Here is a 48,905-nt window from a genome sequence, read left to right as displayed (position 1 = left end):
ATCTTAAATTAAACCAGCTAATAGGAGTCAAGAACTTCTTATTAAAAATATCTAATCCACCGTGTTATACTTTTGAAAGCAAGCCAAATAACCCTCCAAATACTTTTTGGAAGGTTTTTCTTAAGTTGCTGTTTTCTGTGGATTAAGCAAAATCCAGGAACTGTTCATTCCTTTTTAACATTGCGTAAATCCAGTGTAAAAGCTTGTTTACACAAGCTATCATTGCTACTTTTGAAGGCTTTCCTTCATTTCGTTTCCGATCATAATACTCTTTTAGCTTCTTGTTCCTCGAGCTTCTTATACCGCATAAAACGGCCATATACAAAGCGTGCCGTAATCGGCTTGAACCTCGTTTAGTAATATGATTTATAGTAGCTGTGAACTTACCTGATGAATGGACACTTGGATCTATCCCTGCGTAAGCCACAAGTTTTTTAGGGTGATTAAACCGGTCAATTTCTCCGATTTCGGAAATGATCGTTGCCGCGATTTTTCCTCCTATTCCGGGAATTGACTGGATTATCTTACATTCTTCAATTTCTTCTGCCAGGACATCTATCTCTGCCTCTATACTGGATAGGTGTTCTTGGTACTGAAGAAGCATAGTGATATACATATCCAAACTGAACAACTGACTTTGATACACACCTTGTTGGAAAGGATTTCGCTTAGCCGAATCTATTAATTTAGCTGCCCTCTCCCTGGCCCAACCCGCAGACCGTTTTATACGCATTTCCACAATTCGCTCCAGTATCTTTGCTTCACCAATCCTCAGAACATCTTCAGAAGTAGGAAACTCCTTTAAAACCTGAAGAGAGACTCTTGAAAATAAATCTCCAAATACTCCCCTATATTCCGGAAATACCTGATCAAGAATTGTGTGGAATTGAAGTTTTGCCTGAATGTAAAGGTTCGTAACGGCTTCGTATTGCCTTGACAATGTTCTTAGGTTTAGCAGCCTTAAGCCTCTTTTCTTATAAGGCTCAAATTCTTCCTTGTAATACAGAATACAAAGTTGATATGCATCAAACGCATCCGTCTTTACCTTTCTTAGACTGGTTTTCTTAGCCTGATGAGAAATGATGGGATTTACCAAAATATATAGATATTGACTTTCCTCCAGACATTGAATAATCGGTGTATGGTAATGCCCTGTAGATTCAAGAATTACTGCTGGTCTAACACCAGTCTTTCTTTCTATCTCTTTCAAAAAAGAGATGAAAGTATCTAAATCCTCAGTGATATGTTTTATCTTGAAGCTCTTTCCAAATGGCTTGTCTTTATCTAGAAATGCCTGAGCTTCACTTTCCCCTTTGGCCACATCCAGGCCAACAACTGGATTCAATAATTATCTCTCCCTTTGTTGTACTCGCCAGTAACCCCTATACCTTCCTGTAGTTCCATAGCTTCGCTTGTTATACGAGATCATTTGTCCCAACCAGCCTCAAACATCATTCTACAAGTAGGGGGCGAACAGTTTAGTTGACGAGATCTAACTCCCACGCACCCGTACGTTCTACCCTGGCTACTGAAATAATAGGTCCTATAAAAAAAGAGCAACCAGTAAAAACTGGTTAACTCAATAATACGAATGCACCCGTTAGTGAAAGAAGAAAGTTAGTGGCTAAAGCCCTTTTTAATTATCTTCCACCACTAACATTTATTATTTCTCCGAGGATATAATTTGAAGCATCGGAAGAAAGGAAAGCAATTACCTCTGCTATTTCCATTGGTGTTGCCGCCCGTTTAATAGGTACAGATGAAGCCATACGCTCAAGACGATGATCGTTTGGAGCAAATTTCTCATGAAAAGGGGTTTCTACCATTCCTGGTGCCACTCCATTTACAATAATTCCATAATCGACAAGCTCTCTAGACATACCAATCGTCATTGTATTTACTGCTCCTTTAGTCGATGCGTAGTGAATACTTTCTCCTGCACCTCCAATACGAGCAGCCGCCGAAGATACATTGATAATTTTTCCGTTTTTCTTCGGAATCATATGTCTTAGTACGGCTTGCGAGCATAAAAGAACACTATTTACATTTAATCTAAACGTTTTTTCCCATAGTTCTTCACTAATATCCATAAATGTGCTTTGATAGATGCCGCCGCCAGCATTATTAACCAACACATTAATCGTGCCAAATGAAAAAAGGGCTTGCTCAACCATTGAGTTCACTTCTTCTTTTTTCATCACATCAGCTTGAATTGCAATAGCTTCTCCACCTTGTTCTTGAATACGTTGGACAGCCTTCATAGCACCCTTCTCGTTTGAATGAAAATTAATAATTACTTTTGCTCCTCTAGATGCCACTAACTCGGCTGTGGCAAGCCCAATCCCTGAACTTGCTCCTGTGATAAGTATCACCTTTCCCGATAAGTCCTGCATAGTTTTCCTCCTAACAAAATGGTCGTTATAGTAATTCTACAATTTATGTCGTTCAACCTTTTGAAAAAGAATTTATATATGAAAATGACGATTTTGTTGGGTTATTAGCTAGCTTAATCAAGTATTTGTTATTCAACTAACCTGCCCGTTAGTTAGGTAAGAAAAAAAGCCGCCTAAGATGGCAGCTAGTTCTTTAAGTAAGCATCCCTTTAATAACCTGTTCGAATTGTGCAATAAAAACCATTTTCCTTGGTTTACATAAAAATACCATTAAAGAGAATATTATCCTGAGTTCAAATACATAATATCCTTATACTCTATTTTTACTTAAAAGGAGTAACATATGAATATTCAAAAAATGATAAGGAGTGTAGTTATGGGAATATTAAGTGGTAACCCTCATGATGAGCCCATGCATTATGGTGAGGTAGTTTCGACTTGGACTCATCTTTTAACAAATAACGGCATGATTGCAGGATATCAGTCTTTTTTTAATCATACTGGTGATCAGGACTTAAAAAAACTCATTGAAGAAGCGATACAAGGTTTAAAAAACGAGAACAATCAATTGCAAGACTTATTAAAAGCAAATGGAATTGGATTACCACCTGCTCCCCCGGATCGCCCTAATGCAAATCTTGAAAGTATCCCGGTAGGAGCCAGATTTACTGATCCAGAAATTAGCGCATCAATTTCAAAAGATACAGCTGCTGGATTAGTGACATGTAGTCAAGTAATGGGGCAAAGTATTCGAGAAGATATTGCCATGATGTATGGCCAGTTTCATATGGCAAAGGCACAATTCGGAATAAAAATGTTAAAGCTTAACAAAGAAAAAGGATGGTTAATCCCCCCTCCTCTACACTACAATGAATCTAAGGATTGCTAATGTATAAAGCGCCTCTTGTTAGGCGCTTTTTTCCTTTTAAAGCCTATTTTTTTCACAGTATATGTCAAATACCACATATAAGATGAATTTTATCATTTTTTTGTTTCACTAACATGTCCCTTTTGTAGAATAAGAAAAAGCAAACTGATTCGGCAGCAGATCTTGAATATCAGCACCCTTATGTTGAATAACCGCCTTTTCCGGTAGTGCATCTTTTTATAAATGTACCTTTAGAATAATAATTTCCGTTTTTAAACAGACTATTTAAAAAGCTAAAGGGATGATAAAATGTTGCAGGTTTGGATTAGAGTTTCCTTGTTTTTAATTTCTTGGCTATCTGTTATTTTTCTTCCTAATAAGAAGGAATTGTTTGTTAAATACCTACCCGTTTGCCTATTTTCTTCTTTGACCGTAATGTGTGAAATTTTTTATTTTACCACGCATAAGTTATGGACAGTAAAAGGGGGGCAAAAAAATCAGACACATACAGCATTCTTACTTTTATTTGGACCCTACATAGTTTTGACAATATGGTTTTTTTATTTATCGAAAGGGAAATTTCTTTTATACGCTTTAATCAATTTAGTTGCAGATTTAATATATGCTTTCCCAATAATAGCCTTATTCAAAAAGCTTAATGTTTTTCAAATTAAGGTGAAATCCATTAATTTCTTTCTGCTAATCTTTGCAGATGCATTACTTAACTTTGGGTTTCAAAAGGTTATTGAAAAAATATCCCTAAAAAATAACAACTTTTCCAATAGCTAGGTAATTTCCCTAGCTATTTTTATTACTATTTTCCCCAACCATTCTTACTGCACATTTTATGTCTAATGTGATATTACAGCATAGACTCTTATTAAATAAGCCTGCCCCGTTTGTTGTATAAGAACAAATGCCGTCTGGTTCTGTAATCTATCTCCCTGAATGCTAGATGTCATTCATCATATCCTGAACATTAATAAATCTAGGTCATTTTATATCCCCTAATAAATAATGGTAGAAATTGAGTAAATTTAAAATTAAAAGTAAATCCTACAAACGTTTTGGATACCTTTGGCATAAGGATCTGCCGTTATCGTGTCATGCAGTTGTTTTGCTTCTTCTGTAGCATTCTTCAATAAATACCCATGCTTTACCGCTTTAAGCATTTCTACATCATTCCCACTATCTCCAAAGGCAAATGTATTCTCAACAGAGATCCTATACTGTTTCATTACAAAATAAACTACTGCCCGCTTACCTGTATTTTGTGGAATAAAATCTACGTCAAAGGCATTTATCGGATCTCCAGCTAGAGAGTTACAACGGTTAATATTGAAGTTTATTCCACTATTGCGTGCTAATTGTTTTATGGTATCAAGGTCGTACTTAACCCTCGCACTATCTTCTATAAAATAATAATAATTCATTTTAAAGGATTGCTGACCAAATTGTGTTTGTTTTTGTAACTGTATCCCATATATCAGTCTTAAATCATTAATAAAATCTTCAACTACTCTATGGCTGAATCCTGACCTTTTGATTCTTTTCCTCCATTCTTGATTTTGATAAAATTCTCCTTTTGGATTGATCTCCCATAACTCCGTTCCTAGGTTTGATGCAATAAAATGCGGAAGGTAGTTCATCCGGGCTGCTCTCATTTTATTATGAATATCAGCCAAACTACTGCCTGTTACCCAACCAATTCTGATATTTTTCTTATGAAGAATCCTTTCAAGATACTCCTCAAGCTCATATAAATCTTCTAACTGCCAACCTTTTAGCTCATGCGGATAGTATGTTTCATCAAAATCAAATAGCATTAAGTAGTCAGGATTTCCGTTAGAATGGTACACTTTAAATGTCACGTTTAATGCCCCCCTGTTCTATGTTATTTTTAGGGTACAGGCAGGGAACGTTCCCAGGTCAATCTTTTTAGAGGTAAAATAAATGGCTACTATTATAGATATAGCTCGACTTAGTGGCGTTTCTAAGTCCACGGTATCACGCGTTCTCAATAATCATCCTCATGTTTCAGAAGACAGCCGAACAAGAGTAATGGAAGCAATAGAAAAGTTGTCTTTTGTTCGAAATGCACGAGGCGTACACCTTAGAACACAATCAACAAAAACTATTGGTGTGACTATCCCGGTCCTTGATCACCCTTATTTTAGCCCGCTTGTTGGCATGATTGCAGCAAAATGCAGAAAAGTTGGATATAAGATAGTGATTTTCCAAACGTTTTATTCTATTGATGAGGAATATGAGATTTATGAGAAGTTAACTGAAAATGAGCTGGACGCGGTAATTATCACCCATACTTTATTAGGTGAGGAGGAGATTAAACAGAAAGCTAGAGATAAGATAGTGCTTATTTGCAACGAACCACTTCAAACAAAACATTTAGATGTCTTTTCACTTGATGAAAGGGATGCAGTCTATTCGTCTACCCAATACCTACTGAAAGAAGGACGCAACCAACTATTATTTTGTGCGGATGAAGAAAGAACGCCACTTCAGCGACAAAGATGGGAAGGGTTTAAACAAGCTCATCTTGATTTAAATAAAGCATGTACTATTCAGCAAAAAATAAGTGGGTACTCTATGATTGAAGAAGGTATACTCCTGGGTGATGAAATTTTTTCAGGTCATTGCAAACATGATGGAATTCTTGCAGGAAGTGACTTTTTAGCTGCAGGCTTACTTTCGTCTGCTAAAAAACATGGTGTTTCTGTTCCAAAAGAATGTTCCATTATTGGTTTTGATAACCACCCAATTTGCCTGACAACTTTCCCTGCACTTTCTAGCATTCAAAATCAGACTGAATTGATGGTCAACGATTTGGTTACCTGTTTACTAGACAGACTTGGGGGTAAAGAATTTCTCACTGCAAGAAAAGCCTATAAAGGGGAGCTGGTGATTAGGGGGACCTAAGAGAGGAATTGGATATTCCTTTCTTCCTAATATTAACTATTTTGATATCAATCTATGATTCAGGATTAAATCGCCTTTATCAAAATTCAGGGGGGCTTATCCGTTATGTCTCCTATTGGAAGATCATCTTTATATAAGCTGAAGTAAACAATTACTTGAGTCCTGTACAAGAGTAAATCCCCCTAAAAATGTTTATTTTTAAATTATTTATTTTATCAACCTTCTTCAACAAACCTGCCCCGTTTGTTCAATAAGAAAAATAGATGCCGAAGCAACTCATTGTTTAAAATGCACTTAATTCTCTGTGTCTAAGAAATTTGGTTTTTAAGTAGAGATGCAATTTGATCGTTGAAAGGGAAATTCCCCTGTCCCACTTCTTCCTTTAACCTTTCTAGTGCTTTTACTGCCTCCACCTTTAATTCTTTTTGATACCCATATTTAGTACTATTTAATTCAAATTCTTCCTCATCAACTACTGTCCATTGATTATTCTTCTCCTGAATAAAATATAAATCTAAATCAACAAAACGTATTTCTTTGTTATTAAATATGGTAGGTTTTGCTACATTGCAATAAGTAGAAACAACTTTTCCGTCTTCAACTTCCATTGCAGCTGTGAACCATTCTTTCAAGGGAAAATACTCTAATGAGGTGTTATCAATAGTAAAAATATTATTTTTGGTATGGTGAATTAACTTACGGCCTGGTTTGCATAGTACAAGTAAATAATCAGAGGTGTGATGAAACAATTCACCTTCCCATTCATAGTGAAGAATATTAGAGAATTTAAGAGCTTTAATTTTTACAACATTACTCAATTTAATCATCCTTAAAATCTGTATTTGCATCATTTTTTGTTTTTATTTCACCGATTTGAACATCTTTTGTTAAAGACAATTCCTCAACCCAATCTATATTAGTTTTGTAGATAACTCCTTCATACTGAAAAATATCAGCAGCAGAATCCAATGTTAAAACTTCCTCGGCATCAATACTATCAATTGTTACTGTGGTTGCTTCTCCTTCATTAGAACATCCACTAATAATAAATAATGCTAATGCAATCAGGACATAAAATAACTTTTCAACCAATGTAATTCCCCCTTTTTATATTAGTCGGGAATACTCTATCCTAAGTTTCTTCTTGCACTAACCTGCCCCTTTTGTTTAATAAGAAAAGGCCATCAAATTTGGCAGCCGTATCTTCAATTAATGCACCCTATAGTGTAAGTGCATTACTTCACAAAGTAGTTCTTTATTTCAGGAATGCTGCCCTTTTATTTTAAGAAGAATGATCACAACGATATTAACCAATTAGATTTATTTAAGGTTCTGTATCCAGAACTAAAGAAAATAATAGATATATTACTTACATTAAATATGGAGAAAATCATACTGCGAGAAATTACTGGAATAGTATGACAAATATAACCACTAAGAATATAATGGGTTTATATAAAAGGATGAAAGGAGGATGGCTATGATTTATATTGCTCTTCTTCGGGGGATTAATGTGGGTGGAAAAAACAAAATTGACATGAAGTTGCTTAAACAAACTTTAGAAAAAATTGGGATGAATGATGTAGTGACATACATCAACACAGGTAATATTATTTTTTCGTACAAAGTCATATCAAAAACTGAACTATCTCGTATTTTGGAAAAAGCGATACATAATGATTTCAAATTACAAATTAAAGTAGTAGTTCGTAGTGTCGATGATATCAGAGAAATCATAAACGCTATTCCTGCCACATGGAAAAATGATAAGAATATGACAAGTGATGTCATGTTTTTATGGGATGAAATTGATGATGAATCAGTCCTTGAGAATTTGGTTATTAAACCAAATATTGACTCGGTAAAATATGTACCAGGTGCGATCCTATGGTCGGTTGACAAGAAAAATATAACCAAAAGTGGAAAGTCAAAGCTCATTGGATCAAAGATATACAAACAAGTTACGATAAGAAATGTCAATACCTCTCGTAAGATATATGAACTGATGCAAGCTCAAAAAAGTTAGTTCTCCCGATAATAATTATATAATTTGATTTTCATTAATTTGTTTGGAGCTCAGGGAATTAAAGGGAAGAGTTGAAGATCTAAGAGGTCGGCCGCTCTTTTTCTTCCTAAAGCAATCTGCCCCTTTTGTTGAATAAAAAGGGCGGTTGTAATGGAAGCCGTACTTTAAGCAGTGCACCCATTAGTTGAAGATAACTTTTACTTTTTTAAGACAGCAACTACACTTTTTTTAGTTATAAGTTTATTTCTTATGGACCTTAAACACCATATTGGACTGGAAAGTACAATAGTTTATTGGAAACCAATCGTTAAATTATCTGACTACGGAGAAATAGCGTTATCCGTCGTCATTAACCAACATATGAAGGCACTTCTGGGACTCAAAATAGCTCGACTACTCGCTACGACCCTAATATCACCTCTTACTTGAATATCATACTCTCAAGGGTGATTAAAGTAATCCTCATAGGTTAATGAACTCCACTTCAAATCTTTTGGTATTTGGATTATATTCAAACAGTTTAATTCTCAAAAGGCTGTACAAATAGACCGTCGCCTTCAAGCCATTCTGCTATAAAAACATCTTTGTAGTCAGCAATATTTTGAGTATTTAATTGTGACTTTAACCAAAATTCATTAAATCCCAAATCAATAATTTCATCCCATAAAACCTTACCGTCTCTTATTAAAGTCACTGGAACTGAAACTACTTTTGAAGTCATATTAAAATCTTCCTGAGTTGTTTTTTGATACTTTGATTTTTTTAAAATACTAATCGAACCATTTGCCTCTAAATAACAAAAGGCAACCTCACGAAGTGAAAAGGTTTCACTCTGTCGAAGTAAACTTTGTAACTGGTTTATATTCATTCTATTTTTCCTTAATGCTTCTCGGTCTACAATTCCATTTTTAATTAGTGCAGAGGGTTTCCCTTCAAAAACCCCCCTGAATGCAAGGAATTTTTGACCTAGATATTCAACTGAAAAAAGTAATCCTCCCCAAATGGTCATCGAATAAACAATATAAACTACTCCTATTTTATGATCGTATAAAGCATTTCCTAATAGTTCTCCCAATACAATAGATGCGATAAAAGTAAAAGGAGATATTTGATTAATGATTTTTTTACCCAAAAACTTTACCATTATAAATAGAAAAAAAAAGCCAACTATTAATTCAATTGTTAAGTACGATAATTTCATTTTCTGTGAACCCCATTCATCTTTGACTTAAAATTATTTTCTCAACTATTGTTTTAATAATAGAACTCATCAATATTTTCGCCATATATTTGGAAAATATAAAAAATGACTGCATGACACGGAGGTGTAACGGGGGTTGAGAAGTTATTCGGGGAATTGGATGTACAGTCCCTCCCCTTCCATAAAATAAACAAAATGATTATTTAGATTTGCTGAGACATACAAAGATTTATTAAACTATCCTGCCCCTTTTTTCAACAATAAAATCCGCCTCAAAGCTACCTAGTACAGGAAATATATTATTACAATATTAACTTAGCTATAATCATGAAAAGTATTGCTATAAAAAAAAGCAAATGAAGAAAAATCCCAAATACCTTAACGGATTAGGTAATTCCTTTTAATCTATATCTGTGGGATACCTAAATAAAATCAATAATCTCTAGGGTGAAATGAAACTTGAAATACATTTCTCATTTTTCTCCAATTTGCTATACTATCCCTATCTTGCTAAAAGGTTGTGTCATATGGAATTAACAAAAAACCAGGAAAAGTTAAAAAAAAGATTGTCGTCGGTACAATTAATTGTTTCCTTTTATTTAATTGCGGTTATTATGTCAACAATCTTGTTAAGTTTACCAGTCGCACATAGACCCCATGTTGAACTGTCATTAGTTGATGCGTTATTTACAGCTGTCAGTGCGATTAGTGTAACAGGTTTGGGCGTAGTCTCGACAGCTGATACGTTCAGTGTACCAGGTTATTTTATTTTGGCTTTTATTCTCCAGTTTGGCGGCATTGGTATTATGACACTTGGAACGTTCATATGGATTCTCTTCGGAAAAAAAATAGGCTTAAAAGATCGGCAGCTCATTATGACAGATCAGAATCGTTCGACATTTTCCGGATTAGTCCAGTTAATGAGACAGATATTAATCATTATAATTATTATCGAACTTATTGGAGCCGTTATATTAGGAATTCACTTTCGAAACTATTTCCCTACATGGGAAGAAGCTTTTATACAAGGTTTCTTTGCATCAGTCAGTGCTACCACTAATGCAGGATTTGATATAACCGGCACTTCACTTGTTCCATTTGCACAGGATTATTTTGTTCAGTTTATCAATATGATTTTGCTTATCCTTGGTGCAATCGGCTTTCCTGTACTTATTGAGGTCAAGGAATTTTTAACACATAAAGGAGATATCCCTTACAAATTTACGTTGTTTACAAAACTGACAACACTTACTTTCTTTATCCTTATTGTTGTAGGTGCTGTTTTTATCTTTTTATTTGACAGAAACCATTTTTTTGCAGGTAAATCATGGCATGAATCTTTGTTTTATTCCTTATTCCAATCCATATCTACGAGAAATGGTGGATTAGCTACAATGGATGTAAGTGATTTTTCAGATCCGACTTTGCTTTTTATCAGCGGATTAATGTTTATTGGGGCATCGCCAAGCAGTGTTGGAGGTGGAATTCGTACAACCACTTTTGCAATTATGATGTTAAGCATTTACTTCTATGCCAAAGGAAAAGAATCAGTTAAAGTATTCGGCCGTGAATTGCATCCAAGTGATATTCATGGATCTTTTATTGTTATAACAACCGCTGCTTTTATTTGTTCTTTTTCAATTATTTTAATGACTATCTTTGAACCTTCATTCAGCATTATTGAAATTGTTTTTGAAGTTTCATCCGCTTTCGGGACAACAGGATTATCAATGGGCATAACATCTTCTCTTAGCACTCCAGGGAAATTTATTATCATGGCACTTATGTTTATTGGCAGAATTGGTATCTTTTCATTCCTATTTTTAATAAGAGGAAACACCGTTAAGGATAGATATAAATATCCAAAGGAAAAGGTGATTATAGGGTGATAAAACAAGATGGTTTGATTGTGATATTCAGTTGGATGTTTGCAGGGATGCTTTTGGCGAAAGTATCTTTATTTTTAACACTTGCTAACATCCATAGAGTATTATGGATTGAATACCATTCTTCTTTGACGATAATAACTATTACACTGTTATTTGGAATTTGCGGTTTTTTCTATGTCAAGGTTAAAAAAAATAAGAAAAGCTAATAAAGCTGCCGCTTTTAGGCAGTTTTTTTAATTTGGATATCATTTGGAATAATTATAAGCCTTATATTTTAGCAGCTGGGCTTTGAAGCATATGCACATGTTAGTTCAAGAATAAAATTTTTAAATACTCTGGAATTATCTGCTAATTTAAAGGAAGGAAGACATAAAAAAACAGGGGGCGGAGGAATTGAACTTTAGAATTTGTATTTTGCTAATAGGTTTTGAACCTGGTCTATTCTAAAGAAAAGGCAAATTAATGGATGATGAATTTATAAATAAATACGAAAAAAGCTCGGGGTCGAAAGTCTTGTATGATGTACGATGGAGAACCCTGGCTTTTAAGAATAACCTACAGTATTTTTAAAATAACGGATGGCATTGGTGATGGCGAGACCGAAGGCATAAACGGGGTAGATGTAAAATATAACGAAATTAAGACTAAGGGCACAAGTTGCTAGTAACCTTCTTTAATCTGAAGGAAGGCTCTTATGATTGAGTTTTCATTGAGAGAGGGATTAACCAAAGAAAAGGGATTCGAAATAGTCGAATTGTTAAATAAGAAAAGCCGCCTGGTTTAGGCAGCTCCTCTTGCATTCAACACTTATAGTGAACAAACTTTATCTATTTGTTGGATTAAAACTGTAATAAATTTAATAAATGGGTAAAAATACAATTTACTATTTATGAAACCAATTATTATACTAATAACTTTTTAAGATTTTTTTGAAACCCTGACTTTATATGATCATTCATTTCCAGGAATATGTTTCGGGAGATAGATTAAGGCCTTAAATAAATCTCCGTCAATTTGTATGTTGAATTTCCCTTTTTGTATTTCAATCAGGCTTTTCGCAATGGACAGTCCTAAGCCGCTGCCTTGGCTGGATCTCGATTCATCGCCTCTTTTAAAACGCTCCATTAATTCGTCTGCTGAGATATTTAACTCAGAAGCTGAGATGTTTTTGAAGGTAAGGAGGATTTCACTGCCCAATTCCTCAATAGATATATATACCCTTGAGCTTTTGAGGGCATATTTAAATATATTTGACAGCAGATTCTCGATGGACCTCCACAATAATTTCCCATCTGCTGTAATATATACTTTCTCCCGTGGATAACTCAGCTTAATATCTAAATCCAGTAATTCAACCTTGTCATTCACTTCCCCTAGCCCCTGGGTTATTAAAGACACGACATCTATTTTTTCAAAATGGACCGGTATATTTCCGCTGGACGCCTTTGTAGCTTCAAATAAATCTTCTGCCAGTATTTTTAGCCTTTTTGACTTTTGATCCAGTACTTCAATGTAATCTTTTGCCTTCGATGGGTCCTTTTCATCTTTCAATAAATCAACGTAAGTAATAATGGAAGTTAAGGGGTTTCGAATATCATGGGATACATTGGTAATTAGCTCCGTTTTTAACCGCTCACTTTTCAGTTCGTTATCTACCGCTTTTTTCAATCCATCCGTGATGCTGTTGATGTTGGCAGCAAGCCTGCTGAATTCTCCTTTTTCGCCTGCTTCAATACGGTGATGAAGATTCCCTTCCTTAATTCTCTCTACCCCGCTCTGTATTGAGTTAAAGGTCTTGATTTTCTTAAAGGCAAACCAGGCTGCCAGGCCAATCGTTACCGGAAACATGAAGAACGTTAAAGCAATTACTATCGGATAGCCGATGACAAGCAGTACCGTCTTTACGCCGGTGCTTCCGCTTTGATAGACATCTCCTATAAATTTAACCAGGTTGTGGATCAATGTAAAAATCAATGTATGTTTGAAAAGCGTTCTATTTTTGAAATGCTTTACGAGTGATAGAATCAGCACGAGTCCCAGAGCGGCGAAAGGAATCGTGATGGGTATGATCATTTTTTCTATATTCTCAAACACATCATCGACTAAAGCAACCCAAAATACTATAAGCATAGTACATAATACGATTTTGATGTCATTGTATAATTTATCTGCTGGATGCAAGTGAAGTTCTTGGTCCTTAAATGACTTTCTGCCTATTATGAGCACAAGGTAAAAAAACGAAAGAATAAATCCAGCCAGGAATACAAATACTTGATATGCGTTTTTTCCAGCAATGGCTTTGTTTTCTTGCCACTCTTCTGTTTTAAGATCCAGCAATTCTTCCGGAAAAGCAACATACACAACTGTGTTTCCTGTATCCAATTCATCCATTTGCTCAGTTATTAAATGCAAATGTTCATTTTCTTCCGTTTCTTTTGGATAAAATACTCGTTTGTATCCCTCGAACAGCATATAAGAAGGATAGTTTTCAAACTGTTCTTTTTCGGTCTTTGTACTGTTTTTAAACACATTTGTACCATCACTGGCAAAAAACATCAGATCTGAATCCTCAATATTCTGCAAGAGCAAATGAAATTCTCTTAAATCCTCCCTGATCAGCTGATCATTTTCCTGAGAGAGTGTGTCTGCGTACTCTTCTTTAAACTTTTTGAAATTTTCTTCTTCACTTAATTCAGGACTATAACTTCTGGATTGGTTCCGAAATTCTGAATATAAATTCTCTTCCACACTTCTCCATTCATCCTGGCTGATTGTTTTGCCGCTTAAAATATGCTCCTCATTCTTATATTCTCCTAATATTCTTGTGAGATCACCGATGAGAGCCTCATTTTCCAGCACATATGCCCTGCTCTCTAAATAATCGCCTTCAACCACGCTGCCAAATTCCCCATCATTTAAGATCTCTACTTCAACAAATGCTCGAAGGATTCCCGTAAAGCATAAGATGGCAATAATGAAAACAATTATTTTCGTAATGACAGAATGACTATATTTTTTCAACTTTATATCCAACTCCCCACACCACCTTTAAATATTTTGGCTCTTTCGGATTTATTTCTATTTTTTCTCTAATCTTTCTGATATGAACGGTTACTGTATTTTCAGGACTAAAGGATTTTTCATTCCATATCTTTTCATAGATCTCTTCGATGGAAAAAACTCTTCCGGCGTTTGCAGTCAGAAGCTTTAATATCTTATATTGTACGGGTGTGAGATGGACCTCCTTCCCATCAATCGTGACTGTTCTCCTTTCATCATCGATCATAAGTCCCCCAGTCTGATATACATTGCTTCTTGTTTCGAGACTTCCAAATGTCGTATATCGTCTCAGCTGTGATTTAACCCTTGCGATTAGCTCCAAGGGATTAAATGGCTTGGTGATGTAGTCATCTGCCCCTAAATTCAAGCCTAAAATTTTATCCGAATCCTCCGATTTGGCAGAAAGCATGATCAATGGGATATTATTTTCTTCCCTAATCTTCATGGTAGCTCTAATCCCATCCATCTTGGGCATCATAATGTCCATGATAATAAGATGAACCTCATGATCTCTGATTACTTCAATCGCTTCTTCTCCATTAAAAGATTTAAGTATTTTATAGCCTTCGTTTTCTAAATAAATGCCTATCGCATCTACAATGGCTTTATCATCATCACAAACCAATATGTTCATGAAAATTCACTCCTAAGTATGATTGTCAATATTAATCCCATCCCTTTATTATTCCTGCTAATAGAATAATATCAATTAAATCTTAACAAACACTTTATGCAATTCTTAAGATTTTCTTAGTGTTTTAAAAGAAACAGCCATAAATCGGCCATCCGTATGTTTACTCATAATAAAAGGGATCAACATGATGAATCTCTCTCAATTTTTTTTAGCCATTATAAGAAACATAATAATCACCACATAATTAAAGAAGCAATCCCTTTCATCGCAGGATTGAGTGGGATTGCTTCTTTACAGAACAAGCTGCAGTAAAAGACAAAAGGACCTGCTAATGCAGGTCCTCGCAAAATTAAGCCGTTACGGATGCAGCGTATTTTTCTTCCAATGTCTTCTTTAATAATGAAGCTAATTCAAGCATTCCATATTTTCCTGCTCTCGCTTCTGCATCAGAGTTATAGTTTGTGTTGGTATTGATATCATAAGTGTAAATATCACCTTCAGCATTTCTAATAAATTCAATGCCAGCAACTTGAATATGATTCCTGGCAAGAACGTCTTTATATTTTTCTAAAATTTCGTCCTCAAAATCTTCAATGATCTGGAACTTAGGCTTCTCTTCAACCTCTTCTCCTACCGGGCAGAATAAGTCGCCAATCTGGCATGCGTCCGCTGGGCAAAGTTCAAATCCTTCCGATGTATCAACCCTTACGGCATAAACAAAATTGCCTCCGACAAATTCACAGCGGGTGATATAGCTTTCAGGAGATTGAATGTATTCCTGAATAAGGGTAATGCCATCAACAGGTTCTTCGAAGGAAGGTCCCTCCACATAAGCTTTTAGAGCTTCAATACTATGGAATAATTGAACACCCAGGCCTTTGCCGGCACGGTTATGCTTCGTGATAAACGGCTGTCCTGCAAATACTTCGGCCGCCTTAATAATATGTTGTTTTCCCACCGCTGCAATTGTTTTTGGAGTCCTGACACTAGACTTGTTTAACTCCAAGTACTGCAAAACCTTGCTAACTTCCAACTTTAGAGCGCTCGTTCCATTTAACACTGTACGGCCATGTGCTTCAAGCCAGGCCAATACTTGTCCGGAAAATTCAGCCGCAAAACGATGATCGCGGGTGTGAGAAGAAGCACTCATTCGGCTATAGAAGATTCCTTCCGGCGGTTCCGCCGATAAATCCAGCGTCCCTTCGTCTAAATGCCATTCTTCATAAGGAACACCCAGTTCCTCCAGCCTTTTTGTCAAATGGACTGTCCACTCACTATTTTCATGAATTACATATACCTTGCTCATTATTCAGGCCCCTTTCTAGCTCTTTATTAAACTGCGTTTTTGTTCCACTAATGGCATAACCGTTTTTGCAAAGCGTTCCATTTCCTCCAGCTGAGGTGAGAATTGCAATAATAGCAGGTCCAGGCCAGCTTCTTCATATTGTAAAATCCGATCAGCAATTTGCTCTGGTGTTCCTACTAGGTTTGGCCGCAGACCTCTGTTAGAGACAGAGTAATCCTGCAGCTGAATCTGCTGCTCTAATTGTGATTTTGTAGTGAAGTCCTTAAAGCCTGCATAACCGCTGGAATCCTTCACAGTCGTGACTTTTTCAAGCTCAGCAAGAGCCTCTTCTTCTGTATCACGGCAAATAACATAAGCAGCCATTCCAAATGAACTGAATGGCGCATTGCCCGTTTGTTCACGCCGTTCCTTCATTTCTCCTATTTTCCGCTTAATCTCTTCAGCCGTTCCGCCGTGCATAACATAAGCATCACATTTTTCTGCAATGGTCTGCTTGCCTTTTTCACTTTCACCACCTGCATAAAGAATCGGGTTAGGTCTTTGAACTGGCTTTGGAGCAAGCTTCGTGTCCTTTAGGTTGTAAAATTGGCTGGAATAATTGAAGGTTTCTTCCGTCCACAGCCCTTTTAGAACATCGATGAATTCCTCGGTACGTGCATAACGCTCATCATGCTCTGTAAAAATACCGCCATATTGACGGGCTTCTTCGGCCCACCAGGCAGAAACCACATTTAGAGTAAAGCGGCCGTTGCTGATTTGATCGATATTGGCTGCCATTTTTGCTGCTACAGCAGGATTATGAAAACCGGGACGGACCGCGGTCATAATTTCAATTTTTTCTGTCACGGCTGCCAGTGCGGCTGCCGTGGACCAGGCTTCAAGAGAATCATGATCCGGTCCTTTAATATCATTTAAATATAATTCAGCGATTAATGTAGTCGAGTATCCCCATTTTTCAGCCGACTGAATGACGTTTTTAGCATATTCAAAGGTTGGCGGCATTTTTTCGTCTTCCACATTTCGCAGCCATCCTCCAAAAATCGGCAGCCAGAAACCATATTTCATTTTTCTTCTCTCCTCTTGCATTCTAAATAACTACTTTTCGCATAATTTAAGTTGGATATATAAACATTAAAAAAACTCTCCTCCTAAGAAGAGAGTTTTATAACCCTCTTCTCATCTTTCAAGCGTTGCGCTTGCTGGAATTGGCACAGTATTCATCAGAACCTGCTGCCGAGGCTTCAAAGGGCCAGTCCCTCCACCTCTCTGGATAAGAAGAAAAATATTCAATTTTTTAATTATTTAAAGCGATAATAATTTAAATTCATCAAATTGTCAACCAATTATTTCTGAACTCTAAATATTGTTAAGACTCCCTTAATAAATGCACTAATACATATCCTTCTGAGTAAAATTCCAAAACGCAACAGCAAGACAAGCGGCAGCCCAAATCCCAAGAATGGTTAATGAAAATGGCAGTGACATCCCTTCAATCGGCGGAGCTTGACCTTCCAAGTAGTTAATCAGATCAAAGTTCAAGTTCACTAAATACTTGGAACTCGTCCAGCTCGAACCGATAGAAGATAACAGGGTGCCTGCGATTAACACCGCCATCATTGCCCCGATTCCAGTCGCTGTATTTTTCACCAGAACTGATATCATGATGCTTATGGTTCCAACAACCGCTGTTACCACCCAGGCAAGCCCAACTGACATCAGCAGGTATTCCCACATCGGCAGGGTATGGATATATTCCGTTGAAAACTCACCAGATGCAGAAGCTTGAAATCCGGTCAAAATAGGTGCGGTCCAGCCATCATATCCGAGCACGATACCTGAAACCCCATAACAGACAATCACGGTTGCCGCCATCAGCATAGAGGTATACAGCAAAACCGTCAGCCATTTAGCCATCAGGATTTTCCATCGTTTAACCGGCCGGGACAGTAATGTTTTGATGGTGCCATCATTATATTCCCCGCTCACAATATCAGCCATTATAATAATAATGAATAAAGGCAGGACAAGTGTGATTCCCTGCGAGAAAAAGATGCGGATAAACGTAGGGGCTCCAGGATAGTTCGGGTTGATATCGTTGTCCAGATAATACTGCTTTTGCTTCAGATCAAATTCAAGGAACTGTCTGAACTCGTCCTGGATTCCACTCGAGGCCAGCCGATTTTGCCGATCGACAATCTCCTGCTGAAGCTCCACTCTCCAGTCCAGAGTGCCCTGCTTTTCGATTTTCTCCTGTATCTCCCGGTATTGTGCGTATGTAAACATAGAGACTAGAATGACTAAAATGACGATGACAACCGCCAGGCGTTTTTTGGAAGCAATTTTCATCACTTCATTATGAATCAGGCCAATCATATTTGGATTAGACAATATGATCGCCTCCTGTCAAACTAATAAATAGATCCTCCAATGTCTGCACTTTCCTTTCGATCGTCCATACTTCAATACCCGCCTTCATTAAAGCTTCATTCAGGATCGAGGTTCTGCCTTCATCCATAAGAGTGTGTATAGTATGGTCATCGTATAGTTCTGCAGCCTGGACATATGGGGATTCTTTAAAAATAGCAAGTGCACGAAAAGAATCACTGACTCTCCAATCCACACCAGATGACAGTGCACCAACTAAATCGCTTACGCTGCCGACCTTCACGATTTTCCCATGGCTCATAATAGCCACACGGTCAGCCAGCAACTCGATTTCACTTAAAATATGACTGGATACGAGCACCGAAAGGCCCGTATCATCGACCAGCTTCCTGATAAATGTCCGCAGAGCTTTGATTCCCATCGGGTCCAGTCCATTAGTAGGCTCATCCAGTATAAGCACATCCGGACGGCCTAACAATGCTTGTGCAATACCAAGGCGCTGACGCATTCCTAATGAATAGGTCCGAACCTGATCATCAATTCTTGCAGTTAGATCAACCAAATCAATGACCTCTTGGATTCGTTCTTCATCCACATCAGGCAGCATCCGTGCAAAGATTTGCAGGTTTTCGCGCCCGCTCAAATACTTATACAGCTCTGGGTTTTCGACGATAGAACCAAGCCGCTGCATCGCTTGAACAAATTGCTTTCTTACATCAAAACCGCAGATGTTAATCTTTCCGGACGTTGGCTTAATGAGCCCAACGAGCATCCGGATCGTGGTAGTTTTCCCGGCACCATTAGGACCCAGGAACCCAAATACTTCTCCTGGATAAATTTCGAATGATATATTATCAATAATCGTTTTCTTTCCAATTATTTTCGTTACATTTTTTAATTGAACTGTCGGCTTTAAGCTCATAGCATCACCCTTGTTCTATTCTAACTAAATTTTCGAATAATGACTCTTTTAAATACTCAATTTGAGAAGAATTTGGATACAATTATAAGAAAAAGAGAGGTCAAATGATGAAAAAATGGATGCGGCAGTTATTTTTAACACTATCCCTTGCACTGACAGTTCTTTTTGGGTATGGCCTATTCAGTGCCTACATGGATGTTACCAGCCCGCCCCGAGCGGAAATATTAGTGAAATCAGAAGAACGTCCTGCCACACCTGGCGATACATATATCGCACTTGGGGATTCATTGACCAGGGGTGTCGGCTCATCAAATGGAGAAGGTTTTGTCCCGCTGATTGGAAATGTACTTAAAGAAAATCATACTGTTGAACGTTTCCAAAACCTGGGTGTAAGAGGTGCCAGAATTGAAGATTTGCTGGCCCAGTTAGAACAAAAGGAAGTCAAGAGATCTCTTAAAAATGCCAAAATCATTACCATTACAATTGGGGGAAATAACCTATTTAATAGCGGGGAGATCCTAAAAAAATATTCAGAAGAAACCGCCCTTGGCATCCTGGAGACCCAAATTCCGAATTTGGAAAAGACGTTTAAGCACATTCGTGAAAGTAATCCGAATGCAGTCATACTCTATATGGGGCTATATAATCCATTCAAGCAATCGCCCAACGGGGATTCATTTGATTCCATCATCCAAAAGTGGAATGAGTCTGCCCGTACACTAGGCTTGAAATACAGCGTTCAAGTAGTGGATACTTTCAATCTGGTCACGGATGCCAAACGTGATCTTTCCAGTGACGTTTTCCATCCGAATGATTCTACTTATCAGCAAATAGCTGATAGCATGTCACTTGTCATTGAAAAAAGTATCATACAATAGGAAAAAGGTGAATCTACAGTCCACATGAGGTCTGAACTGCAGATTCACCTTTTTCATTATTACATGCTTCATAAACCTTTATCCATAGTGTCCTATGGGCTATGATTCCGTTAATCCTATAATGGTGTACTTACCCTAACTGGCGTTTGAATTCTTTAACTGCGAAGAAGTAAGAGATGACCATGATGCCGACGCACCAGGCAAGCGCGATCCAGATGCCGCTGCCTACAGATCCTTCATACAAGAGGGCACGGATCGCATCCACGATTGAAGTCACGGGCTGGTTCTCAGCGAACACACGGACAACTTTAGGCATGGTATCGGTTGGAACGAAGGCCGAACTGATAAAAGGCAGGAAAATCAGCGGGTAAGAGTAGGCTGTCGCCCCTTCCATAGACCCCGCTTTTAATCCGGGAATGACGGCCAGCCATGTCAGCGCCAGCGTAAACAGTCCGAGTATCCCTGCTACCGCGAGCCAATCCAGTATATCGGCGCTGGAACGGAAGCCCATCAAGAGAGCTACGAGGATAACTACCCCAATAGTAAGCGCATTGGAAACAAGCGAGGTCAGCACGTGAGCCCACAATACCGATGAGCGCTTGATGGGCATCGTAATGAAACGCGCCATCAGCCCGCTCTTAACATCCGAAAACAGCCGCACGGAAGTGTAAGCGACGCCGGATGCGATAGCCATCAGCAGAATTCCCGGCAATAAATAATTGACGTAATTGTCCGATCCTGTCTCTATGGCCCCGCCAAATACGTACACAAACAGCAGCATCATCATAATCGGCGTAATCGCCACCGTAATAATCGTATCCGGGCTGCGCATGATGTTGCGCATTAAACGGCCTAGTAATACCCCTGTTTTGCTTTTCATTTACATCTCCTCCTTTTTGCCGATGATTGCGAGGAAAATTTCCTCCAATGTCGGCTGCTTCTCGATATACTCCACTTTTGCTGGCGGGAACATCTCTTTGAGTTGGGCAAGTGTACCAGTCGTGATGATTTTTCCGCCATGCAGGATGGCGATTCGGTCCGCCAGTTGTTCGGCTTCCTCCAGGTACTGGGTCGTCAGCAAGATGGTCGTGCCGCTGCTGGCCAGCTCCTTGATGGTATCCCAGACTTCAATTCGTGCTTCCGGATCAAGCCCTGTCGTTGGTTCATCGAGAAAAATGACTGCCGGTGTCCCGATCAGGCTCATAGCGATGTCAAGCCGGCGCTTCATCCCTCCGGAATAATTGTCCGCCCGGCGGTTGGCCGCCTCGGTCAGGCTGAATCTCGCAAGCAGATTATCAGCGACTTGAGCGGGATTGGAAACTCCCCTCAGCTTGGCGATCATCATCAGGTTTTCCCGCCCGGTGAGCATGCCGTCTAAAGCTGCGAACTGCCCTGTCAGACTGATGCTTTGGCGAACATGATCCGGTTGACGCTGAACGTCAAAGCCGCAAATACCTGCTTCTCCGCCATCGGACTTCATCAGCGTCGAGAGGATGTTGACGGTCGTCGTCTTGCCCGCTCCATTTGAACCCAGCAGGGCGAAAATTTCGCCACGCCGCACCTCAAAATCCACTCCCTTTAAGACTTCCTTATCTTTAAAGGATTTTTTTAACCCTTTTACAGAAATCGCTGTATTGCTCATACTTTTTTCCTCCTTATAATTAGCGCCTTGCGGAGCTGGATTGTCTACAACCCTCTACTTAGTCTTACATATATTCTGTATGACTTAGTACTGGAGTAAAAATGAAACTGAATAGTGCAGGTGACAAATCACATTTGTAAAACACCTATTCAGTCGGTATTATCTAGTGAATTTACTTTTTTCCCAATCGCTTCATGATACTCTCATTCAAATCTTCCCGATACTTGGCGACATAAGTTTTAGCATTTGCCACTAGTTCGTCGGCAAAGGATGCCACGTCATCCCCGGTGATTTCAAGCACTTGTCTGCCTTCCGCCGCACCGGCTTCGAACAAATCGATTAATTCATACTGCATGTGCAGCATATCCATCCCGTTGCCCGCTGAGAAATTCCACATGTAGTTTTGAATTTTCTTAAATACAAACTGGTAATCCTCTGGAAGTGCTTCAACCCGTGCCATCATCATCTTGTATTCTTTTTTATCACCAATCATTTTTTTGAACATATCAAACATGTTATTTTTCCTCCTTTTTTATAAAGCTGAACAAGACACTCCAAAAATATCTGACAGAATATCTTATGAAACTAGGTTGACTTCAAGACGTTGATTTTTGATGATACAAAATCCCATTTCTCCCAAAATAATTCAAGTTCCTGGCGGCCCGCATCATTAAGTGAGTAAAATTTGCGGGGCGGCCCCATATCTGACGGTTTCTTTTCCACGTTCACCAGCTTTTTCTTTTCTAATCGCACGAGGATGGTGTAGACCGTCCCTTCCACGACTTCGGTAAAACCAAGCTGGTTCAGCCGGCGGGTAATCTCGTAGCCATAGGTTTCATGTCGGCTGATGATTTCCAGTACACAGCCTTCCAGCGACCCCTTCAGCATTTCAGTTAAATTTTCCATGTTCTGAGCCTCCTCTATTGTGTCTGACTTATATTCAGTATTACTTAGTACCAGGGGAAAATTTTTACTGGACAGCTTTTGGGAACCTCCCGCTATTCAGTATTGCTTATTACAGGTACATTGTAACACCGAGTAGCGAAGGGTGTCAACTATTTATCATAAGAATAATTTAATTTGGTCAACTGCCCAACAAAAAACTGCTTGATTAACAGCTTATGAGCATCCAATGCAAAAACAAATAAATGACAACCCGCTATTTCTCCCATAGCTCGGCCAGCCGGCCTTCTGGGTCTTTGATCCAAATAAACTTTCCAAACTCACTATCCTCTTTTTCCTTAGCAAGTGGTACATGAATTTGTTCAAGATGCTTAATAGTCTCGTTTAAATTATCTACTTGAAAATTTAACATCACATGTTGTTCTGCTGGAAAATAACTGTCATTCTCGGCAAAGAAAGAAAAGATAGTCTCATTGCCTAATTGGGGTTAAATCAAAGTCCTATTTCAATTTTCCATTTCAATCTTCAGCACTTCACTATACCACTTTTTTACAGCATCAAGATTCTTAGTTCTACAAAATATCCCGCCGAGCCCTTTTATCATCGTAACTAACTCCTGTCACTTTTTATTTTTTCGCTTTCTTTACTAACTTTAGGATTTCTATAAAAAAAGGAACTGCTGCACACAGTTCCTTTTTTATACTCCTCCAATGACCAGCTAAATCCAGTCTGCACTTTCATCAGCAAGCCTTTGTAAATCATTCATAAAAACACCAGCATGATACCCATCACAAACAGCATGATGCATTTGTAAAGAGACTGGAAGGAATAATTCATCATTTACTTGTGAATACTTCCCTCCAGTTATTATGGGCAAGAGAAAATCCCCGCCATTATTAATATTTAAATTAAATGCGGTAAAAGAACTCCATGGAATCATAGAGATCGGAATAGTATTATCTGGTATAGGTGTTTTTGGAAATAATCGCCCCGTACCATTGTATCTTTCTTCATCATTTTCATATTGAGCATGAAACTCAGAAAAAATTGATAAGTTTGGTGACCAGATGCCAGAAAATGTGTGCGTCATCTTATCAAAAATGGTATAGAGAGGGCAAATCTCTGTCCAATAACCTAAATTACCTTCTGAGTTGAAATTCATTCTAAATTCTCTGTGGGCGTTAACGATTTTTGTCACTATAAAAATAAACGCAGGATATAACTTATAATTCTTTTTCTTTAAGTTCTTCATAAGTATCGTAATATTTATTTCATTCGTCAGACTGAATGTTGTCTGCTGCTGTAAATAGTGTTCAAAATATTCTTTTCGATCCCACTTATCACGATTAATACTGTTAAATTTCATACTCAACGCCTCCTAATATAATTAAATTTATCTTAGGAGGCTATTTTCACTGCTTTTTTCATGACAGTCATCCTTTTTTATTCAATATTTCTTTATATTATCAAGTATCCCTAACTAGTTTCAACAAGCTTTCTCCACTAACAAGCTCCTCAGTTCAAAAAGCAGTATTAAAGAATGGCCTCTTCCTATATTAAAACTCATTCATGTTTGATATGACACCTTTTAAGATTTCTATTGATTTTATTGGGTCATCATCAAGCTCTAAACTGTGATTGCCACCCTCAACCACTTTTAATATAAGAGTTTGGTTCTTTTTCAATTTTTCAAAGCGCTCATCAATGAAACAACTATCCCGATCTCCCATTATACAAAGTCCCTTATGATCACTATGAATCATTGTGTTAAATACGTCATCTCTTTGCAGCAATGGCGTCAGCCATACGGCTTTTGCATCTTTAAACATGGTATTATCAAGCAGATAACTCAAAGCTATTGTTCCGATTGATTTAGCCACAAAATAATAATTACTGTATTTCTTGTTCTTGATGGCACTGTCGATTGCATGTTGTACATCTCTAGTGAAATCCTCTTCACTTAGAACAGACATCTCTTCCCTGCTAAATGTATAGTTAATGTGTAATACATCAAAACCCTTTGTGTAAAATAACCCTGTTGCAAAGTGCAGCAGCGGAGCTTTTGTTGTATAGCCAGCCCCAGGCAAGACAATAACTAACCTGTTTGTTTCTCTCTTTTGTTCTATCATTCTAAAAGGAATACTTTTTGAACCAGCAATACTACGATTAGTCAACGTTTACTCACTTCCTAAGTTTTTATTGGTATCTATTCTTGACCATTAGCCTATATTCCTTTTTCAAGTGAACTGCCCCCTTAAGCAACATGAAAACCAATTTAGAGCAGTAATCGAAATTTCCCTTTGCATTTTTTATATAAATAATCAGTGATCAGCTTATCGGATTGATGTTTTTTGTCAGTGCTTGTTCTACCCAATTAAATGGAGCATTCAATTGAGTTTTCACTGAGAGAGGGATTGACCAAAGATAAAGCATTTGGGATTGTTGAATCTAATATTGAAGAAACAAAGAAGTCACAATACATGTTGGGATGGAACTCTTCATTCCTCTCTCAATCGTTCATATTTTTGGATTGAAACCATTGCGATAATTCTTGCTGCTGCAAAGTATAAAACCCCAATCATCTTCATTGGCTTTTGTTCACTAAACAAGTATTCACTCCTGTTCTTTAGTCTAGGAAAGCGCTCCATAGGTGATGATAATAAAAAATCCAAGTATTGCTCCCCGTGAGCTTAATTTCTAATACGCCCAATCAATATGCTATAATTTGGAGGGTAAATTGAAGATAGAGGTGACAATCCTTGGCCATACATGTCGTACTATATCAGCCGGATATTCCGGCCAATACCGGAAATATTGCCCTTACTTGTGCTGCAACGGATACATCCTTGCATTTAATCCGGCCGCTCGGCTTTTCAACAGATGAAGAAATGATCAAGCGGGCAGGCTTTGATTTCTGGAACTCTGTGAACATAACGTATTATGATTCAATGGATGATTTTTTTTCAAAAAACCAAGGAGAGTTTTATTATATTGAAACCTTTGGTGAACAAGCACATTCATCCTTTGATTTCAGTGATCCTTCAAAGGAGCATTATTTTATGTTTGGAAAAGAAACAACGGGCTTGCCAAAAGACTTACTGGAAGAAAATAAAGATCACTTTTTAAGAATACCCATGAATAATAATGTACGTTCACTCAACCTTTCGAGCACAGCTGCTATTTTGGTGTATGAGGCTCTGCGCCAGCAGGGATTTCCCCATTTAAAATAAAACATCTTCCTCTCTGGAAGATGTTTTGCACTTTTATAATAGACAAATCCCAATTTTAATTTATGTATCTGCTTCAAACGGAATGCTGGTTTTCTTTCTTGTTCCCCGCGTTTAAATATCCCGCTATCACAATAAGAAAAAGCTGCCGAATGACAGCCCAGGATCCCGCTATCGAATTGATTAAATGACACCTTCAGATCAGTCATTTTTCCGGTTTCAGAATAGTTCTTTGCAGGGGAACGCCCCCCATCGAAACATTGCGTTCTATAAAAATATAGGTCTTGCCATCAATAATGAATTTTCGATTCCCTATATAACTGGCATCTCTCCCTTGATTGACAAGTTCACTCTGTATTGCTTCAACATACTCTTTAAAATCCACATACCTCTCATCCAGATCAATGGTGATATGATTTTTTCTATAGCCCATAAGCCAATTAAAACCAATCAGGCATATACCGAGTATGGCCAAAAATAATATGATTTTCATATTAATGTATCACCCTCCTTTAAATTCTTTTTTCCGCCTATACCTAATGTATGATTTAGTAGGTGTTACGTTTCATTTAAAGAAAAAGATTCCTCTAGTTTATTTGACTTCAAAAAAGAAATAAGTTTCTCATCTCTTTCCCTTGATAACTTACCTAACCAGATTAAATGTCCCCAAGAATCAAGTACACTGATTTCAGAGTGTGGAATATTTTTGTGGGCATGATAAGGATGTTTCAGTGGAATAAAACCGTCATTTTTACTATGAAGAATCAAAACAGGACTGGATATGGATCTTAAATCTCGGCTGGTTAATTCCTTGGCTTGTTTAATGTCAATAAGAAAACCACTGCCTGATCGCTGACGATTATTCATCTTGTTGAATTCCGCCACATCGGTGTCACCAATTCTTTGTTTAATGTCCTCTTTTGAGAGGGAACTAAACTGCGAAGACATCATGTTGAACATTAGCTTTGAAAAGGAATTACTGAAAAAACCAAGCATCTTCCATGTGAACCCTTCAACAGATGGCCGAAAGATAATGTGTGCTGCCTTATACTCCAGATCCTTAGGTGTCAGCCATTCCTTTGAAACCGCACTCTCTAAGGTAAGGCTTTTGACTCTTCCTGGAAATAAAGAGGCAAATCGGATTCCCGTTGGGCCGCCAGCCGATAAAGCTATTACATGAGTTTGCGTAATTCCAAGATGATCTAACAACTTTGCATAATATTCACAAGAAGTGACTAAACTTTCTCCCATTTCTTTTGAAGTCTTTCCATATCCTGCTCTCGATGGGGTAATAATGGAATAACCATTCTCCACTAAACCTTTATAGCCAAATTCTTCGTTGCAATTTGAGTGGCCTCCATGAAATACAAAAATAGGCTCCCCTTTCCCAATAACGGAATACTCGATGGTCATATCGTCTATTGAAAATAATTCAACACTTCTCTCCACACTTTCATCTCCCTGATTACTTATCTCTCTATCTCAATACTAACATAATATTCCAGACACTAAAAAAAACAGAGGGCTATTTTAGTTCCTCTGTTTTTTCCTGCTAACCTATAATCCCTTTTTTACCTTCTGCTCCATCAGCTGGGCCACTTGCGCAGAATTAAGATCATTCTCTTCATAGAGTTTATGAATGATGTTTTGATAGTCTCTTTCATTCCTGTTCTGGCTTAATTTATTGGCAGCTTGAATTTCCTTTACCTTAATCTTGAATCCAACAATTCCTTTTATCTGCTGTTCTAAAAGCTCCGGAGAAAGCTTATTCCATAAGACAGGATTTTTGCGATGTTTTTCATACTTTTGAAGCAGCATGGCCAGGTCCTGCTTTAATTCCTCTTCGCTCAGAATACTGGCTTCTCCATATACATGGACAGCCTGATAATTCCATGTCGGGACATTTTCTTCCTCATACCAGGAGGAAGAAATGTAAGCATGTGGCCCCTGGAACATCACCAGCACATCTTCAGAGGCTCGGAATGTTCTCCATTGCGGGTTTCCATAAGCCATATGCCCTGTTAAATAGAACGTATCTCCTTCTTTTATTAACTGCAATGGCAGATGAGTGGCAATGGGTCTTCCATGTTTGGTCGTGACCATCGTGCCAAACGAGTTATTTTGAACAAACTCCCATATTTCATCCGCATTTGTGACTTTATAATATTTAGAAATATACATGATCATCCGCCCTTCGAAAAAATCATTTGAGAATCTTGGCCATTATAAAATCTGTTTGTTCTTCATCACCCATATAAAAGGAGTGGGCTCCCGTTTGGACAAATCCCATTTTCTTATAAAAGGCAATTGCCTTTTCATTTTCTTCCCATACACCTAGCCAAATTTTCTTCTTATTGCGTTCTATCGCGAATTCCAGTGCTTTATTGATTAGGTATTTACCAAGCCCCTGTTTCTGAAAATGGCTTCTGATATAAACCCTCTCGATTTCGAGTGCTTCATCGCCCATTTCTTCAGTCTGAGCCTCATCTGTATTAACCTTTAAATACCCGGCAGTCTCGCCTTCAAATTCAACAAAGCAGAACTGTGATGAAACTTGAGATAGTTCGGTTTCTAATTGCTTTAGGTTAAAGGCCTTTTCCAGATAGGCTTCCATATTTTCGGGTGAATTCTGTTCCTTAAACGTCTCATTAAAGGTTTCATAGCTAATTTCCTGAAGTCTATTTAAATCTTCAAGCGTACATTTTTTCATATTTATAGTCATTATGCCTCTCCTTAATAATTTCTCTTGTTCCCCTTTTTCACATATTCCCAGTCTTTCTCTACATTTTTTCTAACTCTTTGAAGCAGACTGAAAATGATATCTGCTTCTTTTTCGGTGAATCCCTCTAAGGCAATCGCATTGGAATAGTCATGTTCTCTTTTTATAAATGGAAAGGCTTTTTTCCCTTTCTCGGTTGGGAAGAGCTTCCTGATTTTTTTGTTTTGTTCATCCTCTTTCTTTTCTATAAATCCAGTCATTTCAAGCTTTTTAATCGCACGGGCTGCCGTTGTCCGATCTACTTTTATCATCTCAGCTAGCTTTTCCTGAATAATTCCTGGATTTTCACATATTCGCACAAGGTACAGGTACTGCCCTTTTGTAAGGTCAAGCTCTTTAAATTCGATATTGCTTATGGAATCCAGCGCCCTCGCGATCATGCCAATTTCACGGAGAATTTCCAGCGTACTCAACTCCTTAACTCATTTTTTGCTGTAAATGCAATAATAATGCTGTATATTTAAACTACCTTATTTTTGTTGCATTTGCAATAAAATAAGATGATTTGTAGTCCCGGCTATGAAATTCAATGGTCCAATTGTCAATGGACCTTTATTAACCGTTTGTTTAGATAGAAAGAGCACTCTTTCACCACAATAAACAACCTATCGTCCCATACGCATATGATAAAATAAATAAAAATGGGAGGTGTTTTATTTGCCGGATTGGTCGTATCATCCTATTTTTAAGCCCATACTCCAGAAGCTTCCGCCTTCCTTCAGCCGGGAGCTTATCCATCGCGGAATGAGCATGATTTCATCCAGCCGTATAGGGGAAGGATTAATCGAATTTCTTGGTCATATGGAACCCTCCAGCAAGCTTGCAAAAAATTTATTTGGCGTTCATTTTTCCACTCCAGTCGGACTAAGCGGCAGGATTGATCCTCAATTATCGGGGATGAAGGCTTTTCAGAATCTGGGGTTTGGTTTTATTGAAATTGGCCCAGTTTCCATTCGAGGGTCATCAGAAGAACTATATATAGACCCAAAACAAGAGAAGATACATAGATTAACTGACGCTTCAATGGAGTTAACGGCAGCTAAGGAACAGCTGCTTTCTCTAAAGAAAAAGAAGATTCCGCTTCTTATAAACGTTGAAGGAACTCATCAGGAAGCCCTGCAAATTTGTGAAGAATTGCTTCCATTTAGCGACGGATTTATTTTGGGCAGCCATACTTTTCATTCAGCGAGCCAGTTTAACCAATTTAAATACGAATTAAATAAACCTATCATCCTTTCTATTTCCCAGGAAGATACTCTCAGCCTGGACTATAGCCCGGACGGAATTCTTCTTACAGGCAATGATTCACTGGAAGAATTCATTTATAAGCTGTCAGCTCTCAGGAAGCTGTACAGCGAAGAATTGCCCATCATCACTTCAGGCTGTGTTAAAGAGCCTTCAGATTCTATTAAACTGCTGGAAAGCGGAGCTTCTTTAATCATGTTAGGAGATAAGTACATTTTCACTGGTCCTGGATTGCCGAAGAGGATTAATGAGGCTTATACAAGTACATTTCCGAAGGAGCCTGTCGAAGCGGATGGATGGCGCTGGTATTGGCTGTTTGGCTTAGCTATTGCCATTGCAGGGTTCATAGCCCTGTTTTTCAGCATGACTTCAGTGATCCTTCCCTATGATGAGAGCTTTCTGGGGATCTTTAGGAAAGATATTATTTATTTTAACCCTGCCATTTTATACTTTATGGCTCATGACAGAATGACGCTGTCAGGAACGATGATTTCAGGAGGAATCATCTATATGCAGCTTGCCAGGCATGGTATAAGAAATGGCCTCCACTGGGCAAGAAAAGCAGTAAATACAGCAGGAACTATCGGATTCCTGGGAATTGTCCTGTTTATTGGCTACGGTTATTTCGATTGGCTCCATGGGCTTTTTTGGCTTATTTTACTGCCCTTTTTTATATTGGGATATGCAAAATCCAGGACAGCAAGCGCATCTCCATCCAGTTCAAATCTTTTCAACAGTACGCAGTGGAAGCTGAGCTTATTCGGCCAGCTTTGCTTTGTGATCCTGGGTTTTTCATTAGCTATTGGCGGGATCGTTATTTCCGTCATTGGAGCTTCACATGTATTTGTACCAACGGACCTTACTTATCTTTGCCTGACCCCGGAAGCTCTGAACGAGTTTAACGATCGGTTAATTCCTGTGATCGCACATGACCGTGCGGGATTTGGTAGCGCACTTTTAAGTGTGGGCTTGCTCGTCTTGATGCTGGCTTTATGGGGGATCCGCGAGGGGGAAAGATGGGTGTGGTGGACATTCGCCATTGGGGCCATTCCAGCATTCGCCGCCGGGATCTTAACTCATTTTTTTATTAACTATACGGATTTTATCCACCTGCTTCCTGCTTACTTCGCATTGCTTTTATATGTGATTGGCGTTATCACAACCGCCCCTTTTTTATTAAAAAAATAGTGGCAGCAAATAAAAAACCGGCGGTGCCAGAACTGGACACCACCCGGTTTTCACCCTATTAATCATTCTTTAACAGCCGCTTCTTCACCTGTTTGATTTTCATGATGGGGTTTCACTCTTTTAATAAAGAAAGCAAGTATGAGTGCAATCACCGCAATCAATGCAGAAATGAAGAAAGTGAAATTAATGCCATGCAGCATCGCCTCATTCATGATTTTCTGCTGCACATCAGCTGCGGCCTGTGCAAAGGGCTGAGCTGCACTGGCACTCATATTGGCCAGTGTGTCACCTGCCAGTTCCTCTGCTTTTTCTTTCGTGCGGTTGTTCATGACGGTAATCAGCAGCGCGGATCCAATGGCGCCGGATACCTGCTGCAGCGTATTATTCATAGCGGTTCCGTGCGGATTATTTATCGCCGGCAGCTGATTCAACCCATTTGTCATGACAGGCATCATGACCATTGACATCCCGAACATCCGAAAGGTATACAGCAGAACAAGGGTAGAATAGGCCGTATTCATGCCGATTCTGCTGAAGTAATAAGATGTCACAACGGTAATGGCCAGCCCAATCACCGCCAAAACTCTTGCCCCATACTTATCAAAGAGTTTCCCTGTAATGGGAGACATGATCCCCATAACAATCGCTCCCGGAAGCATCAATAGACCCGAATCCATTGGTGAAATACCGCGGATGGTCTGTACATAGATGGGCATCAAAATCATCGCGGAAAACATAGCAACGGCTATCACGATTGAAATGGCCGATGAGAGGGCAAACATCGGATATTTGTAGATGCGAAACTCAAGCATAGGATCATCCATCCGAAGCTGACGAAGTATAAAGGTAATTAATGCAAGTGCCCCAATCACAATCGTGCCGTACACGAGGGGACTATCCCATCCTTTTTCCCCTGCTGAACTAAAGCCATAAAGCAACCCGCCAAATCCGATGCTTGATAAAACCAGGGAGATGAAATCAAGCTTAATAGCTCTCTGCGGTGTGATATCTTTTAATTTAAAGACTGCAAAAACTACGGTTAGCAGAGCAATTGGCAGAACAAGGTCAAATAACATTCTCCAGCTGTAATGTTCAATCAGCCAGCCTGAAAGAGTCGGCCCAATCGCAGGAGCTGTAATCATGACAAGACCAAACATCCCCATTGCTGCCCCTCTTTTTTCGACCGGAAATGCGGTAAGCATGACATTCATTAATAATGGCATCATAATCGCGGATCCTGAAGCTTGAATCATCCGAGCCCCTAATAACACACCAAATGCAGGCGCAATACTGGCGAGGAATGTTCCCAAAGTAAATAATGCCATGGCTGTAATGAATAACTTCTTATCAGAAAATCGCTGAATGAAGAATGCACTCGCCGGTATTAAAATCCCGTTAATAAGCATATAGCCTGTAGACAGCCATTGTACGGCAGTTGCATTCACCTCGAACTCTCCCATAATGGATGGGAGGGCAACGTTCAGCAATGTTTCATTCAATATCGCAACAAAAGCCCCGATAAATAAAATGGCGATCATGCCATATGGCGGTTTGTTTTGACCCGTATTGGTTTCCTGCGACATATAGAATCAATCCTTCTTTCTATGTTAAATAAAGACTTGTTTATCGGATACACCCAACCGGGTCAGACCTGTATGAGGCCTTCCCGTAAAACGTTTTTCAAAAACGGGCTTGGTTCGCCTACGCTGTAGAGCTGCAAATCATGCATAGCTCTGGTGCAGGCGGTGTAGAAAACTCGGCGCAGGCTTTCATCACCATAGACATGCTCGGACGCATCATAAATGATGACGGCATCAAATTCGATGCCCTTGGATAAATACGACGGTACGACAACCACTCCTTGTTCATATTCAGTCGAGTTGCTTTTCAGGAGTTTAATTCCATCAACGCCAGCAAGGGCCTCATATGCACGCAAACTTTCTTCAGCCGATTTGCATATGATCGCAATACTTTTAAACCCTTGGCTTCGTAAATCCGCGACTTTAGAGGCGATACAGCTGTGCAGCTCCGCTTGATCGGCTATTTGTTTCAGCTCGGGCCGCTTGCCGCTGCGATCAAAAGGGATGATCCTTTCACCGTTTGGAACGAGTCTTCGCGTAAATTCAATGATCGGCTTTGTGGAGCGGTAGCTTCGTGCGATATTGATCACTTCTGTTTCATCCGGTCCGTAGAGACCGGCAAGCGGTTGAAAATCAGCCATTTCGCTGGCATGGGCAAATATCGCCTGATTAAAGTCGCCGAGGACCGTCATCTTGGATGCAGGAAACAGGCGCTTCAGAAACTCAAATTGAAAAGGCGAATAATCCTGCGCCTCATCAACGACGATGTGCCTAATCGAACTGTTCGTCTGAAATCCTTGAATCTGCTCCTTCAGATATAAAAACGGGGTAGCATCTTCATAAAGCAGGTGACCTTCATCCAGCATTTCCAGCGTCGCCTGGCAAATATCTGCCCATTCCTCTGGCGGCTCCCCTTCTGTCCATTGTTTGATCTGTATGGGATCAGCAAAAACCTGCCTGTATATCGCCTTGAAATCGATAACGCGCAACGCACGGATTCGTTTTCGCAGCGGCTTCAGCTTTTTCCGGACAATCAAGCGGGCTAACGCTTCAGGCTCGATTTCATAATCATGAATCGAATCTTCTTTAAAGCCGCGCTTTTTAGCGAGATAGGCATGTGCCTTATGATATTCCTCATTACTGAGCAGCTCGATTTCCTCTTGTACCCACGGCTTATTCCGTTCCGCCTTTTCAGCTTCATTGATACGGTTAATGAGCCAATCCATCAGCTTTTCAAGTCTGTTATGAAAGCGAAGTGAAGTGTCGCTGCTATAAAACCTCTCCGCCATTTGCTTCGAAGAAACAATCGGCTTTCCTCTGAAGATTATGTCCTTAAATAGCATTCCAGATAGCTCCAGCGACTTCATGTATGCATGGATCGCCTCAAAAAAGCGGGCAGATGCTTTGAATTGAATGCCTGCAACCCTTGCCCTGTAGGAAGAGGTATGGGCTGCAGTTAACACATATTCCAGCTGCCCGTATGGATTTTCAACTTCAAACTCTTTACTCAGCCGATGGTCCAAATATTCCTGGAAGGTGACCTGCTGCATATTCTCTTCACCAAGTTCCGGCAGCACATTGGACACATAACTGTTAAACATTGAGTTAGGCGAAAACAAAATAATTTGCTCCGCATTTAGATTATCCCGATCTTTGTACAGCAAATAAGCAATCCGCTGCAGGGCAGCCGATGTCTTGCCGCTGCCAGCCGCACCGTGAACAATGAGCAGCCTTCCCTGATCATGACGGATGATTCGGTTTTGATCCTGTTGAATGGTAGCTACAATATTGTGCATATGTTTGTCAGTGCCCTTGCCCAGAACCTCCTGCAGGATCTCATCGCCAATGGTGAGACTTGTATCGAACATGGACTGAAGAACACCGCCGCGGATAAGATATTGCCACTTCTTCTCCAATCTGCCCTGAATTGTGCCTCCGGGTGTTTCATACTTAGCAGGACCGGGCTGGTAATCGTAGTAGACACTCGAGATCGGTGCCCTCCAATCGTAAATAAGGAAATTTTCGCCGCTGGCATCTCTCAGCGAGCTGATGCCAATATAGATTTGTTCCTGTTCTGATGAACCTTCTTCCTTAAAATCAATACGGCCGAAGTAGGGAACCTCCTCCATCCGGCGCAGCGTGGACAATCGCTTGGATGCATGTCTATGAGTGCTTTGGCTGACCGAAAGAGCTTGAGCCTCCTGCCTCAACCCGATGATGGTCTCGAGGTAATCATCGAAGGTATCAATATTCACCCTGACTTCATCCCAAAAGTGTTTGCGGATATGAACCACTTCGTTTTTACGCCTGGAGGTCTCTTCTTCCAATCTGCTGACTTCCTCCGCAATTGTCCCCATGACATTGTCCAATCGTACTTGCTCCTGCTGAAGTTTCGTATTCATAGCAAACACTCCTTAAAAAAAATTTATAAAAGGGTTGACAAACGAATCGATTGCATTATATAATTAAGATAGGGAAAATATATTTAAATTTTATTATATAATGCACATCTATATTAATTTACCACAGGATTTCACTTTTTTCAATGGTATTTACTTAATTCTTTAATTGTCGATTTCGACAGAGCCGTATTTAACATTTCAAATGTTAAATACGGCTCTTTTTATTTTTTAACACCCTTGTACTGATCCCCGCCACTTTAGCATCAGTACAATTTCTTAATAACTTTCCACATAATACAGCCATTGTTTCCACCATTGTTACTAATCGTATTCCTTTTTAATTTAATTAAGACAAAAGAATTCATGCAGGTCTATTCCCTTTATTCCCTCACCAAGCCCTTTCAATAACTAATGCCGAATCCCAAGGCAAGATTCACATCAGGATCCTCCCTTTTCCCAAAATAAAAAGCCGGCCATAAAGTAGTTTTGTGCATGACTTTGCACGAGCTATTTTATGGCCGGCTAATCTTTAAGCAGGTTATCCTGCTAGTTATCCATCTCACCGTTATACTTTTTAAAAAGACATAGAGTCAGGCAATTATACATTATGTAACATCCATGAACTTTTATTTATATCATTATTGAGCGTAAACCCCTCTGACTTTAGGCTAACTGACTTTACGTAAGCTTTTTCACAAAAACCGCTCCAACAAAGGAATAAATTTCTCATGCGCATAAATGCCTTCAGATTCTGAAATAGCTTGAAAAAGAACAGCATGTAAAGATTCTGTTAATAGGTTTAAAGAATGCTGGACAGAACCATTCTCAAATTTCTCCAATGACTCAGGCAATTCATCCTCATCTAAAATAAAATATTCTCCATTCGGAAGCACCAGAATATCGATTATTAAATCTTCAAAAGATACCATTCTATCGCTTATCCATGTGTTTTTTACGATGTTAAAATAGGAGCCTAAATAATTTCCTTTATGGTCTCTCCAGAAATATAAATTATATGGGCGTTCTTTCCAGTAATAAGCAATTGTATAACTGCCTTTCGGTATAGTTAATTGAGCTTGATTGGCTTTCATTGTAAAAGTGTCTTCAATAATATGAAAAAGCACCACGTTTTTATTTTGTACAGTCAGCAGCATACAATTATATTCCACGACCTCGGAATCATACCTTATTTTTCTTTCTATTATTTCAGCCCCATTGAATTGATGAGTTCTTAGATTTGTTATAGCTCAAACCTCCCAACGGCAAATAAGAACCAGGCAATATGTATTTACAACATTAAATTCATTATGAACTGTTCTCCAATTGGCCCCATTTTTCTGCGTCCTGTATCCTGATATCCCACTTTTACATACAGTTTTTGGGCTGCAATGTTTTTGTAATTAACAGCTAATACAATTTCATTACAGTCAGGGAATTCGTCAGCAGTAAATTTTTTTAGTAATAACATAGCCTGCTTTGCATATCCTCGTCCTTGTTTAGCCTGGTTGATGGATAATGATGTTAACAGCATCGCCTGCGGATTGTCCGAATACTCCTTTACTCTTTCCGTTGAATGCAATAAAAAGAAGCCCACTGGTTCTCCATCACAAAGGATAACGATTCGATGCTGGCCTTCTGTTACTTCTTTATAATTGCTTGGCAGCGAAGTGAATTGAACCTGCTCTTCAGGAAGCTCAAAAGAATTTAAAATATCCATATGTTCACCAGAGAAATGTTTTAACTCCAAATAATTTGTTCTTTCCATTTATTCTCCCCCTCAGTTTAATAGTAAGATAAGAACAAATGTTTGTACAGTTAAAAATTTAGTCATTAAATCAAAACAAACAAGCTGCCTTGATGGCAGCTTGCACTATCTTTTCTTGCATTTTATCATGAAGAAATTTATTGATGGTTTATTTTTCATATCCTTATTTGGCTCGTCAACTTCTGAAATCTCTATCAGGCCATATTGTCCAAATTCTTGTTTTATGGTGTCAAAATCATAAAAAAACATTTTCACACCGTCCATGATCTCAAAATAGTCTTTATCCAACTGTTTGCCCTTGCCAAACATGGGGGCTTTTTTTGAAACAGCAGTAAAAATCATATAGCCATTTGGTTTTAACTGTTCATAGCAATCTTTAATAAACTTCTCTCTCTCCTCCTTATTTAATAAGTGAATAAGTGCATGGGAGAATACACCAGTGTAAAGTTGTTTATCAAAAGGCATGTCAGTTACTGAGCCATGAAAAATTCTGCTGTCAATCCCATGTTGCCTCGCCAGATCAATGGCTGTTTTTGAAATCTCAATACCTGTCACATTTATGCCATTTTCCTTAAAAACCTTCGCATTTCTTCCATATCCAAAACCCGGCAACAGTATATCCTTAACATTCTTTTCAAGGAAAAAGTCCTTTGTTAAGATAGCGGAATCTGCAGCCTCAAACCCCCACATCGTTTGTTTTTCTATAAAACTTGATTCCCAGAATTCCATTAATCCTATCTCCTTTATATTTTAATTTTTATTAGAGTGCTAAGATGCTAACACTTATTTAATATTTATAATAGATATAAAGACTCTTTAATAACTATAATTTGTTTTCTTCTTTTTGTAAATGTAATTACTTTACAGTATTTTCATTATTACGCTTGTTGAGCTGGGCTGAAATTATCACATGTAGCTGATAACCAATGATTACAGCCCAGCCTGTCCCGTTATAAAGTAAGAATTATAGGTAAAAGAAAAAAGCTTACTCAATTCAGCTAATTGAATAGCTATGAGTAAGCTTTTAATAATTAGTGTTTTTGCAGTAAGCTGGTCATAAGCCCCTTATCCAGGCTGCCTTTTCCTGTTGGCTTTGCCTCATCATGCCACCAGTAGGCTTTTTCCGGATTTTTAAGGACTTCATTTATCTCACTCGGATGTTCAACGACTGGAGCGGAGCCGCGAAGCGACCTGCCTGCAGTCTCTCTTACAAACAGAGTGACAACTACAATTCCGAATGCACACATGCCCATCAGGTAAAATGCCGGTACCATTTTATTATCGGTTATACTCACCAGCCATGCCACAAGCAGCGGCGTTGTTCCTCCAAAAAGTGATGTCGCCGTATTATATGTGATGGCAAGTGCGCCGTAACGTACTTTCGTGAAGAATAAAGATGGCAGAGTAGCCGGCAAGGATCCCTGCAAGGTGGACAGCAGCGCCCCAAGGATCAGCAATCCAAAAAAGGCTGCATAAATATTGCCTGAACGAACCAGCATAAATGCTGGAATGCTTAGTATAATCGCTCCCAATAAGCCTGCTTTTAATATTCGGTTCCTGCCAAAGCGATCACTTAAATGCCCCATTACCAAAACCATAGGAACCATTGCAATCATGACCAGCACAAGAAGCAATAAACCTTTCTGTTCACTGTAGCCAAGTTCTTCTGACATATACGAAGGCATATACGTGAGAACGGTGTAACTCATTACATTATAAAATATAACGATTGCTGTACAAATTAATAGCGCCTTCCAATGCTCAGCAAAAATCTCTCTTAAGGACGAATGTTCTTTTCTTTCTTCTATGGTTCGATTCATCGCCTCAAAAGCTGGAGTTTCATCCAAATGATTACGAAAGTAGAAACCGATTATGCCAAGTGGAGCAGCAATGAAGAAAGGTATTCTCCAGCCCCAATCCACCATCGTCTCACTTCCAAGAATAGATGTCAGCAGGGTTACAAGGCCGGCCCCCGCGATAAACCCTACCAGTGTTCCAACCTCTAATCCACTTGCCATAAAGCTGCGATTTTTATCGGGAGTGCTTTCCGCAATGTAGGTCATTGCCCCCGCATACTCACCTCCAGTTGAAAAACCTTGAACGAGTCTGGCTAATAGCAATAAGACCTGAGCAGTAATCCCAATTGCTGCGAAACTGGGTATTAAACCAATACTAAGGGTGGCAGCCGACATCAGAATCATGGTGATTGCCAGAACATTCTTCCGTCCAATACGGTCACCCATCATTCCAAAAAACATACCCCCGAGCGGACGTGCTATAAAAGCCACTGCGAAAGTAGCAAAAGCATATATTAACTGAAAGGATGGATCAATTTCCGGAAAGAAAACTTTCCCAATTGTAACGGCTAAGAAGGAATAAATACCAAAATCAAACCACTCCATCGCATTCCCGATAGATGTACCCATCATAGACTTCTTTGCGACACTGCTGTCCACTACTGAAATATCTTTTTTCTCTACATCTCTTGGCTGCTTATTCACATTTCCCCTCCTGAGTATCATTTAATAGATAAATTGCTTAATAGTTTTTTCCCTATCTCTTGCCTATAAAACAATACAAATTTTGGTAATATCCAAAAAACCTTTATCAATACCTTCGACTGAATTAAACAAAAAAGCCGCCTTATTTGGCAGCTAATCTTGAATAAAAGCGGTATTGTTTATGTCAAACCAATTAGTAGTTTTTCCTAAGATTAGATCGTCTTTGAATAATCCATCATATATAACAGATAATTCATCCGGAAAGTTCACTTTCCCAGCATCATTTACAAATCGGATTCCCTTTATCTTTTTTAGTTCATTCATACAAGGTACACCGCTGACAGAATCTGCAAAGTAGAAATAACCCGTCCACCGAGTATCGCTGAAAAAGAAATTTCCCTGATACACCTCAGTAAGTACATGAACGGTTAAACCGATTTCCTCTTTTACTTCCCGTTTTGCACACTCGGAAGGGGTTTCGCCTATTTCCTGTTTCCCCCCTGGAAAATTCCACAGATCCCCTCTATCTTGTACTACTAAAATATGATGGTCCTCATCTTTTATCAGGACACGAGTAAAAATATTTTGCATATACGCTTTTTCCTCTCATCTTACGGTATAGAAGATATAGCTAAATGAATAAAAGCTGTTGCCAGAACTTAATAAACCATGGTAAAGCTAGAGTACAGTACCAATTTTGGCTCTCTTATTTGTTTGTAAAGGATAAGGCCCGGCATAATCGAAATGATCCATGTAAACATGCCCGTAGGGAAAATAAAAAACCTGAATTCGCAATCCAAAGTATACGACAATCAAATGAAAAAATAATAAAGACCAGGATAGTATTTTCATAAGTTCTCTCCAATTTGTATTGAAAGCAGCCGTATAAATTTTTGAATCTTATCACAGGAGTTACTCAGCAAAGGCACCTGCAATTATTTCACTTTTGGAATCTATTAGAAAGAATTGCCGAAAGCAAATATTCAGCGTCCAATCCTACTCCGCAAATCAAAGCCGAGCCTCGCTGATATTGCCAGGGTAAGCCTATAAAATATAGGCCCCTAACTTCAGTGATCCCCCTTTTATGTATTGGTTTTCCTTCATTAGAGATGACACCATTTATATTAATCCAATCGTATGAAGGAACGAAACCAGTGGACCAGATGATACTATCGAATTTCCTCCGAGTCTGATCTTCAAATAGAACTTCTATATCATTGACGCGTAAAACTTTAGGTTTTACATCAATCTTTTTGATTTTTATGTATTTTTTCAGTTCCTTTCCAAAAATCGGGTCCTTCTGTTTTTGAAACCAGCCGCCTTTTACTGTATCTTTTCCTGCAAACAGCAGACCGAGTTTATCCAGCCAATAAAAAATACTTCTTCCAAGTATTGTTAACGGCAAAAACTTCATGCTGTGGCTTACGGCTATTGTGACGCTCTTATCTTTTGCTAATTCCACAGCAATTTGTGCCCCGGAATTGCCGCCGCCCACAACCAATATCTCACTTCCTGGCACTTTATCTGGCGAATGATATTCAGAAGAGTGAAGCTGAAAGGTATTTGCCCCCTTGTTTATGCCAAGAGGTATATAAGGTTTTTGAAATGCTCCAGTTGCAATGATTACTTGTTTAGCTATCATGTTCCCGCTATTAGTTTCTAAGAGAAATGCACCATCAGACTGTTTATTTAACTTAATTACGTTAATGTTAAGCATGACTGGAAGATCAAAATGCCTAACATAGTCATTCAAATAGTCAGCCATCTCATCTTTCGATGGAAGTTCTTTTGATGTACCTCCCATTTGTAATCCTGGCAGACTGCTATATCGGCGAGGGGTAAATAAGACCAGGGAATGGTACCTTATTCTCCAGGAGTCCCCCACTTCCCCACTTTTTTCTAATATGACAAAGGATGCATTTTCTTTTTTTAAATAATATCCCATTGCTAATCCTGCCTGACCTCCACCAATAATGGCCACTTCATAATTTATTATGGTTCTCACTCCTCTCCCACAAAAGTTATTCAAATATCTATTTGAATATTATTATATATAATAACCAGAAAAAGGAATACACATTTTAAAAAGAAAAACAGCGGCCTCTTGGCAGCTGTTCATAAAAAAATGGAACTTATTATTAGATGGCTGAAATCTTTACTAAACCGGCGGCCCCTTTAAGTCAATTGCATAGTTGTAATACAAGTACCATCATTCTCAAAAGTTGAAATTTCTGATTCCGATGTTTTTCCATCATACTTAATCCTTATTTGATATGTTTCATCTCTTGGGAGCCATAGATCGAAAAATCCATTTCCCTGGGACTTTACTTTTTCTTTCAATATTACATTGCCTTCCGCATCTTCAATATATACATCAAAATCTGTATCAGCTAATTCACCTTGACAACCTGTCAAGCTATGATTAGTTCAAGGATGGGTTTCATTAACATAAGGTGCAATAGAAACGAAAAACTCTTCTTTCGGCAGATCATAGACTAATTCTTCACCATCCGCTTTTTTTACCACTAGCTGCTGTGAGGTAATCGAAGCAGACTCGCTCTTAATGTTTCCTGCACTATAATCATTCACCAATTCTTTGATGTTTTCAGCCTTCAAAGCGGCCTCATCATTTGAATCGGCTTGTCCACAGCCAGCTAATACAATAGAAATGACTAAGACAGCCAGAAATATTTTTACCTTCATCTTTTTTCACATCCTTACTCTGTTTCTCCTTATTAACTATTGCCAAAGTATACAATAGCAAATAAATATGGAGAAATTATGGAGAGATGATTTGGAGCACCCGCTGCTTACTAAGCAATTCGAATGTAACTATGCTAAAGTTATCTATGCATAGATATTTTCAGAGGCTGTGAGTCAAATTGAACTTAATCGAAAAATTATATACTCTTATAATATTTTTAGCAGTGGTTATTGGTATTAGTATAGGGCAAGCAGAGTTAATAAGAGCTAATGCGGAAAGTTTTATTATGCCTTTATTAGCAGCAATGCTATATATTACATTCTTACAAATCCCTATTGAAGATATCAAGATAGCTTTTAAGAACATAAAATTCACATACACTTCAATCATCATAAACTTTGTCTGGACCCCCATTCTGGCATGGCTGCTGGCAATGGTATTTTTAGGCGATACTCCAACACTATATATTGGATTTATTATGCTGATGGTTACACCATGCACTGATTGGTACCTAATCTTTACAGGCATAGCAAAAGGAAATGTTGCCTTATCAACCGCTATCCTGCCTCTAAACTTGATCTTACAGGTCATATTGCTGCCTATTTACCTCCTAATCTTTGGCAGAACGACAGGAGTAATAGAACTGGAGTTTTTAATTGAAAGTATTCTGGCTGTGTTAATCATACCGTTAGTTCTAGCTGTTTTAACCAAGATTCTCTTAAAAACCAAGAATCAGTTAAGAGAAAGCCTTGTATCCAACCTTAGCGTGCTGCCAATTGTTTTTCTTAGCTTTGCCATCGCTGCAATGTTTGCATCACAGGGACAATTATTGCTTAATCATTTAGATTTACTGTGGAAAATGACAATACCTGTCCTTTTGTTTTTTATAATTAATCTTTTTTTCAGTCAAAGAGCTGGACAGCTTATGAGATTTCCGAACTCCGACAGAGCCAGTTTGAGCTTGACTACTTTAGCCAGAAATTCCCCGATTGCTTTAGCCATTGCTATGACCGCATTTCCAGACCAGCCTTTGATTGCGTTAACCTTAGTAGTTGGCCCTCTACTGGAATTGCCTATCCTGGCCGTCATCACCCATATTTTATTATTTATCACTAAAGAGAAAAGAATATAAAAAAAAATGAAAGCACACATGTGTGCTTTCTTAACTTGCCTCAATAGCACAAAAAAGGGTTGTTAATCTAACATTTATGTGAATACATTAGTTATAAAACCCCTCATATCTTCCCTTCTCTAATCTGCCCAATCAGCTTCTCCAGCCAAAAAATAGCGTGCTCTGCTTTGGTCGACACATACCCGCCAAGGAATTCTATCAGTTTCTCATTATCTTTATCTTTTTCGATCAGCTGTTCAAAACTTTTATAATACTCCCACTTAGCCTTGGAGCTCTTTAATTTCTCTTCAAGGATTGCTATTGCTTTATCCTTATCCACATATTTGATGTTGGCCAATCCCACCATCATTTCACCGATCGAATCGGCCGTTTCAAACAATTTGTAGATTTTAATCGGCAGTTCTTCCCGGCCTTTAGCCGTGATTTCAAATATTTGTTTATCCGGCCGATGTTCTTCTTTAATTATTTCGACTGTTTCAATCAGGCCTTGTTTTGCCAATGAATCGAAATGGTAGTACAGCTTGCTCTCTGTTAATCCAGCAAGCTGATCAAATGGAATAGGCTCTGAAAGCTTCTTTTTTATATTATAAGGATAATTCTTACCCTCCATCAGTTTGGTTAATATAAATATTTGAATGGTCATTCTTTATGCTCCTTCAAGAGAATTACCCTTATTTTAGCAAAATAAAGCCGGCTTTTCAGCCTCATCCTTTACCTCTCCAATATTAAAACTCCCTTAAAGCAGTCAGTCCACCTGCCTTAAGGGAGCTTTTATTCCTTACTTGTACACTTTCATCGGCAAACTCGTTAAGGACTGGCCAGTGGCTGATGCCGTTAAATTTTTTTCTAATTCAAACCCTTCCACTGGTTCGATGCTGGAGAACTTTTTCACGAAGGTCTCCAGTGCTATTTTCATTTCCAGGCGTGCCAGGGGTGCACCCAAACAGAAATGCGGGCCATTTCCGAATGTTAGATGCTTTTTATTGTTAGGACGGTGTATGTTTATAGAAAAAGGTGCTTCAAACATCCGATGGTCCATATTGCATGCACTCATCCACGCAATAACGACATCCCCTTCTTTTAACTCAACGCCCAATAAATTGTTATCTTTTCTCACAGTACGGTCTCTTCTCGACATATGAAAACGGTAACGGAGCATTTCTTCAACTGCGTTTGGCACTAATTTCAGGTCTTTACGCAGTTCTCCATATAGAGACTTATCATCATAAAGCAATGAATAAAACGTATTGGCAATCGCATGACTGGTTGTTTCCACACCTGCGCCTAAAAGCAGCATGGTCACCTGCACAATTTCCTCATCGGTAAATTTTTCACCATCTACTTCAGCTTGAATTAAATCAGAGATAATATCATCCGAAAGATTCGACCGCTTTTGAACAACAATGGGATAGAGATATTGGAAATATTCTTTCGCAGCATTCTGTTTTTGAAGCTCTATGTCTTCCAGTCTATCTTTATCGTAAGGCTGGAAAAGGATATCCACCCATTCTTTGAATTGAGCCCTGTCCTGTATCGGTACGCCGAAAAGATCTGCAATAACCATACTAGGCAGCGGGGCTGCCAATGCCTCTACAATATTAACTTCAGTATTTTCCTGGATATTCTCTGCCAGCTCCTCGGCGATCTGCTCGATGCGCGGCTCCCAATTCTTCAAACTGCGGGGAGTAAAAGCTGCTGCTAGCAAGGAACGCCCTTTCCGATGATCCGGCGGATCTACAAGTGTAAGATTTGTTAAAGGCGACGCTTTCTCATGCTTGTCATTTGCTCCAACAAATATTGTTGTTCTCGGCCCGGCACTTGAAAAAAATTCATAGTTGCCCAGCACCTGTTTCACACCCTCATAGGTAAACACATTCCATGTATTCGTTTGTTCATGATAATACACCGGATGATGATGAAGCATGTCCTTGTACCACTCAATAGGAAAAAACTCCTCTGCACGTGACTGAAAATTTGTAATCTCGTTTACAGGAATGACTTCTTTCAACATACTATTTCTTTTCCTCCTTTAAGATGATGGGGATTCACTGGGCTGCACCAAAATAAGGGACCTGAGCAATTTTAAGGTTTAATAACCCACTAAGGTAAATGTACCTTCCGTTATTACATTACTCTAAACAAAGTAGTTTAAAAAGAGTATTTTTGGCTAAAGATTTCCACTTTTTATTTGAGGGAAAATTTATATATAGTCCATGTAACCTACATATAGGAAGAGGATATTTCAGAAACAAGATGTATCAGCTCCAAAAAATGCAGCCTCCTATGGAGTCTATATAGAGTCTGCAGCTCAAGAGATAGGTACATTTTCGATTCATCTGCCCAGAATTAGTATGACAAGTGGCATATCCAGAAAAAACACAGGCGAATTTTAACTTTTAGGTGCTTAACCATATGTTAAGGTAATAAATATAGGGGTGAGTCCCTTGTTAAATTAGGTTTAAAAGGAGGCCTCGTCATGATTATCAAGCGGATTCGACACAGATAATTAACAGAGGCAGGCCAAACATACTCCAGAAAGAATTTGATCTGCAACATTAGGAACGGTGATAAGATAATACGGAGGTATAATATGAGTGAACAGATAATGAAGATAAATAAAGTGGAGATATGTACAGAGAGCTTTGGAAACTCTAACGATCCAGCAATTCTTTTGATCATGGGCGCAATGACTTCAATGGACTGGTGGGATGAGGATTTCTGTCTCCGCCTTGCTGATCAGGGGAGATTTGTGATTCGATACGATCATCGGGATCTGGGACGATCAACCATTTATGAACCTGGTACTTCCAATTATACAATAACGGACTTGGCTGACGATGCGGCCGGTGTACTGGATGCTTACCACATAGAGCAGGCACATATCGTTGGCATGTCCATGGGCGGTTTGACCGGCCAGATTCTTGCCTTAAGATATCCGGACCGTGTACGGTCACTTACGCTCATTGCATCAAGTGTGTTCGGGACCGAGATGGAAAAGCTGCCTCCAATGGATCAGAACATACTTGATTACCACGCGAAGAGTGCCTCCATCGATTGGTCGAATCGGGATGCTGCAATTGCTTATCTCGCGGGCGGATGGAAAACCTTAGCCGGCTCTAAACCTTTCGAGCAGGAAAGAATATATAAACTTGCTGCAAGAGAAGCAGATCGCGCCAAACATCTGCCAAGCAGATTTAACCATGCCATGCTGCAAGGTGAAGACGTATATTTCGATAGAATGGATGAGATCAGAGTACCAGTTCTCATTATTCATGGCACGGAAGACCCAGCCCTCCCATACGAGCACGGGCTTGCTCTTAGGAAAGCCATCCCTCATTCGGAATTAGTGACACTTGATGGAACTGGCCATGAGATTCATAGTGAAGACTGGAATCAGATTATAGATTCTGTTGTAAAGCTTAGTTCAAGATAAGAAGAATAAGTGGAAGAAAATACCCCTTCACGACTGAAGTCTTGGTTTTAGTTGTATTTACGAGTTTTAATTTAAGGAAAGTTCAAAGCCCAATTTCTCAATGTTATTAACGGGAAATTGGGCTGCTTTTATTTCAGAATCACGGCATTATAATAAAGCAGCCACTGTGGTAAGTGCATTTGTTTACAAATTTCAGATTACACTCTATCAAAAAGTGCTAAAGCCTATCCAGCAATATTGCCCCTTTCATAAAGAAAGACTCATTTCTTATTTCAGAAAGCGGCAGATTGTTGAAGTACTTAATTACTTTGACTTATTGAGCTAAACCAGCTAATAGGAGTCAAGAACTTCTTATTAAAATATCTAATCCACCGTGTTATACTTTTGAAAGCAAGCCAAATAACCCTCCAAATACTTTTTGGAAGGTTTTTCTTAAGTTGCTGTTTTCTGTGGATTAAGCAAAATCCAGGAACTGTTCATTCCTTTTTAACATTGCGTAAATCCAGTGTAAAAGCTTGTTTACACAAGCTATCATTGCTACTTTTGAAGGCTTTCCTTCATTTCGTTTCCGATCATAATACTCTTTTAGCTTCTTGTTCCTCGAGCTTCTTATACCGCATAAAACGGCCATATACAAAGCGTGCCGTAATCGGCTTGAACCTCGTTTAGTAATATGATTTATAGTAGCTGTGAACTTACCTGATGAATGGACACTTGGATCTATCCCTGCGTAAGCCACAAGTTTTTTAGGGTGATTAAACCGGTCAATTTCTCCGATTTCGGAAATGATCGTTGCCGCGATTTTTCCTCCTATTCCGGGAATTGACTGGATTATCTTACATTCTTCAATTTCTTCTGCCAGGACATCTATCTCTGCCTCTATACTGGATAGGTGTTCTTGGTACTGAAGAAGCATAGTGATATACATATCCAAACTGAACAACTGACTTTGATACACACCTTGTTGGAAAGGATTTCGCTTAGCCGAATCTATTAATTTAGCTGCCCTCTCCCTCGCCAAACCCGCAGACCGTTCTATACGCATTTCCACAATTCGCTCCAGTATCTTTGCTTCACCAATCCTCAGAACATCTTCAGAAGTAGGAAACTCCTTTAAAACCTGAAGAGAGACTCTTGAAAATAAATCTCCAAATACTCCCCTATATTCCGGAAATCCCTGATCAAGAATTGTGTGGAATTGAAGTTTTGCCTGAATGTAAAGGTTCGTAACGGCTTCGTATTGCCTTGACAATGTTCTTAGGTTTAGCAGCCTTAAGCCTCTTTTCTTATAAGGCTCAAATTCTTCCTTGTAATACAGAATACAAAGTTGATATGCATCAAACGCATCCGTCTTTACCTTTCTTAGACTGGTTTTCTTAGCCTGATGAGAAATGATGGGATTTACCAAAATATATAGATATTGACTTTCCTCCAGACATTGAATAATCGGTGTATGGTAATGCCCTGTAGATTCAAGAATTACTGCTGGTCTAACACCAGTCTTTCTTTCTATCTCTTTCAAAAAAGAGATGAAAGTATCTAAATCCTCAGTGATATGTTTTATCTTGAAGCTCTTTCCAAATGGCTTGTCTTTATCTAGAAATGCCTGAGCTTCACTTTCCCCTTTGGCCACATCCAGGCCAACAACTGGATTCAATAATTATCTCTCCCTTTGTTGTACTCGCCAGTAACCCCTATACCTTCCTGTAGTTCCATAGCTTCGCTTGTTATACGAGATCATTTGTCCCAACCAGCCTCAAACATCATTCTACAAGTAGGGGGCGAACAGTTTAGTTGACGAGATCTAACTCCCACGCACCCGTACGTTCTACCCTGGCTACTGAAATAATAGGTCCTATAAAAAAAAGAGCAACCAGTAAAAACTGGTTAACTCAATAATACGAA

46 protein-coding genes, 1 pseudogene and 1 riboswitch are annotated in these 48,905 nt (G+C 38.8%); of the genes and pseudogenes, 11 read left to right on the top strand and 36 right to left on the bottom strand.

What is annotated here, in order from left to right; all coding sequences use genetic code 11:
* Positions 1-142 precede the first annotated feature (142 nt).
* Together DFO72_RS26800 and DFO72_RS26795 are read right to left on the bottom strand one after the other, a co-directional pair.
* Entirely contained in the window at positions 143-1,345 is a 1,203-nt protein-coding gene (locus DFO72_RS26800) for an IS110 family transposase (protein ID WP_113885464.1), read from the bottom strand.
* Between the two features lie 295 nt (positions 1,346-1,640).
* A complete protein-coding gene (locus DFO72_RS26795; protein ID WP_113885463.1) occupies positions 1,641-2,393 on the bottom strand; it encodes an SDR family NAD(P)-dependent oxidoreductase in 753 nt (250 codons plus the stop codon).
* A 343-nt stretch (positions 2,394-2,736) separates the two neighbouring features.
* Between DFO72_RS26795 and DFO72_RS26790 the strand changes: the two genes are divergently transcribed.
* Both DFO72_RS26790 and DFO72_RS26785 read left to right on the top strand, forming a co-directional pair.
* The gene (locus DFO72_RS26790) at positions 2,737-3,282 is read left to right on the top strand and encodes a DUF3231 family protein (protein ID WP_113885462.1); all 546 of its coding nucleotides are present in this window, start codon (positions 2,737-2,739) and stop codon (positions 3,280-3,282) included.
* A 288-nt stretch (positions 3,283-3,570) separates the two neighbouring features.
* Positions 3,571-4,050 carry a hypothetical protein gene (locus DFO72_RS26785; RefSeq protein WP_113885461.1) on the top strand — a complete coding sequence of 160 codons (480 nt, stop codon included), beginning with the start codon at positions 3,571-3,573 and terminating at the stop codon, positions 4,048-4,050.
* Between the two features lie 254 nt (positions 4,051-4,304).
* On the opposite strand, the gene DFO72_RS26780 is transcribed toward DFO72_RS26785, so the two are convergent.
* Positions 4,305-5,132: an HAD-IIB family hydrolase gene (locus DFO72_RS26780; protein WP_113885460.1), complete on the bottom strand. Its 828-nt coding sequence runs from the start codon at positions 5,130-5,132 to the stop codon at positions 4,305-4,307.
* Between the two features lie 82 nt (positions 5,133-5,214).
* On the opposite strand from DFO72_RS26780, the gene DFO72_RS26775 reads away from it, so the two are divergent.
* Entirely contained in the window at positions 5,215-6,198 is a 984-nt protein-coding gene (locus tag DFO72_RS26775; protein WP_113885459.1) for a LacI family DNA-binding transcriptional regulator, read from the top strand.
* A 308-nt stretch (positions 6,199-6,506) separates the two neighbouring features.
* On the opposite strand, the gene DFO72_RS26770 is transcribed toward DFO72_RS26775, so the two are convergent.
* Together DFO72_RS26770 and DFO72_RS26765 are read right to left on the bottom strand one after the other, a co-directional pair.
* A complete protein-coding gene (locus DFO72_RS26770; RefSeq protein ID WP_243856286.1) occupies positions 6,507-7,016 on the bottom strand; it encodes a DUF402 domain-containing protein in 510 nt (169 codons plus the stop codon).
* 1 nt (position 7,017) lies between these two features.
* Complete coding sequence (locus tag DFO72_RS26765) at positions 7,018-7,290, bottom strand: hypothetical protein (RefSeq protein WP_243856285.1); 273 nt, start codon at positions 7,288-7,290, stop codon at positions 7,018-7,020.
* A 388-nt stretch (positions 7,291-7,678) separates the two neighbouring features.
* On the opposite strand from DFO72_RS26765, the gene DFO72_RS26760 reads away from it, so the two are divergent.
* Entirely contained in the window at positions 7,679-8,224 is a 546-nt protein-coding gene (locus DFO72_RS26760) for a DUF1697 domain-containing protein (protein WP_113885457.1), read from the top strand.
* Between the two features lie 520 nt (positions 8,225-8,744).
* On the opposite strand, the gene DFO72_RS26755 is transcribed toward DFO72_RS26760, so the two are convergent.
* Positions 8,745-9,425 carry a DUF421 domain-containing protein gene (locus DFO72_RS26755; protein WP_113885455.1) on the bottom strand — a complete coding sequence of 227 codons (681 nt, stop codon included), beginning with the start codon at positions 9,423-9,425 and terminating at the stop codon, positions 8,745-8,747.
* Positions 9,426-9,952: 527 nt separating this feature from the next.
* On the opposite strand from DFO72_RS26755, the gene DFO72_RS26750 reads away from it, so the two are divergent.
* On the top strand, positions 9,953-11,314 hold the full coding sequence (locus DFO72_RS26750; RefSeq protein WP_113885454.1) for a TrkH family potassium uptake protein: 1,362 nt from the start codon (positions 9,953-9,955) through the stop codon (positions 11,312-11,314).
* The gene (locus DFO72_RS26745; RefSeq protein ID WP_113885453.1) at positions 11,311-11,520 is read left to right on the top strand and encodes a hypothetical protein; all 210 of its coding nucleotides are present in this window, start codon (positions 11,311-11,313) and stop codon (positions 11,518-11,520) included. Before DFO72_RS26750 ends, DFO72_RS26745 begins: the two co-directional genes overlap by 4 nt.
* Positions 11,521-12,265: 745 nt before the next feature.
* Here the strand turns inward: DFO72_RS26745 and DFO72_RS26740 are convergent.
* From DFO72_RS26740 to DFO72_RS26715, 6 genes are all read right to left on the bottom strand, one after another.
* A complete protein-coding gene (locus DFO72_RS26740; RefSeq protein ID WP_113885452.1) occupies positions 12,266-14,347 on the bottom strand; it encodes a HAMP domain-containing sensor histidine kinase in 2,082 nt (693 codons plus the stop codon).
* Positions 14,322-15,008, bottom strand: coding sequence for a response regulator transcription factor (locus tag DFO72_RS26735; RefSeq protein ID WP_113885451.1), 687 nt, complete (start codon positions 15,006-15,008; stop codon positions 14,322-14,324). Before DFO72_RS26735 ends, DFO72_RS26740 begins: the two co-directional genes overlap by 26 nt.
* 349 nt (positions 15,009-15,357) lie before the next feature.
* On the bottom strand, positions 15,358-16,314 hold the full coding sequence (locus DFO72_RS26730; RefSeq protein WP_113885450.1) for an ATP-grasp domain-containing protein: 957 nt from the start codon (positions 16,312-16,314) through the stop codon (positions 15,358-15,360).
* Between the two features lie 15 nt (positions 16,315-16,329).
* Positions 16,330-17,379 carry an LLM class flavin-dependent oxidoreductase gene (locus DFO72_RS26725; RefSeq protein WP_113885449.1) on the bottom strand — a complete coding sequence of 350 codons (1,050 nt, stop codon included), beginning with the start codon at positions 17,377-17,379 and terminating at the stop codon, positions 16,330-16,332.
* 108 nt (positions 17,380-17,487) lie between these two features.
* A riboswitch (SAM riboswitch) is annotated at positions 17,488-17,591 on the bottom strand.
* Positions 17,592-17,703: 112 nt separating this feature from the next.
* Positions 17,704-18,687, bottom strand: coding sequence for an ABC transporter permease (locus tag DFO72_RS26720; RefSeq protein WP_181782433.1), 984 nt, complete (start codon positions 18,685-18,687; stop codon positions 17,704-17,706).
* Positions 18,688-18,694: 7 nt separating this feature from the next.
* Positions 18,695-19,621, bottom strand: coding sequence for an ABC transporter ATP-binding protein (locus tag DFO72_RS26715; protein ID WP_113885447.1), 927 nt, complete (start codon positions 19,619-19,621; stop codon positions 18,695-18,697).
* A 104-nt stretch (positions 19,622-19,725) separates the two neighbouring features.
* Here DFO72_RS26715 and DFO72_RS26710 point away from each other — a divergent pair, with 104 nt between their 5' ends.
* Positions 19,726-20,499 (top strand): SGNH/GDSL hydrolase family protein, encoded by a 774-nt coding sequence (locus DFO72_RS26710; RefSeq protein ID WP_243856284.1) that lies wholly within the window; start codon positions 19,726-19,728, stop codon positions 20,497-20,499.
* 130 nt (positions 20,500-20,629) lie between these two features.
* Here the strand turns inward: DFO72_RS26710 and DFO72_RS26705 are convergent, their stop codons facing one another.
* From DFO72_RS26705 to DFO72_RS26675, 7 genes and pseudogenes are all read right to left on the bottom strand, one after another.
* Complete coding sequence (locus DFO72_RS26705; RefSeq protein WP_113885445.1) at positions 20,630-21,379, bottom strand: ABC transporter permease; 750 nt, start codon at positions 21,377-21,379, stop codon at positions 20,630-20,632.
* Positions 21,380-22,141 (bottom strand): ABC transporter ATP-binding protein, encoded by a 762-nt coding sequence (locus DFO72_RS26700; protein ID WP_113885444.1) that lies wholly within the window; start codon positions 22,139-22,141, stop codon positions 21,380-21,382.
* Positions 22,142-22,313: 172 nt separating this feature from the next.
* Positions 22,314-22,655 carry a DUF1048 domain-containing protein gene (locus tag DFO72_RS26695; RefSeq protein ID WP_009335229.1) on the bottom strand — a complete coding sequence of 114 codons (342 nt, stop codon included), beginning with the start codon at positions 22,653-22,655 and terminating at the stop codon, positions 22,314-22,316.
* A gap of 71 nt (positions 22,656-22,726) precedes the next feature.
* A complete protein-coding gene (locus tag DFO72_RS26690) occupies positions 22,727-23,047 on the bottom strand; it encodes a PadR family transcriptional regulator (RefSeq protein ID WP_019379484.1) in 321 nt (106 codons plus the stop codon).
* 253 nt (positions 23,048-23,300) lie between these two features.
* Positions 23,301-23,648: pseudogene (locus tag DFO72_RS26685) on the bottom strand (VOC family protein).
* A gap of 114 nt (positions 23,649-23,762) precedes the next feature.
* Positions 23,763-24,410 carry a type A chloramphenicol O-acetyltransferase gene (gene catA / locus DFO72_RS26680; RefSeq protein WP_113885443.1) on the bottom strand — a complete coding sequence of 216 codons (648 nt, stop codon included), beginning with the start codon at positions 24,408-24,410 and terminating at the stop codon, positions 23,763-23,765.
* Positions 24,411-24,600: 190 nt separating this feature from the next.
* Positions 24,601-25,218, bottom strand: a complete 618-nt coding sequence (locus DFO72_RS26675; RefSeq protein WP_113885442.1) for an alpha/beta hydrolase — start codon at positions 25,216-25,218, stop codon at positions 24,601-24,603.
* Between the two features lie 585 nt (positions 25,219-25,803).
* On the opposite strand from DFO72_RS26675, the gene trmL reads away from it, so the two are divergent.
* A complete protein-coding gene (trmL, locus tag DFO72_RS26670; protein ID WP_113885441.1) occupies positions 25,804-26,274 on the top strand; it encodes a tRNA (uridine(34)/cytosine(34)/5-carboxymethylaminomethyluridine(34)-2'-O)-methyltransferase TrmL in 471 nt (156 codons plus the stop codon).
* 202 nt (positions 26,275-26,476) lie between these two features.
* On the opposite strand, the gene DFO72_RS26665 is transcribed toward trmL, so the two are convergent.
* The 5 genes from DFO72_RS26665 to DFO72_RS26645 all read right to left on the bottom strand — a co-directional run bounded on the left by DFO72_RS26665 (position 26,477) and on the right by DFO72_RS26645 (position 29,430).
* Positions 26,477-26,764, bottom strand: a complete 288-nt coding sequence (locus tag DFO72_RS26665; RefSeq protein ID WP_113885440.1) for a hypothetical protein — start codon at positions 26,762-26,764, stop codon at positions 26,477-26,479.
* A gap of 65 nt (positions 26,765-26,829) precedes the next feature.
* The gene (locus DFO72_RS26660) at positions 26,830-27,720 is read right to left on the bottom strand and encodes an alpha/beta fold hydrolase (RefSeq protein ID WP_113885439.1); all 891 of its coding nucleotides are present in this window, start codon (positions 27,718-27,720) and stop codon (positions 26,830-26,832) included.
* A 108-nt stretch (positions 27,721-27,828) separates the two neighbouring features.
* Complete coding sequence (locus DFO72_RS26655) at positions 27,829-28,452, bottom strand: FMN-binding negative transcriptional regulator (RefSeq protein ID WP_113885438.1); 624 nt, start codon at positions 28,450-28,452, stop codon at positions 27,829-27,831.
* A gap of 22 nt (positions 28,453-28,474) precedes the next feature.
* Positions 28,475-28,993 carry a GNAT family N-acetyltransferase gene (locus DFO72_RS26650; protein WP_113885437.1) on the bottom strand — a complete coding sequence of 173 codons (519 nt, stop codon included), beginning with the start codon at positions 28,991-28,993 and terminating at the stop codon, positions 28,475-28,477.
* An 11-nt stretch (positions 28,994-29,004) separates the two neighbouring features.
* Entirely contained in the window at positions 29,005-29,430 is a 426-nt protein-coding gene (locus DFO72_RS26645; protein ID WP_113885466.1) for a MarR family winged helix-turn-helix transcriptional regulator, read from the bottom strand.
* A 277-nt stretch (positions 29,431-29,707) separates the two neighbouring features.
* Between DFO72_RS26645 and DFO72_RS26640 the strand changes: the two genes are divergently transcribed.
* Positions 29,708-31,483 (top strand): dihydroorotate dehydrogenase, encoded by a 1,776-nt coding sequence (locus tag DFO72_RS26640; RefSeq protein WP_113885436.1) that lies wholly within the window; start codon positions 29,708-29,710, stop codon positions 31,481-31,483.
* A 62-nt stretch (positions 31,484-31,545) separates the two neighbouring features.
* On the opposite strand, the gene DFO72_RS26635 is transcribed toward DFO72_RS26640, so the two are convergent.
* The 9 genes from DFO72_RS26635 to DFO72_RS29785 form a co-directional block, all read right to left on the bottom strand.
* Positions 31,546-33,066, bottom strand: a complete 1,521-nt coding sequence (locus DFO72_RS26635) for a DHA2 family efflux MFS transporter permease subunit (RefSeq protein ID WP_113885435.1) — start codon at positions 33,064-33,066, stop codon at positions 31,546-31,548.
* Positions 33,067-33,128: 62 nt separating this feature from the next.
* On the bottom strand, positions 33,129-35,465 hold the full coding sequence (helD, locus tag DFO72_RS26630) for an RNA polymerase recycling motor HelD (protein ID WP_113885434.1): 2,337 nt from the start codon (positions 35,463-35,465) through the stop codon (positions 33,129-33,131).
* 692 nt (positions 35,466-36,157) lie between these two features.
* On the bottom strand, positions 36,158-36,709 hold the full coding sequence (locus DFO72_RS26625) for a DUF402 domain-containing protein (RefSeq protein WP_395858212.1): 552 nt from the start codon (positions 36,707-36,709) through the stop codon (positions 36,158-36,160).
* Positions 36,710-36,753: 44 nt separating this feature from the next.
* The gene (locus tag DFO72_RS26620; protein WP_113885432.1) at positions 36,754-37,230 is read right to left on the bottom strand and encodes a GNAT family N-acetyltransferase; all 477 of its coding nucleotides are present in this window, start codon (positions 37,228-37,230) and stop codon (positions 36,754-36,756) included.
* 105 nt (positions 37,231-37,335) lie between these two features.
* Positions 37,336-37,959: a class I SAM-dependent methyltransferase gene (locus tag DFO72_RS26615; protein ID WP_113885431.1), complete on the bottom strand. Its 624-nt coding sequence runs from the start codon at positions 37,957-37,959 to the stop codon at positions 37,336-37,338.
* A gap of 302 nt (positions 37,960-38,261) precedes the next feature.
* Positions 38,262-39,752, bottom strand: coding sequence for an MFS transporter (locus tag DFO72_RS26610; RefSeq protein WP_113885430.1), 1,491 nt, complete (start codon positions 39,750-39,752; stop codon positions 38,262-38,264).
* 132 nt (positions 39,753-39,884) lie between these two features.
* The gene (locus tag DFO72_RS26605) at positions 39,885-40,322 is read right to left on the bottom strand and encodes an NUDIX hydrolase (protein WP_113885429.1); all 438 of its coding nucleotides are present in this window, start codon (positions 40,320-40,322) and stop codon (positions 39,885-39,887) included.
* 349 nt (positions 40,323-40,671) lie between these two features.
* On the bottom strand, positions 40,672-41,727 hold the full coding sequence (locus DFO72_RS26600) for a flavin-containing monooxygenase (RefSeq protein WP_166672560.1): 1,056 nt from the start codon (positions 41,725-41,727) through the stop codon (positions 40,672-40,674).
* 179 nt (positions 41,728-41,906) lie between these two features.
* Entirely contained in the window at positions 41,907-42,434 is a 528-nt protein-coding gene (locus DFO72_RS29785) for a CueP family metal-binding protein (protein ID WP_181782431.1), read from the bottom strand.
* A gap of 179 nt (positions 42,435-42,613) precedes the next feature.
* On the opposite strand from DFO72_RS29785, the gene DFO72_RS26585 reads away from it, so the two are divergent.
* The gene (locus tag DFO72_RS26585) at positions 42,614-43,567 is read left to right on the top strand and encodes an arsenic resistance protein (RefSeq protein ID WP_113885426.1); all 954 of its coding nucleotides are present in this window, start codon (positions 42,614-42,616) and stop codon (positions 43,565-43,567) included.
* A gap of 103 nt (positions 43,568-43,670) precedes the next feature.
* On the opposite strand, the gene DFO72_RS26580 is transcribed toward DFO72_RS26585, so the two are convergent.
* Both DFO72_RS26580 and DFO72_RS26575 read right to left on the bottom strand, forming a co-directional pair.
* Positions 43,671-44,210, bottom strand: a complete 540-nt coding sequence (locus DFO72_RS26580; RefSeq protein ID WP_113885425.1) for a PadR family transcriptional regulator — start codon at positions 44,208-44,210, stop codon at positions 43,671-43,673.
* A gap of 135 nt (positions 44,211-44,345) precedes the next feature.
* Positions 44,346-45,578 (bottom strand): cytochrome P450, encoded by a 1,233-nt coding sequence (locus DFO72_RS26575; RefSeq protein ID WP_113885424.1) that lies wholly within the window; start codon positions 45,576-45,578, stop codon positions 44,346-44,348.
* 579 nt (positions 45,579-46,157) lie between these two features.
* On the opposite strand from DFO72_RS26575, the gene DFO72_RS26570 reads away from it, so the two are divergent.
* Positions 46,158-47,000, top strand: a complete 843-nt coding sequence (locus tag DFO72_RS26570) for an alpha/beta fold hydrolase (RefSeq protein WP_113885423.1) — start codon at positions 46,158-46,160, stop codon at positions 46,998-47,000.
* A gap of 454 nt (positions 47,001-47,454) precedes the next feature.
* On the opposite strand, the gene DFO72_RS26565 is transcribed toward DFO72_RS26570, so the two are convergent.
* Complete coding sequence (locus tag DFO72_RS26565; protein ID WP_134177299.1) at positions 47,455-48,657, bottom strand: IS110 family transposase; 1,203 nt, start codon at positions 48,655-48,657, stop codon at positions 47,455-47,457.
* Positions 48,658-48,905: the final 248 nt, after the last annotated feature.

It is taken from the genome of Cytobacillus oceanisediminis (genome assembly GCF_004366035.1).
GTDB classification, from domain to species: Bacteria; Bacillota; Bacilli; order Bacillales; family Cytobacillaceae; genus Cytobacillus; species Cytobacillus oceanisediminis_C.
This window is presented reverse-complemented; position numbering and strand designations above follow the sequence as displayed.

Excerpts from the sequence above, each read along its gene's own strand:
- DFO72_RS26795 (WP_113885463.1), bottom strand. The coding sequence starts at position 2,393 with ATGCAGGACTTATCGGGAAAGGTGATACTTATCACAGGAGCAAGTTCA.
- DFO72_RS26790 (WP_113885462.1), top strand. The coding sequence starts at position 2,737 with ATGAATATTCAAAAAATGATAAGGAGTGTAGTTATGGGAATATTAAGT.
- DFO72_RS26785 (WP_113885461.1), top strand. The coding sequence starts at position 3,571 with ATGTTGCAGGTTTGGATTAGAGTTTCCTTGTTTTTAATTTCTTGGCTA.
- DFO72_RS26775 (WP_113885459.1), top strand. The coding sequence starts at position 5,215 with ATGGCTACTATTATAGATATAGCTCGACTTAGTGGCGTTTCTAAGTCC.
- DFO72_RS26760 (WP_113885457.1), top strand. The coding sequence starts at position 7,679 with ATGATTTATATTGCTCTTCTTCGGGGGATTAATGTGGGTGGAAAAAAC.
- DFO72_RS26755 (WP_113885455.1), bottom strand. The coding sequence starts at position 9,425 with ATGAAATTATCGTACTTAACAATTGAATTAATAGTTGGCTTTTTTTTT.
- DFO72_RS26750 (WP_113885454.1), top strand. The coding sequence starts at position 9,953 with ATGGAATTAACAAAAAACCAGGAAAAGTTAAAAAAAAGATTGTCGTCG.
- DFO72_RS26735 (WP_113885451.1), bottom strand. The coding sequence starts at position 15,008 with ATGAACATATTGGTTTGTGATGATGATAAAGCCATTGTAGATGCGATA.
- DFO72_RS26730 (WP_113885450.1), bottom strand. The coding sequence starts at position 16,314 with ATGAGCAAGGTATATGTAATTCATGAAAATAGTGAGTGGACAGTCCAT.
- DFO72_RS26725 (WP_113885449.1), bottom strand. The coding sequence starts at position 17,379 with ATGAAATATGGTTTCTGGCTGCCGATTTTTGGAGGATGGCTGCGAAAT.
- DFO72_RS26720 (WP_181782433.1), bottom strand. The coding sequence starts at position 18,687 with ATGATTGGCCTGATTCATAATGAAGTGATGAAAATTGCTTCCAAAAAA.
- DFO72_RS26715 (WP_113885447.1), bottom strand. The coding sequence starts at position 19,621 with ATGAGCTTAAAGCCGACAGTTCAATTAAAAAATGTAACGAAAATAATT.
- DFO72_RS26710 (WP_243856284.1), top strand. The coding sequence starts at position 19,726 with ATGATGAAAAAATGGATGCGGCAGTTATTTTTAACACTATCCCTTGCA.
- DFO72_RS26705 (WP_113885445.1), bottom strand. The coding sequence starts at position 21,379 with ATGAAAAGCAAAACAGGGGTATTACTAGGCCGTTTAATGCGCAACATC.
- DFO72_RS26700 (WP_113885444.1), bottom strand. The coding sequence starts at position 22,141 with ATGAGCAATACAGCGATTTCTGTAAAAGGGTTAAAAAAATCCTTTAAA.
- DFO72_RS26695 (WP_009335229.1), bottom strand. The coding sequence starts at position 22,655 with ATGTTTGATATGTTCAAAAAAATGATTGGTGATAAAAAAGAATACAAG.
- DFO72_RS26690 (WP_019379484.1), bottom strand. The coding sequence starts at position 23,047 with ATGGAAAATTTAACTGAAATGCTGAAGGGGTCGCTGGAAGGCTGTGTA.
- catA (WP_113885443.1), bottom strand. The coding sequence starts at position 24,410 with ATGAAATTTAACAGTATTAATCGTGATAAGTGGGATCGAAAAGAATAT.
- DFO72_RS26665 (WP_113885440.1), bottom strand. The coding sequence starts at position 26,764 with ATGAAAATCATATTATTTTTGGCCATACTCGGTATATGCCTGATTGGT.
- DFO72_RS26655 (WP_113885438.1), bottom strand. The coding sequence starts at position 28,452 with ATGTATATTTCTAAATATTATAAAGTCACAAATGCGGATGAAATATGG.
- DFO72_RS26650 (WP_113885437.1), bottom strand. The coding sequence starts at position 28,993 with ATGACTATAAATATGAAAAAATGTACGCTTGAAGATTTAAATAGACTT.
- DFO72_RS26645 (WP_113885466.1), bottom strand. The coding sequence starts at position 29,430 with ATGATCGCGAGGGCGCTGGATTCCATAAGCAATATCGAATTTAAAGAG.
- DFO72_RS26635 (WP_113885435.1), bottom strand. The coding sequence starts at position 33,066 with ATGTCGCAGGAAACCAATACGGGTCAAAACAAACCGCCATATGGCATG.
- helD (WP_113885434.1), bottom strand. The coding sequence starts at position 35,465 with ATGAATACGAAACTTCAGCAGGAGCAAGTACGATTGGACAATGTCATG.
- DFO72_RS26620 (WP_113885432.1), bottom strand. The coding sequence starts at position 37,230 with ATGGAAAGAACAAATTATTTGGAGTTAAAACATTTCTCTGGTGAACAT.
- DFO72_RS26615 (WP_113885431.1), bottom strand. The coding sequence starts at position 37,959 with ATGGAATTCTGGGAATCAAGTTTTATAGAAAAACAAACGATGTGGGGG.
- DFO72_RS26610 (WP_113885430.1), bottom strand. The coding sequence starts at position 39,752 with ATGATACTCAGGAGGGGAAATGTGAATAAGCAGCCAAGAGATGTAGAG.
- DFO72_RS26605 (WP_113885429.1), bottom strand. The coding sequence starts at position 40,322 with ATGCAAAATATTTTTACTCGTGTCCTGATAAAAGATGAGGACCATCAT.
- DFO72_RS26580 (WP_113885425.1), bottom strand. The coding sequence starts at position 44,210 with ATGACCATTCAAATATTTATATTAACCAAACTGATGGAGGGTAAGAAT.
- DFO72_RS26575 (WP_113885424.1), bottom strand. The coding sequence starts at position 45,578 with ATGTTGAAAGAAGTCATTCCTGTAAACGAGATTACAAATTTTCAGTCA.
- DFO72_RS26570 (WP_113885423.1), top strand. The coding sequence starts at position 46,158 with ATGAGTGAACAGATAATGAAGATAAATAAAGTGGAGATATGTACAGAG.